This is a genomic window from Flavobacterium sp. GCM10022190, assembly GCF_042656445.1.
GTDB lineage: Bacteria > Bacteroidota > Bacteroidia > Flavobacteriales > Flavobacteriaceae > Flavobacterium > Flavobacterium nitratireducens.
Map to the genome: position 1 here is coordinate 619,336 of NZ_JBHSOQ010000003.1, position 57,671 is coordinate 677,006.

The 57,671-nt window shown below is 33.4% G+C and carries 30 protein-coding genes (2 of these 30 only partly in view); 11 read left to right on the forward strand and 19 right to left on the reverse strand.

All coding sequences use genetic code 11. The features are described 5' to 3' along the window. The 5 genes in view from ACFPTQ_RS12745 to ACFPTQ_RS12765 are tightly spaced (at most 42 nt apart) and all read right to left on the reverse strand, a layout consistent with a single transcriptional unit that may run on beyond the window. On the reverse strand, window positions 1-1,030 hold the 5' portion of the coding sequence (locus ACFPTQ_RS12745) for a glycoside hydrolase family 76 protein (protein ID WP_379777912.1). The gene continues 161 nt to the left of window position 1, outside the view; the window shows 1,030 of its 1,191 coding nt (coding positions 1-1,030); the start codon lies at window positions 1,028-1,030; its stop codon lies beyond the left edge, outside the window. A 42-nt stretch (window positions 1,031-1,072) separates the two neighbouring features. After that, window positions 1,073-2,257 (reverse strand): SusE domain-containing protein, encoded by a 1,185-nt coding sequence (locus ACFPTQ_RS12750; protein ID WP_379777913.1) that lies wholly within the window; start codon window positions 2,255-2,257, stop codon window positions 1,073-1,075. A gap of 15 nt (window positions 2,258-2,272) precedes the next feature. Beyond that, window positions 2,273-3,856 carry a RagB/SusD family nutrient uptake outer membrane protein gene (locus tag ACFPTQ_RS12755; RefSeq protein ID WP_379777914.1) on the reverse strand — a complete coding sequence of 528 codons (1,584 nt, stop codon included), beginning with the start codon at window positions 3,854-3,856 and terminating at the stop codon, window positions 2,273-2,275. Window positions 3,857-3,867: 11 nt separating this feature from the next. Further along, a complete protein-coding gene (locus tag ACFPTQ_RS12760) occupies window positions 3,868-6,933 on the reverse strand; it encodes a SusC/RagA family TonB-linked outer membrane protein (protein WP_379777915.1) in 3,066 nt (1,021 codons plus the stop codon). Window positions 6,934-6,972: 39 nt separating this feature from the next. After that, window positions 6,973-9,657, reverse strand: coding sequence for an ROK family protein (locus ACFPTQ_RS12765; RefSeq protein WP_379777916.1), 2,685 nt, complete (start codon window positions 9,655-9,657; stop codon window positions 6,973-6,975). A gap of 222 nt (window positions 9,658-9,879) precedes the next feature. Here ACFPTQ_RS12765 and ACFPTQ_RS12770 point away from each other — a divergent pair, with 222 nt between their 5' ends. After that, a complete protein-coding gene (locus tag ACFPTQ_RS12770) occupies window positions 9,880-10,608 on the forward strand; it encodes a GntR family transcriptional regulator (protein WP_379777917.1) in 729 nt (242 codons plus the stop codon). A gap of 38 nt (window positions 10,609-10,646) precedes the next feature. On the opposite strand, the gene ACFPTQ_RS12775 is transcribed toward ACFPTQ_RS12770, so the two are convergent. The 10 genes from ACFPTQ_RS12775 to ACFPTQ_RS12820 form a co-directional block, all read right to left on the reverse strand. Further along, the gene (locus tag ACFPTQ_RS12775) at window positions 10,647-12,809 is read right to left on the reverse strand and encodes a TIM-barrel domain-containing protein (protein WP_379777918.1); all 2,163 of its coding nucleotides are present in this window, start codon (window positions 12,807-12,809) and stop codon (window positions 10,647-10,649) included. Between the two features lie 65 nt (window positions 12,810-12,874). Further along, window positions 12,875-14,836 (reverse strand): glycoside hydrolase family 97 protein, encoded by a 1,962-nt coding sequence (locus ACFPTQ_RS12780; protein WP_379777919.1) that lies wholly within the window; start codon window positions 14,834-14,836, stop codon window positions 12,875-12,877. Window positions 14,837-15,180: 344 nt separating this feature from the next. Continuing rightward, window positions 15,181-17,361 carry a GH92 family glycosyl hydrolase gene (locus ACFPTQ_RS12785; protein WP_379777920.1) on the reverse strand — a complete coding sequence of 727 codons (2,181 nt, stop codon included), beginning with the start codon at window positions 17,359-17,361 and terminating at the stop codon, window positions 15,181-15,183. 27 nt (window positions 17,362-17,388) lie between these two features. Then, a complete protein-coding gene (locus tag ACFPTQ_RS12790) occupies window positions 17,389-18,819 on the reverse strand; it encodes a glycoside hydrolase family 125 protein (RefSeq protein WP_379777921.1) in 1,431 nt (476 codons plus the stop codon). Window positions 18,820-19,069: 250 nt separating this feature from the next. Beyond that, window positions 19,070-20,878, reverse strand: coding sequence for a glycoside hydrolase family 2 protein (locus ACFPTQ_RS12795; protein WP_379777922.1), 1,809 nt, complete (start codon window positions 20,876-20,878; stop codon window positions 19,070-19,072). Between the two features lie 15 nt (window positions 20,879-20,893). Further along, the gene (locus ACFPTQ_RS12800) at window positions 20,894-21,583 is read right to left on the reverse strand and encodes an SGNH/GDSL hydrolase family protein (RefSeq protein WP_379777923.1); all 690 of its coding nucleotides are present in this window, start codon (window positions 21,581-21,583) and stop codon (window positions 20,894-20,896) included. A gap of 89 nt (window positions 21,584-21,672) precedes the next feature. Next, entirely contained in the window at window positions 21,673-22,857 is a 1,185-nt protein-coding gene (locus tag ACFPTQ_RS12805) for a glycoside hydrolase family 76 protein (RefSeq protein ID WP_379777924.1), read from the reverse strand. 67 nt (window positions 22,858-22,924) lie between these two features. Beyond that, entirely contained in the window at window positions 22,925-24,037 is a 1,113-nt protein-coding gene (locus ACFPTQ_RS12810; protein ID WP_379777925.1) for a SusE domain-containing protein, read from the reverse strand. A 26-nt stretch (window positions 24,038-24,063) separates the two neighbouring features. Further along, complete coding sequence (locus ACFPTQ_RS12815; protein WP_379777926.1) at window positions 24,064-25,686, reverse strand: RagB/SusD family nutrient uptake outer membrane protein; 1,623 nt, start codon at window positions 25,684-25,686, stop codon at window positions 24,064-24,066. Between the two features lie 10 nt (window positions 25,687-25,696). Next, window positions 25,697-28,669: a SusC/RagA family TonB-linked outer membrane protein gene (locus ACFPTQ_RS12820; RefSeq protein ID WP_379777927.1), complete on the reverse strand. Its 2,973-nt coding sequence runs from the start codon at window positions 28,667-28,669 to the stop codon at window positions 25,697-25,699. Between the two features lie 696 nt (window positions 28,670-29,365). Between ACFPTQ_RS12820 and ACFPTQ_RS12825 the strand changes: the two genes are divergently transcribed. Then, window positions 29,366-30,172, forward strand: a complete 807-nt coding sequence (locus ACFPTQ_RS12825) for an alpha/beta hydrolase (protein WP_379777928.1) — start codon at window positions 29,366-29,368, stop codon at window positions 30,170-30,172. An 87-nt stretch (window positions 30,173-30,259) separates the two neighbouring features. Here the strand turns inward: ACFPTQ_RS12825 and ACFPTQ_RS12830 are convergent, their stop codons facing one another. The 3 genes from ACFPTQ_RS12830 to ACFPTQ_RS12840 all read right to left on the reverse strand — a co-directional run bounded on the left by ACFPTQ_RS12830 (window position 30,260) and on the right by ACFPTQ_RS12840 (window position 33,183). Next, on the reverse strand, window positions 30,260-30,775 hold the full coding sequence (locus ACFPTQ_RS12830; RefSeq protein WP_379777929.1) for a phosphoheptose isomerase: 516 nt from the start codon (window positions 30,773-30,775) through the stop codon (window positions 30,260-30,262). A 22-nt stretch (window positions 30,776-30,797) separates the two neighbouring features. Further along, window positions 30,798-31,745: an ROK family protein gene (locus tag ACFPTQ_RS12835; protein WP_379777930.1), complete on the reverse strand. Its 948-nt coding sequence runs from the start codon at window positions 31,743-31,745 to the stop codon at window positions 30,798-30,800. Window positions 31,746-32,157: 412 nt separating this feature from the next. After that, a complete protein-coding gene (locus ACFPTQ_RS12840) occupies window positions 32,158-33,183 on the reverse strand; it encodes a LacI family DNA-binding transcriptional regulator (protein ID WP_379777931.1) in 1,026 nt (341 codons plus the stop codon). 593 nt (window positions 33,184-33,776) lie between these two features. Between ACFPTQ_RS12840 and ACFPTQ_RS12845 the strand changes: the two genes are divergently transcribed. The 6 genes from ACFPTQ_RS12845 (at window position 33,777) to ACFPTQ_RS12870 (ending at window position 54,857) form a co-directional block, all read left to right on the forward strand. Next, a complete protein-coding gene (locus ACFPTQ_RS12845; protein ID WP_379777932.1) occupies window positions 33,777-38,699 on the forward strand; it encodes a LamG-like jellyroll fold domain-containing protein in 4,923 nt (1,640 codons plus the stop codon). A gap of 250 nt (window positions 38,700-38,949) precedes the next feature. Further along, window positions 38,950-40,467 carry an ankyrin repeat domain-containing protein gene (locus tag ACFPTQ_RS12850; protein ID WP_379777933.1) on the forward strand — a complete coding sequence of 506 codons (1,518 nt, stop codon included), beginning with the start codon at window positions 38,950-38,952 and terminating at the stop codon, window positions 40,465-40,467. Between the two features lie 4 nt (window positions 40,468-40,471). Beyond that, the gene (locus ACFPTQ_RS12855; protein ID WP_379777934.1) at window positions 40,472-40,954 is read left to right on the forward strand and encodes a DUF2271 domain-containing protein; all 483 of its coding nucleotides are present in this window, start codon (window positions 40,472-40,474) and stop codon (window positions 40,952-40,954) included. Window positions 40,955-40,966: 12 nt separating this feature from the next. Next, window positions 40,967-43,141, forward strand: coding sequence for a PepSY domain-containing protein (locus tag ACFPTQ_RS12860; protein ID WP_379777935.1), 2,175 nt, complete (start codon window positions 40,967-40,969; stop codon window positions 43,139-43,141). Window positions 43,142-43,161: 20 nt separating this feature from the next. Further along, on the forward strand, window positions 43,162-44,169 hold the full coding sequence (locus tag ACFPTQ_RS12865) for an FAD:protein FMN transferase (RefSeq protein WP_379777936.1): 1,008 nt from the start codon (window positions 43,162-43,164) through the stop codon (window positions 44,167-44,169). Between the two features lie 416 nt (window positions 44,170-44,585). Beyond that, window positions 44,586-54,857: an HYR domain-containing protein gene (locus ACFPTQ_RS12870; protein ID WP_379777937.1), complete on the forward strand. Its 10,272-nt coding sequence runs from the start codon at window positions 44,586-44,588 to the stop codon at window positions 54,855-54,857. A 55-nt stretch (window positions 54,858-54,912) separates the two neighbouring features. Here ACFPTQ_RS12870 and ACFPTQ_RS12875 read toward each other — a convergent pair whose 3' ends face one another. Then, a complete protein-coding gene (locus tag ACFPTQ_RS12875; protein ID WP_379777938.1) occupies window positions 54,913-55,365 on the reverse strand; it encodes a DUF4442 domain-containing protein in 453 nt (150 codons plus the stop codon). Between the two features lie 150 nt (window positions 55,366-55,515). Here ACFPTQ_RS12875 and ACFPTQ_RS12880 point away from each other — a divergent pair, with 150 nt between their 5' ends. The 3 genes in view from ACFPTQ_RS12880 to ACFPTQ_RS12890 are tightly spaced (at most 13 nt apart) and all read left to right on the forward strand, a layout consistent with a single transcriptional unit that may run on beyond the window. Then, window positions 55,516-55,971 carry a DUF4870 domain-containing protein gene (locus ACFPTQ_RS12880; RefSeq protein WP_278036072.1) on the forward strand — a complete coding sequence of 152 codons (456 nt, stop codon included), beginning with the start codon at window positions 55,516-55,518 and terminating at the stop codon, window positions 55,969-55,971. Window positions 55,972-55,984: 13 nt separating this feature from the next. Beyond that, window positions 55,985-56,323 carry a PadR family transcriptional regulator gene (locus ACFPTQ_RS12885; protein WP_278036073.1) on the forward strand — a complete coding sequence of 113 codons (339 nt, stop codon included), beginning with the start codon at window positions 55,985-55,987 and terminating at the stop codon, window positions 56,321-56,323. Next, window positions 56,320-57,671: the 5' portion of a PspC domain-containing protein gene (locus tag ACFPTQ_RS12890; protein WP_379777939.1), read on the forward strand. Its footprint extends 340 nt past the window's final position; only the first 1,352 of its 1,692 coding nucleotides appear in the window; the start codon lies at window positions 56,320-56,322; its stop codon lies off the right edge, out of view. Before ACFPTQ_RS12885 ends, ACFPTQ_RS12890 begins: the two co-directional genes overlap by 4 nt.

Consider the following 57,671-nt stretch of genomic DNA (forward strand, 5'->3'; position numbering starts at 1 on the left):
GAATAAATGTATTTACATAATTTTGAGCCGTTGTATCATGTCTTAAAAGATCAAGATAACCTCTAAACAAACATACATTAAACCATGAATCATGTTCTGGAAAAAAACGTTTATTATCAAATAGTCTTGTAAAATTAGTGAAAGTTGCAGCTGCAATGGCACGAGCTTCTGTTAGATATTGCTCTTGACCTGTGATTTCATAGAACAAAACATTATTAGAAATCATAGCTCCACTGTTATAAGTCCACTTTCTTGTATTTACAAAATTATCCCTTACTCTAATGTCATTCCAAAATAAATTACTTGCAGGATCTTTTATATATAAATTTAACCAATTGTAAAGACGAGTTGCAAAAGACAAGTATTGAGAATCTTTAGTATGTTGGTATAGTTTTAATAAATAAGTAACTGTAAAAGCTGTAGAACTTACTGCTTTCATACAAAGGTCACTATTCAAATTTGTTCTATTTTGTTCACTCCAATACAATCCTCCACCGGTCTTATTATCCTCACCTGTTAAACTAAAAACTGCTATCGCTTTTACACGATCTAAATATGCCTTATTTTGAGTAATTTCATAATTCTCGATTAAATCAAGAGCTACAATGGCGTTATCATCATAAAAACGATCATCCTGAGAGTATTGTACTGGAAATGCTGCATATGCGCTAGGCGAACGTCTAGTATCATAATATTTCTCCAAAGCGATAAAGGAATGATCTAAAGCTACATCATCAAATCCAAGTGCTTTTAATTGATTTACACCTGATAATAATCCATCTAATGACCACAAATAACTGCTTTCTCTATCTCCAGGTTGTTTTGGAAAATTCTCAAGATAAAGTCCCGTACTATTTATTTTATAATTTTGTTGAATTAAGTCAAAAACTTGTTTTGCTTTTGCTCTATAACTTATTTGAGGAACATTGTCATCAGGATTACTTGTTGTAAGTTCTGTATCTTGATTTTCCTGACAGCTTGCAAATAATGCCATAAAAAGCACTACTCCTATTTTATAAATATTTTTCATAATTATTTTAATTTCGGCTGCATTTGCATGCAGCCGGTTATTTTATTTTACTGAAACAGTATGCTTGTAGCTTCCTGAAGGAGACATGTTGATTGTTACATCCGCTATTTTATCTACAGAACCTAAAGGTAGTTTATACATCCCTGTCCAATCTGCGTTTTGTCCTGGACTTGGTATATCTGCTAAGTTATAAACATTGTAATATTCACTTGGTTGTCTACCATCTGGTTGAACATTAAAAGCAGTTAATCCCGGAATATTTGACGCATTCATAGCGTCATTATGGTAGCTTCCCCATATTTCAGTTCCTGCATTTGTTGTTACTCTAAAACGATATCTTTCCTCTGGATATCCCCAATCATAAAAATAAGGTAACGAAATATTTTTTACTTCAAACTTGTGATTACCAACATAAACCAAATCCCCAAGGTTGTATTGCCAAGTACGAATCATTTTTATAGATTGGATTTCAGTGTAAACTATTTTAAGCAAATTAAAATCTACAACTATACGATACGCTTTTCCAGTTCCTGAAACAGGAATAGCTAATGCTGTTTCTGACTCGGTAAGTTTATTTTGACTATCTAGACCATAAAACATTTTTCCGTCATTGATTGAATTACTAAGATTTATAGAACCACTAGTAAGAGCAGCATATATTTCAAATACTCCATCCTCAATTTTTTTAAACTTCATCGCGGTTGCTAATGTCTTGGTTTCAAAACCATCACCGTAAACGTATAAATCATTTGGTATATCACTTATTCCTGAAGGACGTTTAATACGCAAAATATTTTCTTGGGTAGTTACTTTTCTTTCACCTCCTTGAGAAGCATAAACCTTCCATTTAATTTGGCCTTCAGAGTCAATACCAATACCTGCAGTTTTAGCTAAATTAACAAGTTGTTTAGGTGTTAATGAAAGATAATTATTTCCCCCACCTCCAGAAGACATCATTGTAGCAATAGGATTTGAAAAATCACCATTAACCTTATCAAAAACCACTTCATATAATACAACTCCTCCATATTGAGAGCTAGATTTTGCCCATTGGAACAAAGTATTTGTATTGCTTTCTAAATTAACTACAATAAACTCATTATTTATTGGTGTTATAAGTTCTTTTGGGGCTTCAAAACCCACTTTTAAAGCATATTCATCATTACCACAGCCCATTAAAAGCAAAATGGCAACAAAATTAAACAGTATATAATAGTACTTTTTCATGATTTCTTTTTTTAATTACCAATTAGGATTTTGTGAAAGATTTTTGTTCAAATCTCTCTCGGCTTGAGGAATTGGCCACAAATAGTTTTTTCCAGCGTCAAAAATTCTATTTTCGATACGAACATAACCATTATCAATAGCATCTTCATTTGTTTTCATACCGTGTATCCAACCATTAAGCTTGTTTTCTGCAATTTTCCAACGTCTTAAATCCATTAATCTAAGTCCTTCCATTGCTAACTCAGAACGACGTTCATTTCTAATTAATTCCTCCATTGCTGTTCCTGTTAGATTAGGAAAGTTTAATGCTGCTGGATCAGTAAAACCAGCTCTTGTTCTTAATTTTTTGATCGTTGCATTCCATTCATTAGCCCCAAACTGATTCAATTTGAACTTTGCTTCTGCGTACATTAATAATACTTCTGCATAGCGAATAAGGATTAAATTCGAACCTGAATTTGACAAGTTACGAGCTGTTCTATCATAAAACTTAGCTACGTAATAACCTGTAGGTGTTGAATTTGAAGCATTATTAATTGCATCAGTACCTGTTCCTAAAGCTGTTCTTATTGTACTAAAAGAACCATTTGGGTTTTGAAGTTGAGATCCGTCTCTGATTACAGTCGCATCTAAACGTGGATCCCTGTTAGCATATGGATTATTTTCATTATAAGATGGATCAGCAATTGTTTTACCATTTAATAAAATATAACTATCTACTAATTCCTGTGTTGGTGAAATAGCTGCATAACCACCAATTGATGGAGGTATTAAGAAATATTGAATTCCATGTTCTCTATTGATAGGCATAAACTCTACATTAAGTAATACTTCGATGTTATTTTTGTTTTCTGGTTTAAAAAGACCTGAATAATTACTAAATAAATCCAGATTTCCTGCTACTCCTCCATTAATAATATCATTACAAATTTGAGCAACTTCACTCCATCTGTTTTCACAAAGAAGTACTCTCGCTTTTAAAGCCATTACTGCTCCTTTAGTAAAACGTCCTTTATCTGGACCAGTATAGGATGTAGGCAAAATCATAGCTGCGTCCAATTCGTCTAAAATAAATTGTAAAACTTCTGCTTTAGGAGCTCTTGCTATTGTACGTGATTCTTCAATGCTAATTTCTGATTTCACTAATGGAACATCTCCAAAATGATTCATCAAAATAGAATAATGATAAGCACGAATTGCTCTAGCTTCAGCAATGTATCGTTGCTTTAAGCTTTCATCGATATTGCTTACTTTATCGATATTACCTAATAAAATGTTACAACGTTTAATACCAGCATAACGAGCATTCCATACTTCTCTAACTAAATCAGCTGAAGTACCATAACTTCCATTTGCAACATCACGTACTAAAGATCCATTATTGCTCTTGGTGTATGAATTATCAGATAAAGACTCTGAAAATATAAACTGATTTGCACCAAATAAATCTGGATAACAACTATTTAATGCATTTAACGCGTCATCTGGTTTATCCCAAAATGAAATATCTGATTCTCTATCTAAAAGTGGTGTATCTAAACTTTCACATCCAAAAAGAAGGCATAGAAAAAATGCCAATACTATATAATTTGTTTTCATTTGGATTCTTTTTAAAAATTAATATTAAGACCTAACGCAAGTACTTTAGTCACTGGGTAAACGCGACCGCTAGTAGCATCTCCTGAATTAATTTCAGGATCATAACCTGCTTTTAATTTAGTAAGTGTTAAAAGATTTTGCCCTGTAATATAAGCTCTAAACTTACTAATACCAATCTTTTGAGTATATTGTTCAGGAATAGTATAACCTAATTGAACATTTTTTAATCTAGCGTAGGCTGCATTTTGAATCCAAAAATCAGATCTAGCTGCATTATTAGCCGATTCAGTACCTATAGTTAACCTTGGATAAGATGCATTAGGATTCGCCGTAGTCCAACGATCAATATGATAATCCATAACTGGTCCTTCATTGCTATTATGAAAAGCTTCTACTCCTTCTCCTCTAATCCAAGTGTTACGTTTTCCAACTCCTTGAATAAAAACAGTTAAATCAAGACCTTTCCAATTTGCAGTATAGTTAAATCCGAATGTGTAGCGTGGAAATGGATTTCCTAAGATAAAACGATCGTCTTCCTCCTTAATAACACCATCTCCATTTCTATCTACATATCTCAAATCACCTGGTTTAGCTCCAGCTGCGTTAAAGTTTTGTATTGGTCCTTTAGCCACTTCATCTGCATTTTGAAAAATACCGTTACTTTTTAAAGCATAATAGGAATTGATAGGATAACCATTTTTAAGAATCGATACTACATCAAATCCACTAATTAAAGTTCTACCACCATCATTAGTAACTTCATTTACGTTATCAGAAAGATTAGCAGTAACCGAATGTTTAACCCCAGCTGTATTAAATAAATAATTAATAGACAACTCGTAACCTTTATTATTGATAGATCCAATATTTTGCACTGGAGAACCACTACCATAAGTTCCTGGAACTGGTAAATTGCTTACTAAAACATTTTTAGAGTCTTTATTGTATACTTCAAATACAAAATTCAATTTGTTTTTGAAAAAACCAGCTTCTAAACCTACGTCAATCATTTCACTCTTCTCCCAAGCAATATCTTGATTTGCTTGACTAAAATAAGCTCCGTGAGCTAAATTGTCATTAAATGAATATGCTTGTGTACTAATAGATACAGTTCTTAAGTATTGGTACAACCCAATATCTTGATTACCTACTTGTCCCCAAGAAGCTCTAACTTTTAAATTGCTTAACGTATTAGAAATTGATTCCATAAAATTCTCCTTAGAGATGCGCCATGCTCCAGAAAAAGATGGGAATACTCCCCAACGATTATCGGCAGCAAAACGAGAAGAACCGTCAGTTCTTAAATTACCCTCTACGATATATTTATCTTTATATGAATAATTTAAACGACCAAAATAAGAATGAATACCCCATTGTTCAGCGTTACCAAAAGTACTTCCCTCATCCGTAAGCGCTCCATTTCCTAACATCCCAAATTCGTTACCTGGAATTCCAATTTTACGTGCTTGAAACCATCTTCTTTTGCTACTTTCTTCACTCACTCCAAATAAGGCTGATATATCGTGATTTTCTCCAATTCTTTTATTGTAGTTTAATGTCACAGTCGAGTTTATTAAAGTAGTTTTATCAAATCGATCCATTACAGAACTTTCATTGTCACCACCTCCAGCGTACGGAGCATAATCAATTGATTTTCTAAACTCATGTGCATTGTTATTAGATACATTGGCTCCAAAAAAACCTTTTAATTTAAGATCTTTAATAATTGCCCATTCTAAACTAAGGTTACCAATAAAATTATCATTCTCGAATCTTCTCATCCCCCCTTTAGTCAGTCTGGCCAATGCATTAGAATTACTACCGCTAGGTAATGTAAAATTCCCTTGTTCATCCTGAATACCATAAATTACAGGCATTCTTGTTGCTTGTTCTATAAGCCAGTTTGTCCAGTATGCATGTTCTTTAATAGTAGAACCATTATAAGCTCCTGAAGCTGTAACTGTAATTTTATCTGATAATTTAGAATTAATGTTCATACGAGCATTGTTTCTTTTCATTCCAAATTCATCATTACCTTCAAACATACTACGTTGGTTTAAATGACCTACAGACAAATGATAGGTTGTTTTATCATCTCCACCTTGAACTGCTAGGTTGTAAGAAGATTGTGGTGCACTTTCTTTGTACAATTTTTTTAACCAAACTGTTCCGTCACCTAAGCTTCTAAAATCACGAATTTGATCAGGTGTATATTTTGCTGGTAATCCAGAATTAATCAAAGCTTCATTTCTTAATTCAGCATATTCCCAAGCTTTAGCATATTTAGGCATGTTTGTAGGTTGCTGTAATCCATAGATTTGATCGTATGAAATTCTCATTTTACCACCCTTACCCATTTTTGTTGTAATAAGAATTACACCATTAGCAGCTCTAGAACCATAAACCGCTGTTGCCGAAGCATCTTTTAATACCGAAACACTTTCAATATCATTAGGATTGATATTATCAATACTTCCAATTACTCCGTCAATAAGAACTAATGGATATGTACCTGATTGAAAAGTTCCAATACCTCTAATATTTATACTCGTACCTTGCCCAGGTTCATTAGATCCTTGTTGTATAGTTAAACCAGGAACTGTACCTTGTAAGGCTTGAGCTGCAGAAGTTACAGGACGATTTTCAAAAACCTCAGACCCTACTTTACTTATCGAAGAAGTAATATTAGAACGTTTTTGAGTACCGTAACCTACAACAATTACTTCTTTTAAAACATCGGTTTGTTCAATCAATGAAAAATTAAGGACAGGACTTTTATTGACTGCTTTTTCAGCATTTTGATAGCCAATAAAAGATACAACAATAACAGCATTTTCAGGAACATCTAAACTATATGCTCCATTTGCATCAGTAATGGTAGCTTTTAAAGTTCCCTTTACTGCAACTGTAGCACCAATTATTGTTTCGGATGTTTTACTATCTAAAACAGTACCCGAAACTTTAATTTGAGCTTCAACTTGACTGATGCTAAATAAAAAAATAATAAAAATGAATAACTTTAATTTGGCTGACATCAAAAAAGTTGGAGTCATACCAATCACATGGTCTTGTTTCATAAATTCATAATGGTTTGGTTGGTTAATAAAAAGTGTTATCTACTTAACAAATGATTTCACTAAAAGTGCATCACCGGTTTTACTAATGTTTGTTATGGTATAGCTTTTTGCTGATGCAGGAATTACAAAAGTTTCTGCATAGTTAAAAATTTGCTTATAACCATTTTCGGTAACTAATTCTATAGCCTGCCCTTCTACAAGCATCCATACGTGACATTTATTATTTGTCTTAATATGTACTTTATCAAAAAGGCGGTATCTATGAACATCGTAAAAATGATCGGCATGTGTTGGCATATGCTCTAAAACAAAATCATCATTTTGTGTAATTACATACGGATGCGAAATTAATTCGGTAGCTACTGAAGCACCATTTCTATTAAAATTCACATTGTTCATTCCGTGCTCGATATTTATTGGTCTTGGTTTTCCATCAAGATCTAATCGCAACCAATCATACATTTTAAATGTAAAAATATAGGGTGCACTACTTACTTCTAACACTAAATTGTTACTTCCTGAGGCGTGTATAGTTCCATGAGGAATAAGGTATAAGTTGTGCTTTTGGGCTTCAAATTTCTGGATGTACCTTTCAACTTCAAGTTCTTTAACTTGTTGTTGACTATCTATAAGAGCGTTGCGAAATTCTTCTTCTTCAACACCTTCTTGGAATCCTAAATAAACCACAGGATCTTCTTTACAATCCATTATATAATAGGTTTCATCTTGGGTAAAAGGCATACCAAAATGCTCTTTAATATAATCTGGACTAGGATGACATTGTATCGACAGATTACCTCCATCGAAAGTATCTAAAAAGTCAAATCGAATTGGGAAATCATATTTGAACCTTTCAGCACAATCACCTAATACATCTTTATAATTGTTAAACATTATAAAATCAAAGGAAACTTCAAGAAGAAAACCATCACTTTCAAAAAGTAATCCATTTTCAAGCACCATTAACTCGAAAGACCATGCTAGATTATCAACATCAGTATTTAAACCCTCCATATGTTCTTTCATCCAACTACCTCCCCAAGCTCCAGGCTCAAACCAAGGACGAGGTCTGAAAACATTAGATGCCATCGCAGTTAATCCATCTCTTAAGTCCTGACCTTCCATAAATAAATATTCATCAGGTCTTTGTTCATCTACAATAACATCAATAAAAGGCAATAACTTACTTTTATGTTTATTAAGAACTACCCAATCAATAAAAAAGAAACGCTTGTAAGTTCGTCTATTATCAATGACTTTTTTCACACCTAAATTAGTCGCCTTACCTGCTCTAGCTCTAAATTGAATTTCATTTTTAGGAAGATCAAAATATATAACCGGGGCTTCCCAGCCTACAAGTGCAGCTCCAGATCCCATAACTATATTAATATCAGAAGCAGGATCAGGTTTTATAGCTTTTAATTTATCCGCGTCAAACCAATCAATAAGATCTTTCTCAGTAATTTTACCAAACAAAGGATCATCACCACCCAAACTATCAACCAACATTTGATCTAATTCCTCCTCCGTTTTCATAGCAACATCCGAATGGAACCAACTAACTTTGTGGCCTAATTGAGATAACTCAGCATCTAAACTCTCTACAACTTTATCCCAAAACACTCCATCATAACCATCAATAACAACCGTTTTGTGTTTTGAAATCCATTGAGCAAGTGCTTTAGCACCATACTTTATCTTACCACTTCCTACCGGAAACGATGGATAAACCTCATAAGTACTTTTAATAACATCTTTCTTTGCAGGAGCTAAAAATTGCTCGGTTTTGCGCCAATTAAAATTCTGATCTAACATATTATTTTTGTGTGAATTATTTTTTGCATGCATTGCAGCACCAACTATAGCAGCTTTATCCCATAAGTGACAAATACTGATTTTTGTATTGTTTATTTTTGAAAAAAAAGATTGGACTTTTGATATAAAAAATTGATTCCCTCTTGCAATTCCTCCTCCCAGCACTAAATCATGTGGTTGATACAAGGACAACCAAGGCGTTATAAATTCAATGAAATTATCTGCAAACTCATCAAATATGCGAATAGCATCTTCATCGTTTTTTGATGCTAAAACAGCAATTTCTTTAACACTATTAATTTTTTCTCTACCTAATTTATCCCAAGAATTAATAAACCAACGGGTTGAGAAATAATCATCTGCAATTCCTTCTTTGAATGAAATATTATATAGATATCCATTTTCAGGAACAGCTTCAGATTTATCAACCTGTACTATTCCTTTATCCAAAAATGTACTACCAAAACCAGAACCTAAGGTCAAAAGAATTGTTTTATCACTTAGCACTGCTGCTCCAGCATTATATTCACCAAGCGCAAAACTTTCAGCATCATTTAAAAAATAGACAGGACAATCACTTATTAACTTTCTAATTGCGACCGCCAAATTTAACCCAAACAAAGAATCCCATTTTTGAACTCCATATATACTAGACACTCCTTTATCATAATCAAAAGGACCAGGAACAGCTATTCCAACTCCGCTAATATCTTGTATAGACAATCCTGAAACTCCTACTATCTTCTTGATTAAATCATCCAAATGAACCAAAAACTCACTTGCCCCAACACTTGATTGAACTGCAATACTGCAATAGGAACCCTCAACAATACTGGCACTAGCGGTGTTGAAAACCGCCCCAGAAAAATGAGAACCTCCTATATCAATTCCTAAATAAAACGAAGACATAAAAAATAGAGTATTAAAATTCAAAAAGACTTCCGTATGTATACATGTATATATGTATATACATACTAACAGAACAAAGAAAATAAATTAAATTAACTTCACAAAATATTTTTATGAATTATTAGAAAAAAAATTAGCTTTGCAACAGTAACAATACAAAGAATCCATTGGTTGTAAATAAATTACTGTCAACTAATTAATACTTTAACGAATTATCAATTAATGAAAATTACTCTAGACCATAAAAGTCACATTCCGCTACATTTTCAAATAGAAGAACAGCTTAGAGAAGCAATAACTAATGATAATTTACAAAATGGTGAGAAACTCCCAAACGAAATGGATCTTTCTAAGCAATTAGGAATATCCCGAAATACTTTAAGACAATCAATAAATAAGCTCGTTTACGAAGGTTTATTAGTTCGAAAAAAAGGAACAGGAACTTTTGTACAAAAAACAGGAATCACATCAAGAGCATCAAATTGGCTTAGTTTTTCACAAGAAATGAAAGCAATGGGATTAACCGCTAAAGATTATGAACTACATATAAGTTGGGTTCATCCTGATGAAAAGCTGTGTCGTTATTTTGATATTGATGAAGAAACAAAAATAATTAAACTGGAACGCTTAAGAGGTAGTGAAAAATATCCATTCGTTTTATTCATTTCTTATTTTAATCCTAGAATTGGACTAACAGGTGAAGAGGATTTTTCACGTCCATTGTATGAAATATTAGAAAAAGATTATAACACTGTAGCCAAACTTTCAAAAGAAGAAATTAGCGCCATTAGTGCACCCCAAGATTTAGCCGACAAACTAAAAATCAAAAGCGGTGATCCTTTGTTAAAAAGAAAACGATCAGTATATGATCCCGGAAATAGACCACTAGAATGGAATGTAGGATATTATAAAGCAGATAGCTTTACTTATTCTCTCGAATTTGAAAGATAATAAGTAAAGCTATCTGCTTGAAAATGTATGACAATTTCTTATTTTAAAGACACTACAACACCCTCTTTAAAAGAACCAAAGCCTGTGTATTTTTTCCCTTCTAAAAATAAATTGACATTTATTTTATCTAAATCTCCACTCACCTTTCTTTTGCCCTCAACATTGGAAATCTTTACTATCACTTTATTTCCTTTTTTCTGTGCGGTAAAATTCACTAAGGCATAATCTCCTTTTTCAAAACCAAAACCATCACCAGCATCTAAATACAACTCGCCTTTAGATTTTCCGTTTTTGTCTAAACAAACTAATAGGGTTAATGGATCAAATGAATTTTCTCCTGCATTTTGAATAATCTTTCCTGCTGGAACTATACTTCCTCCTTTAATACTAATCTTAGCCTGATATTTATCTTGCAAATCACCATCAACTAGACTAATTTCCTCCCAAATGCCAGTAGGAAGATTTGGATCTTGAGCAAATGCAGGAACAACTAAAAGGTTTTCACCTAATAAAAATGCTTGTTCTTCTCCTCTTAACTGAAGGTTTTTTGTATCTGCAAAAAAAACAGGAGCCATTACAGGCATTCCATTTTTAGTAGAATTGTAAAAAAGAGTATATAGATAAGGCAACATACGATATCTCCTTTCTAAAGCAATACGAGACGATTTTTCAATTTCTATACCGTAAGCCCAAGGTTCTTTATCATTTGTTCCGGCACAAGCATGACCACGAGCAAAAGGCATAAAAGCACCAAATCCAAGCCAGTTTGCCCATAAATCACCACTAGTATTACCTAAAAAACCACCAATATCTGGTCCATTAAAAGGTTGCCCAGATAATCCTAACGTAAGTGACATAGGCACAGACAATTTTAGATGTTCCATACTAGCGTAATTATCACCAGTCCATGTTGCCGCAAATCTTTGACCTCCTAGTAAATTGGATCTCGTAAGTAAAAATGGGCGTTTATCAGGATTCGTTTTTAAAATACCAGAATAAGACGCCTCGACCATCAATCTACCAAAAGCATTGTGATACAATAAATGAGGACCTGGGGACAAATTACCACCACCTTTATGAGGTGTATCATAAGGCATTGTTCCTAATCTATCTTTTTCAGGTAATTCATTATCATTGATTGCTGGCTCATTCATATCATTCCAAACACCATCGATTCCTGTACTTAAAAAATCTTTGTAGAGATTAGACCACCAATTTCTAACATTGGGCACCGTAAAATCAGGAAATACACAATCTCCTGGCCAAACTTTGCCATGATACTCTTCACCGTTATTCTTTCTTACCCAAACATCATTTTTAGTGCCAGATTGATAAATACTATAGTCCTTATCTACTTTCACACCAGGATCTATCATATAAACAGCTTTGAAACCTTTACTATGCAAATTATCATTCAATCGTTTTGGATTTGAAAATCGAATACTATCAAAAGTAAAAACTCGGTAACCTTGCATATAATCGATATCCATCCAAATGACATCACAAGGAATGTTTTTTTCTCTAAATGTATTGGCAATTTCCATCACGCGATTTTCACTATCATATGAAAAACGACATTGATGATAACCTAAAGTCCAACGAGCAGGTAACTTAATAGTTCCTGTTAATTCCGAAAGCCCTTTCAAAACTTCTTGCGGAGAACTTCTGTCAATAATATAAACTTTAAATAAAGCTCCTTCTGAATTAAATCTGATTTGATTTGAATTTGTAATCAATTCTGATTTCCATGTACTATCAAATATAATTCCGAAAGCAGTACCGTCTTTTCTAACACCCATAACCCATGGATGAGTTTGATACAAACGTTTACCGCCTTCAACACTATAAGCACCTGTATCAGTATTCCATAATTTTATGGTCTGACCATTTCGTAATAAAGGTCCTGTCACTTCTCCTCCTCCGTAAAGGCTAACTTCTCCATTTAGATTTAAAACAGCACTAGCTTTGTTATCATCAAAAATGAATTCAGGGAACAAAGACCAATTTGAAGGAACATCCCCTTTTGGAAAAAGTTCAGCCCTTAAAATTAGTGAGGGTGTCTTAGTGACATCAAAACCTTTTGGTACAAATTCAACAATTCTATCACCTACAAGTGATTTCTTTAGTAGCTGTACTTGTTGTGCTTCAATAAAATTTGCTACTGAAAGAACAACAATTGAAGCTATTAGTTTAAGATTCATCTTTCTTATATTTTTAAAACCCGAATATTAAATCGAGTATACCTTTCATTTAAAATTATATTTCACTATAATTCTTCTAAAACAGCAGTCCAACCACCATTTCTAGACATTTTAACATCAATAACAGTATTGTTATTAATAGTAAACGTCTTTTTTCTGTAATCCATAGCTTGATAACCTGCATTAATTCCATCTTCAAAAGAGGTAACTTTATAGGTTTTCCCTGCCTTTAAAAAATTTATATCTAGTTTGAAAGTTCTTTCTCTTTCGGCATTATTAGTAATACCTCCTATAAACCATTTATTAGCTTTTCTCTTAGCTACAATAGCATACTGTCCTAATTTGGCTTTTAACACTTTTGTTTCATCCCAAGTAGTTGGTACAGCTGTAATAAACTCGGTACATTCTTTTTCTCTGTAATACAGTGACGGATTATCAGCAAGCATTTGAATACCACTTTCAAAAACAACAAATAAAGCCATTTGATAAGCTCTCGTACCTATACTTGCAGAGTTAGGGCGCTCTGACCTATACACTTCAGGCTGCATACTAATCATTGCTCCTGGAGTATAATCCATGGCACCTACTGCATTTCGCATAAATGGAAAATACAAACTATTATCTGGTTTACAACCATCCATATATTCCATACCTCTAACTCCCTCATAAGAAATTAAATTAGGATATTTATATTCTAAACCTGCAGGTTTAAATGCTCCATGAAAATCAACTAGAATCTGATATTTTGCCGCTTCTTTTATAACTTTTTCGTAAAATTGAACCATAACTTGGTCATTTCTATCCATAAAGTCAATTTTCACACCAGATATGCCCCATTCTTTAAAAGTTTTAAAAAGCTCCATGTTTCTATCTACTGTTAACCATGTAAGCCACAACACAATACCAACTTTCTTTTCTTTACCATATCTAATTAATTCTTTTACATCAACATTAGAGTTGGGTATGTAAGGATTTGTAGTTGAATTAGCCCAACCCTCATCCATGATGATGTATTTAATACCATATTTAGATGCAAAATCAATATAATATTTATAAGTATCTAAATTATATCCAGATACAAAATTAACATCTGGACCATAAGGTGTGGCACCATTCCACCATTCCCAACTAGCCTGACCTGGTTGTATCCATGAACTATCTTTTATTTCACTTTTAGGAGCTAACTTTAAAGTCATGGTGTTTTCTACTAGTTTTTTATCCTCTTTTGCTATTACAAAATAACGCCAAGGAAAATTTCTACTTCCAGTAGTTTTTGCAATGTAATTTGCCTCTTCTAAAATTTTTAGACTACGATCGCCATCTGGACCAAATTCGGTTGGAACTTTTGGGAATACCGCTTTAATATTTTTACCGTTTCCTTTCAAAAACATACATGGATAATCGGAAAGATCTGATTCGCTAATTAATATTTTGTATTTATTTTTAGAATCCACTAAAAATGGAAGCGTTGCCATCTTAGCAGATGCTGTCCAATCTTTTACATTAGATTTAGAATAGTATTCTTCTTGATTACTTTTATAACTATCAGCTTGTTGTAAAACCAATAAATCTTCATTAGGTAAGTTTAATGAAAAATCTTCATTAACGACTTCGATATCACCTTTTTTAGCAGTAATAAATCGATAAGCTATTCCTTCATCAAAAGCCCTGAACTCAACCGAAAAACCATCTTTAAAATTTAGAATCAAAAAGTTATAAATATTAGGTACTGATGAAAATTTAAGTGGCACTACTGGCTTCAAAACTTCATTAACTTTACCTGATTTAGCATTGATTAGTTTCGGATTTAAACCCAGAGTTTCATTTTTTAGTATTAATCCTAGATGATTCTTAGAAGTTAATTCTTCATTTCCTGAACGAATGGAATAGTAAATTTTATCACCTAAACTTACTACTGCCTTTAATTCTCCATTAGGAGATGTTACTTCAAAATTTGTTTTTTGTGAGTACACAACAGCCGAAAATAAAAATAGTACTGCAAGTACAATTACATGATTGTTTTTCATATTTTTTGGTTTGGTTATTTTAAAAAAAAGAAAATTTTGAGAATTGTACGAAACAAAAAATCACGATTTACAACTGTATCTCATAAATCAAATCAGATCTGATTTAAAGTTTATAAACCTAATTTAAACTCAAAACATTCTTTTTATTGTTTGCTAAAGTAGTACTTAGTTCCATCAATTGAAGCCCCATTTTGTTTCATAATTGTGTTGAAATGATGCGTCAAACACAGAAAAACAAACAAAAAAGGAAGATTTAGGCTCAAAAAAACCACTCCTTTAAAACGGAAAAAATTTAATGCCATCTAACTACAGAAGGCTATTAAAAAAAATAGCCTTCTATAACATTATTGGGTTAACACCTCAACAGTTGCTCCTTTATTAAACAAAGTATGAGGAATAAAATAACTATCAATTTTTTTCCCATCTACTGTAATGGCTTTTAAATTTCTTTTCTTGTTAGCATTTTTAATTATAAGCTTTTTCCCTTCGGGTGTAGTCCAAGAAACCTCATCAAAAATAGGAACTGTAACAATGTATTCAGGATCAGCAGGAGACAGAGGATAAAGTCCTAAAGCTCCAAAAACATACCACGAAGACATTTCACCTGCATCGTCCATTCCACTCATCGCTAACTTTTCAGGACCAATACCGTACATGGTTTCTAAAATCTCATCGATTCTGGCCTGTGATTTTTCAGGTTTATTTATAAAATAATAAGAAAACGGTGCCTCATGAGCTGGTTGATTACCATGACAATATTGACCTATAAAACCAGAAATGTTCCAAGCTATATAGTTAGGATTCCATGGTTTAGTAAAAAACTCATCTAATTTTGCTTCAAATGGTTTAACTCCCCCGTATAATTCAACTAATCCCTTCATGTCATGTGGAACAAAGAAAGATAAATTCCAGGCATTTGCCTCTCTATACATGTATTCATAATAAGGAAACTCAGGATTGAATGGTGTAATATATGTCCCATCAGCTAATCTTCCTCTCATAAAAGTACTTGATTTATCAAAGACATTCACGTAATTTTTAGCACGTGTAGACAAGTCTTTAAAGTGTTCGGTATCGTTTAATTCTTTAGCTAATAAAGAAAGTGCATAATCATCGTAAGCATACTCCAAAGTTTTTGTAACACCAGCATTTGCTTTGGTTTCGATAGTTGGATTTTTAATATCTTGCTCAGGAACATATCCTTTTTCAATATATTTCAAAATATGAGGTCTTGTTCCTCCTTCTTTGTATGCGTTATTTAGTAGTAATTGATACGCTTTTTTAACATCATAATTACGAATTCCTCTCATATAAGAACCTGCAATAAAAGAAGCCGCATGATCTCCATGGAAAAAAGTAGGCATAAAACCTTTAATTTCTCCCTCATTAATCATTGAGCTAATAATATCTCCAGTTACCTTAGGGGAGAAGATACTTAATAGAACCAACTTATTTCTGTAGTCGTCCCAAAGTGAAGGCAAAGTATAATAGTGGTAAGATTCCTTTCTAACTTTTCCAGCTTCATCTCTAAATTGACCGTTTACATCACTTCGTAAAGCAGGCCATAAAAAAGAACGGTATAACATACTGTAAAACATCACATTTTGTTGTTCATTACCGCCTTTTACCTGAATTTTCGAAAGTAAATTTTCCCATTCATTACTACCTTCTTCAAAAATTTTAATGAAATTTTTGTTTCCAACTTCAGCTTTTAAATTTTCAGCAGCATTTTCAACACTTACAAATGACAAGGCTATTTTAACAGTCACAGCTTTAGTATCCGTGTTTTTAATATGTAATAAAGAATAACCTCCACTTTTACCAATATTATTGATATCTATTTTATCAATAGGACTACTTAAAGTTGCATAAAAATATATTTTCTCTCCACCTGTTCTTTGAAAACCACTAACTATGTTTTCCCCTACTTGTTTAATTTGCCAATCATCAACATTATTATTTGCCTTACCCAAGTCAAACAATACCTTTCTATCCTTATTATTCTTGAAAGTATACTCGTGAATTCCACATCGAAGTGTAGAAGTTAATTTTACTTTAACCTGATAATCATCCAAATAAACTTCGTAATAAGCAGGACTCGCTTTTTCTTTACTATGACTAAAACTTGATTTATATGGAAAAGTGGCACCTTTAGACACGGGTAAAATAGGGATATGACATAAATTCCAGTGTCCTTTATTAGTATGAGTAAATCCTAAAATATTTGAATCTTCATACTCATAACCAGCTCCTGATCTATATTTAGTCATTGGACTCAATTGCACCATAGCATTAGGTACAGATGAACCCGGAAATACTAGACCTGCCCATACCCTCATGTCTGCTGGCGGAGTATAACCAATTATTTTAGTATCCAAAAGTGGAGCCGTTCCGATAAACGGGTTAACTAAAGCTGTATATTTTCCTTTTGCTAATCCTCCTCCTGATTTTTGCGCTACTGAATCATAGCAAAAAAAAGACATAAAAAGAGCTGCAAGAACAATATTCTTGTTAAAAAGCATCATTTAAGAGATATTTAAATTATTAAAATACTAAAGTTCTAATAGCTTCGGATTTGTTTTATAGGTATCCCATAATAATTCACCAAATAGAGTATTAGTCCAAGCAAACCATGATCTTGTAAAATTTTTAGCATCATCTTTATGGAATGATTCATGCATAAAACCAGTATCGCCATGAGAAGCTTTTAACATCTTTATACATTCTTTAATTTCATTTGGATCTTTGGTAGTATAAGCTCTCATAACTAATGACATTGGCCAAATCATATCCATACCTACATGAGGACCTCCAACACCTTCTGCTACTTTTCCTTTGAAGAAAAACGGATTGTCTTCAGACAAAATAAATTTTCTAGTATTTTGATAAATTGGATTATTCATATCTATAGCATCTAAATAAGGAAGACTTAGTAAACTAGGTACATTAGAGTCGTCCATAAGCAAATGTCCACCAAAACCATCTACTTCAAAAGCATAAATATCACCGTATTTGGGATGTTTTACCACTCCATACTCTTTAATAGCGTTATCTACTTCCTCAGCTAAAGCTTTTAATTCTTTAGCAAAAGCATAATCCTTTTTAATTGTTTCAAGCATTTCAGCTGCTTGTTTTAAACTAACTACGATAAAGAAATTAGAAGGAATTAAAAACGAAAATACTGTTGCATCATCACTAGGTCTGAAAGCAGAACAAACTAATCCTACTGGTTTTACAGGATAACCATAACCTTTAAGCGGTCTAGTATCCGTTGCAAACTGAGTAGTTCTTTGAAAAGTATAAGGATTGGATCCGTTTTTTTGTTGTTGATCTTTAAAAACTTTTAGAGTCGATTGAATTGCTTTTACCCAATTTTCATCAAAAGGAGATGTATCACCTGTATTTTTCCAATAATTATATGCTAATCGAATTGGGTAACAAAGTGAATCAATTTCATATTTTCTCTCATGAACTCCAGGTTTCATATCAGTATGATCTGTTGTCCACTCTCCTTTTTTACTTGGATCATTATAAAAAGCATTTGCATAAGGATCCTTAAGAATATATTCGGTTTGTCTATTGATAACACCTGCAATTAAATTTTTCAATTTAATATCTTTATTAGCAAAAGCCATATATGGCCATACCTGAGCAGAACTATCTCTTAACCACATTGCATCAATATCACCAGTAATTACATAAGTATCTGGTCTACCATTTTTTTGAGAATAAGTAACGGTTGTATCTAATGTATTTGGAAAACAATTATTAAATAACCATCCTAACTCTTTATCTTTTACATTCTTTTGAAATTCTATAATTGTTTTTTCAATAAATTCACTTTGAAAATTTCTTTTACTTTTTTCAACTCGAACAATAGGAAAATCAAAATTTGTATTTGTTTTTGCTATAATTTCCATAGGATCAATTAAAGCTAAACTACTGAATAAGGCTGTATTTTGGATAAATTTTCTTCTCTGCATTTTATTTAAATTTATAAATGGATATTTATTCTTTTCATTTGTTAATTTATAGGTACGTCTTCATTTTATATGCCGCTATTCTTTTTTAAAATATTTTGCCCTTTAGTTTTTAAAGGCAACTCTAAAGTGAATGTTATTTATATATGAATTCAATTTCAACATAATCCAAACATACTTTAGATACAATTCACTATCTTAATTTTAAAAAAGTAAGTTTATAAAATTTAACGTGGTAATAAATCTATCTAATTTAATTATTGATAGCGTTTATAACTTCTTTGTTAATACGTTTTACTTCCGAAAAATTCATTTTATCTACTTTTCGATCGTAAGTCATAAAACCATTCACTTCCCCTTCTACATCGGTGGTTTGAGTATAAACAGCTGCCGAGTAACCTGTTTTAGAAAGTTTTTTTAACTGCTCTGCATATTCAATGTATTTGGCAGTTGTTTCTCCTATGTTTTTGAATTGAACATAACCCCAATTCCTATCTGTTTGCCATAAATGTCCCTCTACAGGAAAACCAATTCCTCCATATTCACCTAAAACAGTAATTCTCTGAGCATCATATAATTTCAATTCAGGCCCTGGATAATGATGAATGTCTAAAATATCACCTGTTTGAAAATGGTTACCTCCGCTTGATGAATTTACTAGCCTGCTAGGATCATATTTTTTAGTCCATTCTGTAATCTCAACTGTTTTAAACTGTCCCCAAGCTTCATTAAACGGAACCCAAACTACAATACTCGGGTAAGAATAAAGATAATCCATAATTTCTTTCCATTCTTTTCTATATGTGCTTTCGGACTGAGCGGTTCTTTTTAATTCTGTTCCTTCAAAATAATTATGCATTTGCCATATTGGACTAGCATCACCGCTTGGCATATCTTGCCATACTAATATCCCCATTTTATCACAATGTGTATACCATCTAGCAGGTTCTACTTTAACATGTTTTCTAATCATATTAAAACCTAACTCTTTAGTTTTAACAAGATCATATTTTAAAGCCTCATCGGTTGGTGCTGTGTACAAGCCATCAGGCCACCATCCTTGATCAAGAGGTCCAAATTGAAAACAATCTTTATTATTCAATTGCATTCGTACAATTCCCATCTTATCTCTCTTTGAAGCTATTTTTCGCATAGCAAAATAACTTTTTACCTCATCAATAACTTTAGTTCCATTGAGAAGTTTTACTTTTATATCATATAAAAATGGTGAATCAGGCGACCATAATTTAGGTTCAGATAAAATAATATTGATAGGCTGACTAGCAACAGCACTTTCTTTAGCAACTATTTTATTTCCATCTAAAACTGTAATTTCAACAACATCGCTTGGATTAATTCCCTCAACTTCTGTTGCAATAGAAACCGAATTATGATCAATATCAGGATTGGTACGCAAATTAGCTATGTGTTTCTTGCTTACTGGCTCTAACCAAACCGTTTGCCAAATTCCTGTAACAGGTGTATACCAAATCCCTTCCGGGTTTTTAACTTGTTTCCCTCTTGGTTGCGGACCATCGCTAGTAGGATCCCAAACTTTAACAACTAACTTTTGATTTGTCCCTTTTAAAAAAGGAGTAATATTAAAACAAAAAGGAGTAAAACCTCCAGTATGCGTACCTACTTTGATATCATTTATCCATACTTCTGTTTTCCAATCTACGGCACCGAAATGAAGTAAAATATCTTTACTTTTCCAACTATTATCTACAGTAAAATTAGTTTCGTACCAAATCTCATTTTCAGAACCTACTGTTTTCATTACGCCTGAAAGACTAGATTCAACTGCAAAAGGCACAAGGATTTTTCCTTGGTAAGCTTTAGGAGCAACTTTTCCCACAGCTTGAATAGTATAGTTCCACAAACCATTAAGATTTTTCCATTGGGTTCTTTCCATTATTGGACGAGGATACTCTGGAAGTGTATTTTGAGGATTTACTTCTTCTGCCCATTTGGTTTTTAATTTATTGCCTTGTGGTTGCCATTGAGCAAGAACAGATAAACCAATAAATAGCAATACTAAAGTTGTTAAGTTTTTTTTCATTGTTTGTTTTTATTATTATTTTTTTGGGGAAAGTTTTGCGATAGCTGATGAAATAAGTTGTTCCATTATGGCATATCCCTTAGCATTAGGATGAACTCCATCTTCACCTAATTCATTTTTTAATCCCTGAGATTGATTAACCATTGGGGTATAATAATCTACAAAAGTTATATTGTGTTCTTTTGCGTATTTCTTAAGCATCAAATTAAGTTCAACAACTTTAGGAGCAGGATTTATTTGGGGTCTCCAAGGAAATGCTGCTGCAGGCAATACTGTGCACATAATTACTTTAATACCATGTACTTTTGCCAATTCGGCCATAGTAAAAATATTAGTTGCCGTTTCTTCCAAAGTCATCGGACCAGTATTTTGTGCAATATCATTAATACCGGCAAGTATAACTACAACTGAAGGTTTAAGATTTATCACATCTTGTTTAAATCGTAATACCATTTGTGGTGTAGTTTGACCACTAATACCTCTGTTAATATAAGGTTTGTCTTTAAAAAAATCGGGACTCAACCTAGACCAACCCTCTGTTATCGAATTGCCCATAAAAACTACTCGTTTCTCGTTGGCTTTAGGTTCTTTCAATTGACTATTTTCTTTTTTATAACGTTCAAGATTTGCCCAATCCTGTCCTTGACCATTTTGAATCATTAAAACAAGAAAAAAGAAAAGGTAAATAATTTTTGTATTACTCATTCTATATTTTTTAGGGTTAGAAATATATTGATAAAACCTGCAGACATAAATGCCTGCAGGTAATACCTCTACTAACCAAACTAATTATTTTAATTAAAAAAACCTTCTTTGTTTAATTTTGCTGCAGCTTCAATTAACATTACGCCACTTAACTGAGTAGTAAGATCTGTCTTTGCTCCAACTACAGGTGCAACTTTCCAATTGTTACCACAAAACATTGTTGGTCTTGAAATACCATATCTATATAAGGTTTGCGCATTATATTTCAAGAAATTAGCGAAATTTTTTCTATCAGTACTACTAATGGCAGGATGTGCGATTAGCTCAGTGAAATAACGAACTAAAATACCCTTGAATAAACCTCCATCTCCCTGACCTTCATCTCTTAACAATCCTTGTGAAAGTAATTTAGGACTTACTAAAACAGATCTTCCTGATTTTAGAGCATCATTAAGATAAACAGGATCATTAGTTACATTATACAATCTTAATGCAGCTCCAATCCAAGTACCCATGTTATAGGTAAAAACCCAGTCCTTATTAGTTACTACAACATTATTTTGCTCAGAAATATTATCCCATACAATTCCTGTTACTGGATCTACTAGATTATTTTTTTGCCATTCATAAATTTTCTTGGCCCATACTAAATCCTCTGGATTATTTTCAATCGCATAAAGTCTTAATGCTATAATTGCAGCAGGTGCATTAGATACCGCATTTTTCTGTCTTGGTGTATCTTGTTTCCAAGTAATACCTCCACCAAAAACATTATCACTCCAACTTAATTTAATTATACCCCATAAATATTTAGCAACATCTTTATATTCTTGATCGTTTGTTGCTTCATAAGCTCTTAAACTTGAAAGGGCAAGCCAAATCATATCATCATTAAAAACATTATTGTATGTATTCCCATTTTTAACTTTAATACCTTGCAATAATGCTTTCATTTTAGTAACATAATTTGCATCCTTAGTTCTCAAATAACCATCAACAAGAACATCCAGAGCATGAGCATTTGGCCAATAATGAAAAGTATTACTTCCAGTATTATTTTCCACAAATGTGCCATTAGACCCTAAATAGTTATTATAAGTAGAGAGTTGTAATGAATCAGCTGTTTTTTCCCAAGTGTAATTAATTTGTTTTCCCCCACTTGTATTGGGATCTCTTAAGGGTATTGGATTATCCTCGCAGGACACAAAAAGAGAGGCTAATCCAACTAAACCGCCCAAAAAGAGACTATTTCTTTTTGAAATATATTTATTCATAATATGATTCTTTTTTAGAATAGCGTCTCTCAAGATTTAGCTAAAAGAGACGCCATTTAGATTATGTTTATAAAATAGTAAAACTATGCGTGTAAGCTGGTACAGTAGCGCTGAAATTAATTTGAGCATTTACATTTTTATTATCTACAGCTCCATCAAATTTAAATGTGTTATCCCAGCGATCGTTTGTTACTGGAACCATATACCAATACAATGCTGCTGTATTAGAGTTAGGTCTGTTATTATCTCTGTTTACACTTCCATACCATTCTTCTCCTCCAGCTACAGTAAATTTAAATTTATAACGCTCGTCTCTTCCCCAAGATTCTTGTCTAAATACAATAGATTTATTATCTGCTTTCCAGATTCCACCACCTGAATAGGTATATTCGAAAAGGAAAACCCCATTTGGTGCAAACCATAGCTCAACCTTTTGAATTTCAGTCATTGTAACTGAACCATCAGCAAAATTCACTTTAATACGATATACTTTTGCAGCACCCTCAACAGTAGTAGAACCATCTGGTTTTAACTTTGTTCCGTTAACATAAAAAACTTCAGGTGTACCATTTTTTCTAGTAATAAATTTATAAGTACCAGCTTGTAATTTCGTGTAGATTTCAAAAGTAGAAGTTCCAGTTTTCTTAAAAGGTAGCGCATTTGCAACGACATCTCCAGATTCTGAGGCCGTACCTGTTATAAATAATTGATCAGGTGTAGGGAATCCACTTGGTCTTAATACTTCAATAATTCCAGATGCTTCCGATTTTTTTATATTAACTCCTTTAGAAGAATAAACAGTCCATTTTAATTTACCAATAGCTTCTGTTTGAATACCAGCCAAACCAGCAATTTTATTTAAATCAGCAAAAGAAAGGTTTAATGTTTTTTGAAAACCTTTACCGTCTGATGGCATAATGTAAACAGGATTAGAAAAATCACCGTCTACACGATCAAAAACTACATCATAAAGTACTACTCCATTATCTTCCGCTTTAGCACCTTCCCATTCAAAAACGGCTGAACTTTGCGCATTTAAATCAAAAAACTTATTGTTTGCAGGGGCATATAATGTGTTCACTGCACTAACATTTGTACTACTCATTGTTTCGTCGTTATCACAACTTACAAGAAATATTCCGCAGAATACCATTAAGAATTTTAAAAATATATTTTTCATTGTATTGTATTTTTTTGTTGATTAAATTACCAGTTAGGATTTTGAGATAAATTAGGATTAACCAAGCGTTCATCTCTTGGTATAGGCCATAAATAGTGTTTGTCTGGATCAAAAGTTCTTAAATTGACTCTTAAATAACCATTATCTACAGAAAGCACACCAAATCTTGCACCATGCGCATATCCATTTAAAACATCTTCTGCAATTTTCCATCTTCTGATGTCAAAGATGCGAAGCCCTTCCATACCAAATTCTGTACGCCTTTCATTTCTAATAATTTCACGGTAACCTTGTTGCCCTAATGAAGCATTAAAAGTTAAAGCTGCTGCGTCAGTAAATCCGGCACGTGCTCTTACAGCTCTTACAGTTGCATTCCAAACAGTATTATCCATTTGATTTAATTCATTCTTTGCTTCAGCATACATTAATAAAATATCTGCATAACGAATCAACATTAAATTCAAACCTGATTGTAAAGAAGTTAAATGCTGGATGTCGTAATATTTACGAGTGTAATACCCTGTAGTTGTTTTTGATGAACCTTGAGCATATTCATTTGGAGCCTCTTGATTTGGATCGGTACCAGGTTTAATATAAATTACACTATTCCCATTAGGACCTGTCCAATTGTATCTATCATAAACTACAGTAGCTGTTAGTCTTGGATCCCTATTTATATAAGGATTGTTCTCATCATATCCTGAGCCAGATTCATTAATTTTCTTCCCATTAAGCATTAAATAACTATCCACCAATTCTTGCGTTGGAGCTAGACCATTTAATCTCGCTCCTGCAGAAATAGGAGCCATATCAAAAAATTCCCCCCACATTCTGAATTGAGGTACATATTGTAAACTTAAAATATCCTCACTATTGTATTCATTTTGCTGTTGAAACAAACCTGAATATGATGGAAAAAGAGCATATTGCCCATAATTCATATTCATAAACTCTTGTGTCAAGTTTACTACTTCTTGCCATCTATTTTCATACAAAAGTACTCTGGCTTTTAAAGCAACTGCAGCCCCCATAGTAATTCTACCTCTTTCCGCTTGTGGCAAAGTATTATTTTTAGGAAGAGTTGGTATAATATCATCAAGCTCATCTAAAATAAATTGAACAACTTCTGCATGTGAAGTCCTCGTCATTGTTAATGCTTCTTGAAGTTGAAGATCTTTCTTAACTAAAGGAATATCACCAAACCAAGTTGTTAATTGAAAATGTTGAAATGCTCTTAGAAATCGAGCTTCAGCAATCATACGCTCAATTACAGCAGGATCTGCATTAGGTACACGATTTATATTTTCTAATAACAAATTACAAGTTTTGATACCTCCATATCTACTATTCCACTCTTCTTTAAATCTTCCTAAAGAAGCATCATAATTTCCGGCCGCAATTGAAGCTACCCCCGCATTATCTCCTCTTCCATTATAAGCATTATCAGACAAAGCTTCGTTATAAAAGAAATATTGACTATTCTGCATTTGCGAATAAGCCGTATTTAGAAGAGTTTGCGCTTTACTAACACTGGACCAATAATTTGAATCGGTAAACTGATTCTCAGGTGCAAGTTCTAGTTTTTCACAACTTACCAATAACAGAAAAGCTACTGGTATAAATTTGATTTGTTTTATTATCTTTTTCATTTTATATTTTTTAGAAGCTAATATCAATACCTAATCCGTAATAAACTTGTGTCGGATAGGCTCTTCCGCTGTTTCCTCCAGAAGGCCCCATACTATTATTAAATTCTGAAAGTTCAGGATCTACAAACTTAACTTTAGACAAAGTCAATAAGTTTTGTCCAGAAACATACATACGGAAAGAACTCATTCCTATACCTTTAACAACGCTATCTGGTAATGAATATCCTAATTGTATATTTTTAAGTCTCGCATAAGCACCGTCATATAAATACATATCTGAACCTCTTCTAAAGTTATTTGTATTAGATTGGGTTCCATTATTAGCTAATCGTGGGTATCTAGCATCTGTATTTTGAGGTGTCCAATAATCCAATTGATGAGTATACATTGTCATACCGTAATTATAATGGAATGGTTCAACCAATTCCCCTCTGATCATCATAGTTCTTTTTCCTACCCCTTGAATAAACATGCTAAAATCAAAATTTTTGTAATTCAAATTATAGGTTAAGCCATAAGTATATCTAGGAAAAGGGTTACCAAATACAAATCGATCATTATCATCAATCTTACCATCTTTATTCAAATCTACGTAACGATTATCGCCTGGTTGAACCAAAATTCCTTCAGGTACTGCTGCACCTTGAATTTCTTCGATGTTTTGAAAATATCCATCACGCTTTAAAGCCACATAAGAATTGAATGGTAATCCTTCACGAAGTAAAACTTGAAGTTCTTCAACTCCAGTTAATCTCTCTTGCCCATTAAAATCAAGAACTTTATTTTTAGAATCACCTATATTAACGCTGACACTATGATTCAATATCTTCCCTTTGTGTCTGTAAGTTGCACTTACTTCCCATCCCCTGTTACCTACTTTACCAGCATTAAAATTAGGAAGTCCTGTTCCAAAAACACCCGGAACCTGTGGAGGTACAAGAATATCTGAAGTGACTTTATTGAAATAATCAAAAGTTACCCCTAATGCTCCTTTAAAGAAATCAGCATCAACACCAACATTGAATGTGGCTGCTTTTTCCCATTGAATATCAGGATTAGCAAAATTAAAACCAGTACCACTAACTACATTATTATCAAAACCATATGCATTTTGAAATGTAAAATAAGTAGTTTGATATTGATAGTTACCTACATTTTGATTTCCAAGCACACCATAAGAAGATCTAATTTTTATATTACCTACTTTATCTCTGTAACTTTCCATAAATTTTTCTTTTGTTAGGCCGTACCCTAAAGTAACAGAAGGAAAGAATCCCCATCTTTTCTCATCTCTAAACTTAGATGAACCATCATATCTAAAGCTAAATTCAGCAAAGTATTTCTCATCAAAATCATAAGTAGCACGTCCAAAAAGTGAATTCAAACTGTTTTTTGAAGAACTACTATTCGAATTATAAGAACCTGGCTGAATTACTGTTTCTGTAATTGGAGTACCGAGGTCTGGATCAGTAAACTTTCTAAAAACACCTATTCCTCTATCAGCATGATTTTCATTGGAATAACCTATTAATGCTCCAACACTATGAACTCCTGCAAACGATTTATTGAATTCTAACATAAATTGCGTATTCAAATCAAGACTTTTTCTTGACTCATCTCGAGTATCTCTGTCTGCTCCATAAACTCCCATAGGTATAAACTTAACCTCTTTTACTCTTGAAAACATACTTCCAGACCATGAACGTCCTCCAAAAACAGATTTAAATTTTAAAAAGTCCGTTATTTTTAATTCCGCATTTAAAGCAATAAAAACATCATCATTATCATAATTTCTAAATCCTCCTTTTTCTAAAATACCTAATGAATTAAATTGTTGCAAAATATCATTAGTCAAATAATTTCCTTGCTCATCTTTTTGGGTATAATATAAAGGAACTCTAAAAGAATCTACCATTAATATAGAGGTATTTGATGAGTGATCTTTAATAAATTGTTTTGAATACCCTAATGTCGTTGCTAATTTAAAACGACCAAATTCATTGGTTAGATTCACTCTCAAATTATAACGTTCCATCCCTTTTTTAGGACCAACAAAATTACTTTGTTGATCTAGATACCCCAGAGAAACGTGATAAGTTGAATTATCACTTCCACCTGATAAAGCTAAATTTTGATTAAATTGAAATGCAGGCTTTACAATCTCTTCTGCAAACCATTCCGGATCACCATTAGCTTTCATAGCTGCTATTTGACTTGCTGTAAAAACCCCCGTTGATTCACCTGAATTAAAAGCAGCCTCATTTCTAAGCATCGCATTTTCATAACCTTTTACTGGTTTTGTAAAGAAATATGGGTCATTATAACCAGCCAAAGTACTAAACTGTATAGACAATGGCTTGTTCTTACCTCCTTTTTTAGTAGTAATCAACACCACTCCATTACTAGCTCTAGAACCATAAATAGCCGCACTACCCGCATCTTTTAATACAGAAACATTTTCAATATCTGCAGGATTCAAAGAATTGATATCTCCTCCTACAATTCCATCAATTACAATTAACGGACTATTATTTCCCAGTGTACTAATACCTCTAATATTAATATTCAATCCTGCTCCAGGTTCTGAATTGGTTTGTTGAATAATTAAGCTGGCAGCCTTACCTTGTAATGCCTGAGCTGCATTAACATTGGCTCTTCCCTCGAAATCTCTGCTCCCTACATTATCCATAGCAGCAATAACTTTACGCTTCTTTTGCGTACCATAACCCACTACTACAACTTCTTCCAAAGAGGCAACATCCGAATCCATAGAAACGTTAATTTCTTTTCTTCCATTAACTTTTACATCAACTGGTTTAAAACCCAACATTGTAAAACGTAATGTTGTATTACTATCATCTACAACTATGGTATATCGCCCGTCAAAATCAGCATTAGCACCATTCTTAGGATTATTAACGTCTATTACAGACACCCCAGGTAAAGACAACTGATCTGATTTAGAAACAACAACTCCAGTCACTTGTATTTTTTGACTTTGAGCGAATGAATAAAAACACCCAAAAAGACTAAGAATACCAGTAAATAAAAAACGCACAAGAATTTTTTTTTCCCTTCTGCAATTTGATTCTTTAATCATAATTTTTTTTAGTTATTAGTTAAAACATAATTTGTATTAAAATCCTAAATAGGTTAATGCTAGCTAAAAAAACACATTTAGGACATCAATAATTAACCCAAACAGCGTGGCAACTGTAATTACTTAAGACCTGAATCAATGCAATACAATTTCACCTAAATAGATTAATGAATTAATATATAGCAAACATACTAAAACGTTTTAGCAAAAAAAAATATTTTTTCATAAAAATGAATTTTTATTTACTTTATAACATTAATTATATTAAAATATCTTACTAAAAAAACACATTTCACAAAAAATACCAACAAACACCCAAAATCAGATAGCAAAAGAAAACTTTATAGTCAAAAAATTAAAAATTCATTATTAACAAAATAATAACCTTAAAAATTTAAAAAAACAACAACCAACGGTTTAAAATAATTAATAAATGAACAACAAATAGATTGAAAAAAACCAAAGTGTTCAACTGCAAAAAAAATAAGCATACTAATCTTTATACATAGAAATAATCCCCCTATTTCTTCTTTAAAAATTAGAGATACCTATATTTGTAAAAATTAAACCAATAATAAAATGAAGAAAATAATAATAACACTTCTAATAAGTTGTACTTTTTACTGTTACTCTCAAGAAAACTACACCAACTTAAAAAACATTCCTTATTACGAAACAAATTCTACAGACATATATAAAAACGAAAAATGCCTTTTAGATATTTACTATCCAAAAAATATTAAAAATTTTGCAACAATAGTATGGTTTCATGGTGGAGGACTTACAGCGGGAAATAAAGAAATACCAGAAGCATTAAAAAACAAAGGATACGCTATTATTGGTGTTAGTTACCGTTTAAACCCAAAAGTAGTGGCACCTAAATATATTGAAGACGCAGCAGCAGCAGTAGCTTGGACTTTTAATAACATAGAAAAATTCGGGGGAAATCCAAACCAAATTTTCGTATCTGGCCATTCAGCTGGAGGATACCTTACAGCTATGATTGGTTTAGACAAAAAATGGCTACAACAGCACAATATTGATGCTAATAAAATTGCAGGCCTAATCCCTTTTAGTTGCCAAGCCATAACCCATTTCACAATTCGTTCTGAAAAAAATATTTCAGATAAACAACCTATTGTCGATGAATACGCACCTCTCTACCATGTTAGAAATGATGCACCACCTCTTCTTTTAATTACTGGAGATCGAGAAATGGAAATGCTTGGTCGTTATGAAGAAAACGCATACCTTGCAAGAATGATGAAAATTGCAGGACATAAATCTACTTCTTTATATGAATTAGACGGATTTGACCATGGAGGAATGGCCGAACCTGCTTTCCCATTATTATTAAAAGAAGTAAATAGAATTTTAAAAAAATAATTAAAAACACATTAAAATAAAAAGGCACAAAAAAACACGTTAATTAATTTAACGTGTTTTTTTGTGTATTCACTTTTAGTTTAAAATCTATCGACCAAAATCATCTTGAAGCCTCACGATGTCTTCCTCATCAGACGGATTATCTTGATCAGTATGTTGCCATATTTCAGCAACTACACCCCAAGAATTCAATCCTATTAAACGGTGACGTTCACCTTTATCCATCTTAATAAAATCATCATCATTAAGCACTGTCAATTCGCCTTCTACATCCGTATCACTAATTTTAACACCCACTGGCCCCAAAACGACTTTCCATATTTCAGATCTTCTAAAATGATATTGCCATGATAGTCTATTTTCAGGAGCTACAACTAGTATTTTAGGACTTAATTTATTTGTAGTTTGTATTTCTTCTAATTTTAAATGTGAAAAAAATGTCGATGCAAAACTCGTAGTTTGATTTTCATCAATTACAAAAAATCCTCCCCAAGGCCTTGATTGATCTTCTTGAACTATTGTAAAGTTATTACTCTCTAACTCTTTTCTTATTTTTTCAAACACAATTGATTTAGAATCTGTATTCGATATTAATACTTTCATCAGTTAATTATTTTATAGTTACTTAAAAAAATGGTAATTCTTCTTTTATCTTTTCCCAAAAAATTTCATCAAAAAGATACCCAGAACCAACAATACTTGTCTCTTCAGTATTCTCAACTATTCTAATAGACAAATCAATACCAAGTTGTTTAAAATTAACATCTAGTTGAGACAAAAACAGCCGATTACTCTTTGCTATATTCCCTCCTATTATTAAGACATTAGCATTAAATTCTTTCAAAAATGGCGCTAAAAACTCAGTTAAATTAGAAACAAAATTATTAAAAACCTTAAATGTAATATCATTCTCTAATTCTGCAATTTCTTTTACCCCACCGGTAATTTTGTGATTTGACAAAGACTCATACTCCTTTATAAACCATCTGGTCGAAAAATAATTATCCGCAATACCTTCTTTGTATTTTTTATCCCATAAACAACCATTTTCTGGAATACCTTCACCTTGGGTAACCGGTACCATATCGTCTAAAAAAGCAGCCCCAAATCCAGTACCCAAAGTTATTGCCACAGTTTTATTCCTAAATTCAGAATTTAAATTTTGCTTTAACACCCCACCTACACCAAAACAACTAGCATCATTTAAAAATCTAAAACTAACATTAGAAGTATTCAAATATTGAGTAAGTTCTTCAGAAATGTTTACATTATACAATGATTCATATTTATCATTTCCTTCAAACATTGCTATCCCTGTTTGATATTGAAATGGACCAGGCATAGAAAATGCAATACCAACTTCCTGAATTGAATCAACAACTAATATTTCCTGTATAGCTATTAAAGTTCGATTTATTGTTTCTGCCCATTTACCCAATATCACTTCTTTTGAAGCTTTACTGTTTACTGGACCACAAAAATACGTCCCGTTAATCAAACTATAATCTTCATTATTAATGGCAGCACTACTTATATGACTACCTCCAATATCTACGCCTATTATTATCGACATCTATCAGTTATTTAAATTATTACTATTTATTAAAATAAAATGAAACTGCTTGGAAGTAAACTAAACAGTTTCGAGAAAAATGAATATGTAGGTTTTCATTTTTCCTAATTAAATTATTTACTACCAATATATAATAGTGGTTATAATTTTTAAAAAAACACAGCTAGCAGTTTGATTTTAAACTAATTACCAAACACTAAAAATAAACAACTTTCTTTACAAATTAATATTTTAACAATATAATTAAGAAAGTACTTATGAGAAGCGAATAATTCATGACAAATATACTAAATCGATTTAGTTGACAAAAAAAAAAGTGTACTATTTTAAAATGAAATAAAATATTTTTTCAAAATGAATTTTGAAAACCAAGCATTTGAAAATCAACACAAGACACTTAAGAAAAATAATTTTACCTTATTTCAGATGATTCTCTTACAGTTAATTCTGCATGTAGAATTATTTTTTTTATATTTTCTTTTACATCTCTATGTTTAAGCAATGGCAACAATAACTTCATCGCTTCGGTCGCAATTTCATCTAAGGGCTGTGAAACCGCTGTTATGGTTGGAGTGTAAAACTTAAAAAATTCATTATCATCAAACGAAACTATACCCATTTCTTGAATCAATTGAGGGGCATTTTCTTTTAATGTATTTAACCCTGCCTGAGCAAGGTAATTGGTTGCAAAAAATATGGCATCAATATTAGATGATTCTTCAACAAATTTTTTGATAAACACTTTTGATTTCTCATAATTAGAGTCAGTAAAAGAAATTTTAAGCACTTGTGAATTTAATCCAGAATTTTCCATAGCTCTTTCATAACCAATTAAACGATCTCTCATTTGTGTCTGTTCCGAATCAGTGGTTATAAAAGCAATATTCTTATAATAATTATTTATCATATGACAAGTAGCCTTATAAGAAGCTTCTTCATTATCAATAACAATACTATTACAATCTAAATCTGGAAAATATCTATCTAACAATACTACTGGTATATTTTCATCAATTAATTCTTTAATTACATTTTTCATTCCAGGTGAAGGAACTATAATAAAGCCATCAACTTGCCTAAATTTAAATAATTCAACAAGCTCTGAAGACTTTTCATCATCATTTTCAGTGCTACAAAAAATTACTTTGTACCCTTTACTAAATGCAATATCTTCAACAATGCGAGCTAATTTTGAAAAGAAACTATTTGAGATATCTTCTACCATAAAAACCAAAATCTTAGATTTCCCAGTACGAAGCGATTGCGCTATTTGATTCGGTCTATAGTTAACCTTTTTAGCATAATCCAAAACTTTTTGTGTCAATTCTTTCGAAATATGTTTCTCTTTTGCCTTACCATTAAGTACAAAAGAAACAGTAGTCACTGAAATACTAAGATTCTCTGCAATAGTTTTTATAGAGATTGTTTTTTTTTTCATCTGTTAAAATAAATATTAGCCTTTTGTTTGCTATCGTCTTAACAAAAAAGCGCACCAAATATAATAAAAAGTAATTTTAAAAATTAACAACAAAATCGAATAAAAACAATATCAGAACATTAAACTTAAAAATAATATGGTGATTTTTTTTAAATAATTCAATTATATCAAATTAAATATGCTATTAAAAATTGTACTTAAAGATGATTAAAATTGGATTCTGTTATATTTTTACTAGTATCTCCTTGGAAAATCAAATAAAAAAATAATTATAATTCATACAAAACACCTCTAAAGAATAAAACATTTTATAAGACTATTTCACTAATTACAATCAAATAATTGATATTGAAAGTAATAAACCTTAAAACCATAACTACTGATAATCTGAACAATAGACCTTTAGCAAAATATTTTATTTCAGAATATTTTTCTTACTTTTCAAGTTAAAAAAATGTATTTCATCGATTTTTTTAAACACTTAATCGATAATCATAAGTTGTTTTATTAATTTTGGGGAACAAACTAACTGTTTGAACAAAATTCATTTTTAAAAATGGTCGTTTTAACTGCAATCATTTAAAAAATAGCTTATGAAAAAACATTACTCTAGAACAAAAAATAACATTAACACCTACCTTGCCTTACTATTAATAGTGATTGCAAGTTCAGTGTATGGACAAACTGTAACCTCTCCTCAAGTAAATTTTAGCCAAAGAACTTCAACTGCTACCCCTTCTAAGGTAATCTACAATATCAAGGGAGATTTTACCATGTTAGGAAATACGAATCTTACGTTAAACAATTATGCTAATGGCACAAACAACGAAGGTAATGCCATGAAATATGTTGACATTGATGGTGATTCTAACACTTGGAATTCATCTAAAGCTTCGCTGGAATTAACCAATGGCGGTGAAAACAGCGCCAACCCAGATTGTTCAAACATCATTTATGCGGGGTTATACTGGACAGGTAAATCGCAAGATGCTGATACATTTACTGTATCTAAACAAACTCAAAACGGTACAACGTCAGTAAACACAAACTCAACAGTCACTCATAATCAAACAATAACAAATACAAATTACAATTTATCAATAGTTAAACAAGGAACTGGTAATTCGAGATATCCGTCATTTACTTTTTCCAATGGTACAACTAACTATGTTTTTAATTACACTAATAGTACTGGATCGGATAGAGTTACACTAACTGTAAATGGTAATACTAGCAATATAAACGTATCTGCTAGCACTTCTGGAACTACATCAACCGCAACATTTACTACACCTTATGTTATAACTGACGGAACAGTATCCATAACTATATACAGCCTAAAAAGATTAATTTCAACTGATAGTAATACAGACTATACAAGTACCAACAACTCAGCATCAGTTAACGTTTCAGGAACAGTTCCAACTTATACAACTATCAACAAAAACTACGACAAAAAAGTTATTTCATTAAAAGGACCGGGAGCAACATCATATACAACTGTAACAGCAAGTAATAATGTACTATTTCCAGGCTCTGCTCATAGTGGAATTTTTATTGGTTATCAAGAAGTAACCGATTACGTTAAAGCGCATGGAGCAGGTGCCTACACTGTTGCTGATATAGCCTTAGTAGAAGGAACCAATGCTAGTCCCGGTTATTCAGGAGGTTGGGTTATGGTAGTTATATACGAAAACCCATTAATGAAAAGCCGTGCCGTAACCTTATTTGACGGTTATGCTTATGTAAACGGTCAATTAGCAGGTGGCGGAGAATATGGAAACATTCCTATTTCAGGATTCACTACTGTAGCTTCTGGTCAGGTAAATATGAAATTAGGGGTTATGGCGGCTGAGGGTGACGTGGCTACCAATTCTGGAAGTGATTATTTGGCTGTACAAAAACTAAATGCTGACCCAAATATCTATAATGGTACAAATTACTTAACTTTAAACCACGCAGGAAACGCAACAAATAACTTCTTTAACTCCTCTATCTACCCTGTACCAACTGCAGGTGCTAGCGACCCCATTTTACAAAATAATACAGGGGTTGATTTTAGTATGTTTACCATCCCTAATGCTGGAAATACGGTAATTGGCAACAATCAAACTTCGACTACTTTTCGATTTGGATCTACCTATGAGGTATATACCATCTTTGGATTTGCAATGTCGGTAGACTCCTACGTGCCAGATCCACAAGGATTAATAAGTGTCAATTCTATCAATAACGTAACAAATCCTCCCGTATTAAATGCACTACCAGGGCAAGCGATAAACTTTTCTTTAAATATTACAAACGAAGGAACTGAAGCTACCAATAATACTTTAGTTTCTATACCAATACCTGCAACAGCTTTATTTAATACAGGAAGTACTATTACCTACCATACTTACAATGGTTTTACAACCAGTAATGTACCGTATTATGATGCTGGAACAAACCGAATATTATGGAATTTAGGAACCCTACCTATTACTGCCAATCATCCAGAATATGTATATGCCGATTTAAGTTTTGATTTGAATGTTACAACAGATTGCGCCATTTTATTAAGTGCTGGATGTAATCCTGAAGTTTCCTTAGAAACGGGAGTTATTACTGGTACTGGAGCTACATCAGGAACATCTTTTGCTAATTATTTCTTCCAAGGATACGACAATAGCGTATGTCAACAACCTATTGATGGATCAATAACAGTAGCTATCGATAACAGTTCATGTCTATCCAGTTTAGCAGGTCCTGATCAAGTAACCTATTGCGGTGGCGAAACTGTAACACTAAATGCCTCGTCAGGAGCCTCTGGTACATGGTCTATAGTAAGTGGACCTTCTGGTGGTGGTGAAATTTTCTCCAATAACACGAGTCCAACTTCAACTTTTTACAGTCCAAATATTGGAACCTATACACTTAGATGGACAACAAGCTGCGGTACAACGGACGAGGTAATTGTTACATTAGAACTATGTAATGTAGTTAATTTTGATGGTGTAGATGATAATATTAATTTTAAAAACAAATTCAATCTTGATAGTGGTAATTTCAGTATTGAAGCATGGATAAAATCCAATCAAACTAACAACAATACTCAAACTATCTTATCGAAACATCTTAGTCCAACAGCTACAAATGGATACGATTTAAAATTAGTAAACAATATCATTTCCTTTAATTGGAACAACAATTCAATCACTACTACTCATAGTATTGATACAGACAGATGGTATCATGTTGCCGTTACTTTTGATGGATCAAATTATAATTTATACGTTGACGGTATTTTAGAAAAAACTACCTCTGGAGTTAATCCTACTACAAATAGTGTTGATTTTATTATTGGTGCTATGAGTCAAAATACCGATGTTCCATACAACTATTTTAATGGTTGGATTGATGAACTTCGCATTTGGAATATTGCATTAACAAATGACCAAATTCGAAGAATGATGAATCAAGAAATCGAAAATGACGGTAGTAATAACGTTAAAGGTGCCGTTATTCCTAAAAATATTAGCGGATTGAATTGGTCAAATCTTTCTGGATATTTTCAAATGAACAATGCCGACGATGTAAGTAATGGATACCTTGTAGACAAATCAGGTAATGCCAATAATGGAAAACTAAAAGGAATCTATCTTCCTGAACCAGATACAGCTCCTATTCCATATACTTCTGGAGCAAATGGTGAATGGGAAACCGATGAAACTTGGACCAATTACACTGTTTGGGATCCGCCATACAGCTTAGGTATTGACAATTCGACTCCAATTGAGTGGAATATTGTGGAGACCTCACATAACATAACTTCGGCTGGAAATAAAACTGTTTTAGGTTTATTAGTGAATAGTAATGCTATTAGTGCCAATAATAATTCGAAAATTGAAATTTCAAGTTATTTAAAATTAAATGGAAAAATTGATTTGGTAGGAAAATCACAATTAATCCAAACAATGGATAGCGATTTAGATGTTAGTAGTTCAGGATATATCGAAAGAGACCAACAAGGACAATCAAATCTATACAACTACAACTATTGGAGCTCTCCGGTAGGAACGATAAATACAACCACCAATAATGTAAGTTATACTGTAAAAGGAGTAATGAAAGATGGAACAACTACTACTCCACAAACTATCAACTGGATTGGAGGATATAACGGTTCGCCTACAGTGCCGATAAGCATTGCTCGCTATTGGCTATATAAATTTGACAACTATTCTAATGCTTATGCAAACTGGGTTCGATTTAATGAAAACGCAGATATTAGAGTTGGTCAAGGTTACACCATGAAAGGAAGTGGAGCACCAGCTGCTACACAAAACTATACATTTGTTGGAAAACCAAATAACGGCTTAATAACTTCGAATTCCGTAAGTGCAGATCAATTATTATTAGCTGGAAATCCTTATCCTAGTGCTTTAGATAGCGAAGCTTTTATAAACGACAATAGCAATTCTATAAGTGGAACAATTTATTTTTGGGAACATTACAGTACAAACAACACTCATGTCCTTAAAGACTATCAAGGAGGTTATGCTACAAGAAATTTAACAGGAGGTGTTGCTCCATCTTCTGCTAATGTAGACTTTATAAGTAAACTAGGAACTCCTTCAAAAGGAATTCCAAATCGTTATATACCTGTTGGGCAAGCCTTTTTTGTAATTGGAAAAACTGGTGCTGGAGGAACAATAACCTATAACAACAATCAAAGAGCTTTCCACAAAGAAGATGATGCGGTTAACTCAAATACCATGTTCAAAATAACAGCTCAAACCAAACAACTATGGCAAAACAATGGTAATGATCCTGTTCAAGCTAACAACTATAAAAAAATACGTTTGGGCTTCAACTCTCGAAACGATTACCACAGACAAATATTATTAGGTTTTATGGATGGCAAAGCAACTGACGAAATCGATTATGGTTATGATGCCTATCTTTTTGACAATCTTCCAAATGATTTATTTTTCTCAATTGGAACTGGAAAATTTGTAATTCAAGGTGTAGGCGCTTTTGACAAAAATGCCTCTTACCCTCTAGGTGTAAAAACAGACGCTGAAGGTATTGTCAAATTTAAAATTGATGATTTAGAAAACTTTGATGCAAACCAGCCTATTTACATTTACGATAGTGAAACAAATACGTACAACAATATTAGATTAAATACTTATGAAGTAAATCTGGTAGCTGGAACTAATACAACAAGATTTTCATTGCGCTTTTTTAATCCAGCGGACGCTCCACCTGTAGTTGAAGAACCTGTTTATAAAATATCAATTACTCATATTCAAAAAACAGACATCATAAAGATCAATAATGAAATCGAAAATTGTAGAGTAAGCAAAGTTCGACTTTTCAATGACTCTGGAAATGAAATAGAAAGTTGGAAGATTCAAGAAAACAGAGATCAATCAAATATCCAAGTTCATTTCAAAAAAGGAAAAATTGGTGTTTATATTGTAAAAGTGGAAACTACTAATGGAGAATTCACTAAAAAAATTCTAGTTGAATAATATCATTTTCATAAATTAGTTTGTTGTTTTTTTTTAAAATCTCTAATTGAATTGAGGAATTCAATTAGAGATTTTTTTTTAAATTTATGAGCTCCCTAAAAATAATAATTTTTCCTAAAAAAGAATACTCTCATACTAGTATATCTATTTTAAATTTTTACATTTGCCTTATTTTTATTTATTCTAAATAACTAAATTAAATTAAACCAAAAGAATCAAACTATATCTAAACGACAAATACAAAATCCTAATGAAGAAAATTCTATTTGTTTCAATAGCTCTTGCTACACTTTCATTGGCTAATGCCCAACAAAAAAATTCACTTTTAGAACAATCTTTTTGGAAATCTGCTCCAGATGTTACAGCTATTAAAGCTGAAATTGCTAAAGGAAACAATCCTTCAGAAAGCACTAGCAATGCTTTTGATGCGGTAGTTATTGCCATCAATAACGATGCTCCTGCTGAAACAATCAAGTTCCTTATTGAACAACCAGGAAATGGTGTAAAAAAAATGACACATGATAACCGTATTTACCTGCATTGGGCTGCCAACAAAGGCAATGTTGAAATCATCAATTATTTGATTGCAAAAGGTTCTGATCTCAATCTTGAAGACAGCAAAGGAAATACTCCCCTGACTTTTGCAGTAAGCAGCGGACAAAAAAACACAACTGTTTATGATGCCTTTTTCAAAGCAGGAATGGATCCTAAGAAAAAAGACAAAGAGGGAGTTAACCTTTTATTGATGGCAATTCCATACGACAAAGACCTAACACTTACTAATTATTTCATTTCCAAAGGACTTTCATTAAAAGACACAGATAACAAAGGACTTACTGCATTTGATTATGCAGCAAGAACCGGAAATATAGAAGTTTTGAAAACCTTGCTTCAAAAAGGAGTAAAACCAACAAATAATGCTTTATTAATTGCAGCTCAAGGTTCGAGACGTGAAGCAAATACTTTAGAACTGTATAAATATCTTGCTGAAGATTTAAAATTAAACCCAAGCGTAATTTCTACAGACGGAGAAACAGTTTTACACAATATCGTTCGTAAAGTCAATCAAAATGAAATTATCGATTATTTCCTTAGCAAAGGAGTTGATATAAACAAAACAGATAATGACGGAAATACGGCTTTGATGAATGCCGCTTCTTCAAGGGAATCTGATGCCTTGGAATTATTGGTTTCTAAAGTAAAAGATATCAATATCAAAAATGCAAAAGGAGAATCGGCTTTATCGTTAGCTGTTCAAAACGGAAGTCCTAAAGCTGTTGAACTTTTGTTAAGTCAAAAAGCTGACATACATGTTTTAGATAAAGACGGAAACAATTTAGGATATTATTTAATCCAATCATACCGCCCTCAAATGATGGGTGGCGGTAGAGGTCCTGAAGCTTCAAATGCTCCTAAAGAAGACCCATTTGCAACTAAATTAAAATTATTACAAGATAACGGATTACATCTTGCAGAAGCTCAAAAAGACGGAAGCAGCCTTTATCATTTTGCTGTGCTAAAAAATGATATAACTTTGCTAAAAAAAATAGCCGACTTGAATATTGACATCAATGCAAAAAACAAAAATGGGTTAACTGCTTTACATAAAGCGGCCATGATTGCAAAAAACGATGCAATTTTGAAATATCTATTATCAATTGGTGCCAAAAAAGACATCAAAACCGACTTTGACGAAACGGCTTACGACCTAGCCAAAGAAAATGAAACCCTAACTAAAAACAACATTGCTGTTGAAATTTTAAAATAATACAATGAAATCAATTTTTAAAACTGCTTTATTAAGCGCATTTATCTGCCTAATTTCTTTTCAAACTTCAGCACAAAGCAGCAAATACAAATGCATGCTTCAAATGTCAAACTATGTGGGTGAAGGGGCTTACATCGTTGTTTCTTTAGTGAATGCAAAAGGCGCTTACGAAAAGACACTTTACGTAATGGGTGACGATAAAAAATGGTACAAAACGCTTAAAGAATGGCATAAATTCTATTCTAAAAAACCAAATAATATTAGTGCTATCACTGGAGCTTCGGTTACTGGTGGGGATAGAAGTATTACCACAATTGAAATTGACGATGCCAAAATTAATAGTGGTTACAAATTGCGTTTTGAATCGGCAGTTGAAGACCAAAAATACCATACCATAGATGCCGAAATTCCTCTAACTACTGAAGGAATTGCTTCAAAAACAGAAGGAAAAGGGTACATTCGTTACGTACGATTAAGCAAAATATAATAACATAGCTAGATGACTCTTTCCGTTTGGCGATACGCTCACCTCTCACTAGCGGTATTTTCTGCTGCATTCTTATTTTTAGCATCTGTAACAGGTACAATCCTTGCTGTAGATGCTATTCAGGAGAAAATTCCGTCTCAAAGAGTGGAAAATTTCGAATCGATTTCTTTGGATAAAACCTTGCCTACGCTTCGCAAAATGTATCCAGAAATTACCGAAATCAGTATCGACCACAATCAGTTTGTTACTTTACAGGCTATCGACAAAGATGGAAATGATGTCAATGCTATTATTGATCCTACCAATGGAAAAATCATTGGTACACCTCAAAAGAAAAGTGATTTCATCAAATGGATTACAGGCTTGCATCGCTCTTTATTTCTGCATGAAACAGGACGACTTATTATTGGAATTAATGCCTTTCTTTTATTTTTAATAGCCATTTCTGGTTTTGTATTGGTACTAAAAAGACAAAAAGGAATTCGTAACTTTTTTTCAAAAATCATCAAAGAATATTTTGCCCAATATTACCATGTTTTATTGGGTCGTTTGGCCTTGATTCCTATTTTAATTTTGGCTCTTTCGGGAACTTATTTATCTATGGAACGTTTTCATCTTTTTGAAAAAGAAGAAAAAACAGTAACCGAAAACAGCAAACCCCAACAAAAAACTTTCGATTTCAAACAAGCTACTTTAGCCGAAGTTTCAAAAATTGAATTCCCCTTTTCAGATGATGAAGAAGACTATTATACTTTTGAATTAAAAGACCGAAAAATTGAAGTAAACCAATATTCGAATGCAATTGTATCCGAAGAATTATACCCTACCCCAAAATTACTGGCCGAATTAAGTCTGGATTTACATACCGGTAGAGCAAGTGCAATCTGGGCTTTCGTACTTGGTTTAGCGTCACTGAATATCGTATTTTTTATCTATTCAGGATTTGCTATGACTTTTAAAAGAAGAGCCAGCCGTATTAAAAACAAGTATAAAGCCGAAGAAAGCAAATACATTTTATTAGTTGGTTCCGAAAACGGTAGTTCGTTACGTTTTGCTAATGTAATTTTTAAAGAATTAATCGCTCAGGGCGAAAAAGCATTTATTGGGCAACTGAACAATTATTCGGCCTTTCCCAAAGCGGAACATTTATTAATTTTCACATCTACTTACGGATTAGGTGATGCACCTTCGAATGCTACCAAATTTGAATCTCTTTTGCAAAAGACCAATCAACAACAAAACATCAATTATTCTGTGATAGGTTTTGGTTCTCAATCTTACCCTGATTTTTGTGGTTATGCTAAGAAAATGAATGCGTTGTTAGAAAAACAATCTTGGGCCAATCGCTTTTTAGAATTACAAACTGTAAACGATAAATCGGCTGAGGAATTTGTTAATTGGGTGAAATTATGGAGTGCTAAAACGAATATTTCCCTTAGCTCTACTCCATCCGTTTACAACCATATTCCAAAGGGATTACAACAACTTATGGTTTTAGACAAAACAATTGTTTCTGAGAACGAACAAACATTTTTACTGACGTTAAGAGCCGGAATGCGAAGCAAATTCACTTCCGGTGACCTTTTAGCTATTTACCCAGCTAATGACAATAGAGAACGTTTGTATTCTATTGGAACTCATAATGGCAATATTCAATTAGCGGTAAAATTGCATCCGAATGGTTTGGGATCTGGATTTTTATATAATCTGAAAGCAGGTGATACGATAAAAACGCAAATCATCAATAATAAGGCTTTTCATTTCCCAAAAAAAGCAACAAAGGTAGCCTTGATTTCAAATGGAACAGGTATTGCTCCGTTTTTAGGAATGATTGAACAAAACAAGAATAAAACCGAAATTCATTTGTATTCTGGCTTTCGCAAAAAAACAGAAATTACCAAGCATTATGAAAATTTTGCTTCTGAAATGAAACAAAAACAACAATTGAAAAATTTCAATCTGGCATATTCCCGAGAAGCAGATAAACATTATGTAATGGATTTGATTCAGATGGATGCCGATTTCTTTGCTGATTTATTACAAAACAATGGAATTGTGATGATTTGCGGAGCATTGGCCATGCAATTTGATGTAGAAAAGGTTTTAGACTCTATTTGCTTAGCTAAAAACAATACTCCCCTCTCAACGTACAAAGCCAAAGGGCAAATTTTGACCGATTGTTATTAAACACTTTTTCTTTTTATAAAATGACAGCTAAATATTTCAATAGTACCCTTTTAATTAGCTTTTTATTATTGAGCTTTACTTGTCATTCACAAGTTTTAAGAAAAAGAACAACGATGCTTATGGGTGGTCGATTCGAGATTAGCATTGTGGCACAAGACTCCCTTTCGGCTGAGAAAAACATTGATACCATCATTACCGAAATCACTCGCATTGAAAATCTAATCTCCGATTGGAAACCTAGCTCTCAAGTTTCACAAGTGAATCAAAATGCGGGAATCCAACCTGTAAAAGTTGACAAAGAAGTTTTTGAATTGACTAAAAGAGCCTTGCATTTTTCAGAAATAACTAATGGTGCCTTTGATGTCAGTTTTGCAGCCATGGATAAAATCTGGAAATTTGATGGTTCCATGACCGAAATGCCTTCGGAAGAAGCTATTAAAAAATCAGTAGAAAAAGTAGGGTATAAAAACATTATTTTAGATAGTGTGAATTCAACCATTTTCCTAAAACTAAAAGGAATGAAAATTGGTTTTGGAGCGCTTGGCGAAGGTTATGCTACGAATAAATGCCAAGAAATGATGCTGGCTAAAGGCATCCATTCTGGTATTATAAACGCAACTGGTGATATGAGTGTATGGGGAACACAACTAAATGGAAAACCCTGGAATATTGGTATTACCAATCCTTTTCATCCTGATCGTGTTTTAGCCTCTATCCCACTTAAAAAAGGCGCTGTTACGACATCTGGCTCTTATGAAAAATTCGTTGTTTTCAATGGAAAACGTTATTCACACATCATTAATCCTGCAACAGGTTATCCATCTACAGGATTATGTAGTGTAACCGTTTTTGGTCCTAATGCCGAAATAGCAAATGGTTTTAGTACGTCTTCAATGGTTCTAGGCAAAAAAAAAGCGATTCAATTATTGAAACAATATCCAGATTATAGCTATATCATGATTACTGATTCTGGAAAGATAATTTACTCGAAAAACTTCCCTAAGCAAGAGTTAAAAAAATACAGATAATCTAAAAAACTTTTCCTATAAAAACAGATTATTCAATTCTTGAGCGAATAGTATTTTAGAAATACAACAAAGTGTTAAAAATCTTATAATTTTGTTAGCCGAAACAAAAAAACACCCTGAATATAAACCACTTACAATTATCTGTATTTAATCGAGTTATCCTACACGTTATCGATTAAACTATTGTCACAGTACTTAAATAAGTAATTTTACAGTATCACTTTAGAAAGTGATTTCCAAACAAATTGATCCTCACTGTTTCTTGAATTAAATTTCAAAAAACATTAGCCCTATTTCCTAAGAACAGAGAAAAAACTAATCTCTTTCAAAAACATCTCACAGCAAAAAAACATAACTCAATTTTATGTAAATGCTTATACCACAAAGTTGTTTTCTGAATTTAAATAGTGTAAATCATGAAACAAAACTACTTATTCTTATTTCTTTTATTGTTTAGCTTAGTAAATTCTTTTGGCCAAGTTGATGGTGATTTTCGATCAAAAACTTCTGGCAATTGGGAATCAATTTCATCTTGGGAAATATATTCAGGCAGTTCATGGATTGATGCTACAACATTTCCGGGTCAAATCTCAGGGAGTTATAATATTACAATTACAACTGGAAATACAATTTCAATAACATCGAATATGTCGACCCTTTCAATGGGTAATGTAAATATTATTGGAACTTTAAATTTAAATCCTTCATCTTCTCCTAACACCATAAACCTATTAACGAATACTTTAAATATTAATGGAGGAGTATTGAATTTTAATACTAATAAAATTAGATTAAACTTACCTTCATCAGCGATAATAACTTTAGAAAACGGTGGTAACTTTAGTGGAAGTTGTACTAATAATGATGAAATATTTATTGGAACCAAAAAATATGCTGCATGCGTTGGTGGAGGTTCGAATGTGTATACTTTTGGAGAAGTAGCAGCATCAGGTGGAAATGTAAATACCGAAATAACTAACCCACTTACAAGTCCAATATCTGCTACAGATTGCACACCAATTAATTTAACAGGTGGATATTCTGGAACAGAAATCAATGTTAGCTACAAATGGATAGTAAGAGATCCAAATGGAAACCTTACTATTTTAGCTACTGGAACTTTAAACGATAGTTCAGAAACAACCTTAACCAGTTTCACACCATCAGTAATTGGTCAATATCTTGTTTCACTCGAAATTACTTCTTCAGCATCAGCCACAAATGTTGAAACACGAGAATTTAATGTTTCTGATCCTATTAATCCAACTATAACAGCTGGAGGAAATCAAACCGCAAATACTGATGCAGGAGTTTGTACAGCTTCGGTTGTGGTAGCTGATGCAGTCTTTGCTGATAATTGTCCGGGATCAACTATTGCTTATACCCTTAGCGGTGCTACAATTAAGGCTTCTACTGCTGGTCAGGTGGGAACTTTTACTTTTAACAAAGGGATAACTACTATCAACTATACGATAACTGATGCTGTTGGAAATACTATCACTGGCTCAAAAACAGTAACGGTAACGGATAATATCAATCCAACAATAACTCCAGGAGCTAATATTGCTGTGAATACTGATGCAGGAGTTTGTACAGCTTCGGTTGTAGTTGCTGATGCAGTCTTCGCAGATAACTGCCCAGGGGCAACTATTGCTTATACTCTTAGCGGTGCTACAATTAAAGCTTCTACTGCTGGTCAGGTGGGAACTTTTACTTTTAACAAAGGGATAACTACCATCAACTATACAGTAACCGATGCTGTTGGAAATACTATCACTGGTACAAAAACAGTAACAGTAACGGATAATATCAATCCAACCATAACAGCTGGAGCAAACCAAACCGCAAATACTGATGTTGGTCTTTGTACAGCTTCGGTTGTTGTTGCTGATGCAGTCTTTGCTGATAACTGCTCGGGGGCAACTATTGCTTATACCCTTAGCGGTGCTACAATTAAAGCTTCTACTGCCGGACAAGTGGGAACCTATACTTTTAACAAAGGGGTAACTACTATCAACTATACGGTAACTGATGCTGTTGGAAATACTATCACTGGCTCAAAAACAGTAACCGTAACGGATAATATCAATCCAACAATAACTCCGGGAGCTAATCAAACCGCAAATACTGATGCAGGAGTTTGTACCGCTTCGGTTGTAGTAGCTGATGCAGTCTTCGCTGATAACTGCTCGGGTGCAACTATTGCTTATACCCTTAGCGGTGCAACAATTAAAGCTTCTACTGCAGGACAAGTGGGAACCTATACTTTTAACAAAGGTGTAACTAACATTAACTATACGGTAACCGATGCTGTTGGAAATACTATCACTGGCTCAAAAACAGTAACAGTTACCGATAATATCAATCCAACGATAACTCAGGGAGCTAATATTGCTGTGAATACTGATGCAGGAGTTTGTACAGCTTCGGTTGTAGTTGCTGATGCAGTCTTCGCAGATAACTGCCCAGGATTAACTATTGCTTATACCCTTAGCGGTGCTACAATTAAAGCTTCTACTGCTGGACAAGTGGGAACCTATACTTTTAACAAAGGGGTAACTAACATTAACTATACGGTAACCGACGCTGTTGGGAATACTATTACAGACTCAAAAACAGTAACCGTAACCGATAATATCAATCCAACTGTAACAGCTGGAAGTAATCAAACCGCAAATACTGATGCTGGAGTTTGTACGGCTTCGGTTGTAGTTGCTGAAGCTATCTTTGCTGATAACTGCTCGGGTGCAACTATTGCTTATACCCTTAGCGGTGCTACAATTAAAGCTTCTACTGCAGGACAAGTGGGAACCTATACTTTTAACAAAGGGGTAACTACCATCAACTATACGGTAACCGATGCTGTTGGAAATACTATCACGGGCTCAAAAACAGTAACGGTAACGGATAATATCAATCCAACAATAACTCCAGGAGCTAATATTGCTTTGAATACTAATGCTGGTCTTTGTACTGCTTCGGTTGTCGTAGCTGATGCAGTCTTTGCTGATAATTGTACTGGAGCTACTATTGCTTATACCCTTAGCGGTGCTACAATTAAAGCTTCTACTGCCGGACAAGTGGGAACCTATACTTTTAACAAAGGTGTAACTACCATCAACTATACGGTAACCGATGCTGTTGGAAACACTGTCACAGGCTCAAAAACAGTAACGGTAACGGATAATATCAATCCAACGATAACTCCGGGAGCTAATCAAACCGCAAATACTGATGCAGGAGTTTGTACCGCTTCGGTTGTTGTTGCTGATGCAGTCTTCGCAGATAACTGCTCGGGGGCAACTATTGCTTATACCCTTAGCGGTGCTACAATTAAAGCTTCTACTGCTGGTCAGGTGGGAACTTTTACTTTTAACAAAGGGATAACTACCATCAACTATACGGTAACCGATGCTGTTGGAAATACTATCACTGGCTCAAAAACAGTAACGGTAACGGATAATATCAATCCAACAATAACTCCAGGAGCTAATATTGCTGTGAATACTGATGCAGGAGTTTGTACAGCTTCGGTTGTAGTTGCTGATGCAGTCTTCGCAGATAATTGTACTGGAGCTACTATTGCTTATACTCTTAGCGGTGCGACAATTAAAGCTTCTACTGCAGGACAAGTAGGAACCTATACTTTTAACAAAGGTGTAACTACCATCAACTATACAGTAACCGATGCTGTTGGAAATACTATCACAGGCTCAAAAACAGTAACCGTAACAGATAATATCAATCCAACCATAACTCTGGGAGCTAATCAAACCGCAAATACTGATGCAGGAATTTGTACCGCTTCGGTTTTTGTTGCTGATGCAGTCTTCGCAGATAACTGCCCAGGGGCAACTATTGCTTATACCCTTAGCGGTGCGACAATTAAAGCTTCTACTGCTGGTCAGGTGGGAACTTTTACTTTTAACAAAGGGATAACTACCATCAACTATACGGTAACCGATGCTGTTGGAAATACTATCACTGGCTCAAAAACAGTAACCGTAACGGATAATATCAATCCAACAATAACTCCAGGAGCTAATCAAACCGCAAATACTGATGCAGGAGTTTGTACCGCTTCGGTTGTAGTTGCTGATGCAGTCTTCGCTGATAATTGTACTGGAGCTACTATTGCTTATACTCTTAGCGGTGCGACAATTAAAGCTTCTACTACCGGACAAGTGGGAACCTATACTTTTAACAAAGGTGTAACTACCATCAACTATACGGTAACCGATGCTGTAGGAAACACAAGAGCTGCTTCTAAAACTATTACAGTTACCGATAATATCAATCCAACAATAACTCCAGGAGCTAATCAAACCGCAAATACTGATGCTGGTCTTTGTACCGCTTCGGTTGTGGTAGCTGATGCAGTCTTCGCTGATAATTGTCCAGGATCAACTATTGCTTATACCCTTAGCGGTGCAACAATTAAGGCTTCTACTGCTGGTCAGGTGGGAACTTTTACTTTTAACAAAGGTGTAACTACCATCAACTATACAGTAACCGATGCTGTTGGAAATACTATCACTGGCTCAAAAACAGTAACCGTAACCGATAATATCAACCCAACGATAACTCCGGGAATTAATCAAACCGCAAATACTGATGCTGGAGTTTGTACGGCTTCGGTTTTTGTTGCTGATGCAGTCTTCGCTGATAATTGTTCTGGAGCTACTATTACTTATACCCTTAGCGGTGCTACAATTAAAGCTTCTACTGCAGGACAAGTGGGAACCTATACTTTTAACAAAGGTGTAACTAACATTAACTATACGGTAACCGATGCTGTTGGAAATACTATCACAGGCTCAAAAACAATAACCGTAACCGATAATATCAATCCAACAATTACAGCTGGAGCAAACCAAACAGCAAATACTACTGCTGGACTTTGTACGGCTTCGGTTGTAGTTGCTGATGCAGTCTTCGCTGATAATTGTACTGGAGCTACTATTGCTTACTCTTTAAGCGGAGCTACAACAAAAACATCCACAGCTGGTCAAGTGGGAACGTATACTTTTAACAAAGGTGTAACCAATATTAACTATACAATAACCGATGCTACCGGAAATACAACAATAGGTTCAAAAACAATCACTGTAACCGACAACATCAAACCTACAATAACAGCCCCACCAACAGTTAATGTTACAACTAATTCTGGTTGTACTGCAACTGCTGTAAATATAGGCAGTCCTATAACTGCTGATAATTGTTCGGTTGCATCGGTAACAAACAATCATCCATCTACTACTTATCCATTAGGCAATACAACTGTTATCTGGACAGTAACTGATACATCTGGGAACACTATGACTGCAAATCAAACCGTTACCGTTACGGATAACATTCCTCCAACGATTGTTTGTCCGGCAAATATAACTGCCAACACTAGTTCAAATGGAACTGGTGATTGCTATACAACAATAAGCATAACAAATCCAATTACAAGTGATAATTGTACTGTTTCTTCAGTAGTGGCAAAAGTAACAGGAGTAATTATTAACACGACAACCTACCAATTTCCAATTGGTAATACTACTATTAACTGGACTGTAACTGACAATTCAGGATTAACCGCTTCTTGTAATCAAACAATCACAGTAGTTGATAATGAAAATCCTTCTATTAGTTGTCCTGGAGACCAAAATGTTAACTTTAACGCCAATTGTCAATTTGTTTTACAAGATTATAGATCCTTGGCTACAACTTCGGACAACTGTGACAGTAATGTAACCATCACGCAAACTCCAGCACCGGGAACTTTAATTTCGGCAGCTACAACCACTATCACATTAACCGCAAAAGATGCAGCCAACAGAACAAGTTCTTGTACTTTTAAAGTTACAGCAATAGACAACACTCCTCCTACAGCCGTTTGTAAAAACTATACTGCTTATTTAAGTTCAAATGGTACAGTAACCATCTCTGCTTTAAATTTAGATAATGGTTCTTCAGATAATTGCGGTATTGCTAGTATGACCGTTTCTCCAAATTCTTTTAATTGTAGCAATATAGGTGCTAACAATGTAAGCTTTACAGTATTAGACAATGGTGGAAATAGTAGCAGTTGTAACGCAATAGTTACCGTTGTTGACAACACTCCACCAACAATGATTTGCAAAAATTATGTTGTTGTAGTGGATCCAATTACTAGGGTTGCAACTATCAAAGCATCAGATGTTGACAATGGTTCTAACGATGCCTGTGGAATAGCTAGCCTAAGTGTATTCCCTAGTGTGTTTGCCGATTCTCAAACTATTTACACTACAACTACAACATTAACAGCCGTTGATGTTAACGGAAATACAAACACTTGTACAGCGACAGTAACTGTTGAACCACCAAAAAATTTATTTACCTATTTAACAGGTGTAATTGTAAATCCAATTCCTGACAATCCAGAACCACCTAGCTCTTTAATAGAAGTTACAGCTTGTCCTGGCGGAATAACTGTCCCGAAAGATATTCAATTTACATTACAAGCAATTGGAACCTATAATTTACAAGCCTCACAGATTTTAAATTGGGAATATTCTAATGACAATGGTGAAACATGGATCACAATACCAAATACTACTGGATTACTAACTTACACATTAATCGGATTAGCAAGTGATACCTTTGTTAGATTACGAATCACTGATGCAGATAATCCTTCAATTATAAAAACTTCAGCAGAAGCTTATGCCCGATTTTTACCTCCAGACCAACCTCCTATTATCGTTAGCCATTCCGCTTTAGATATTTGTTTAGGTAGTTCTGTAACTGTAAACGCTGAGAGTTTTTATGATCAACCCGAAGGACAATTTGGGAAAGGGGGGAAATTTAACTATGCCCAACCTGATGGATGGCGTGTTGATGGAAGAGATGGTTTTTTCCCAGCCAGTGGTAATAATAATTCAGAACCTACTTGGAAAGAAACGAACTCCAATACAAATCCAAATGTAACCTTTAGCGGAATTAACTACGACACATCAGACAATACAAAATTTGCCATTGCGCATGCTGCCGAAGCTAACAGAACTACGACATTAGAAACACCTGTATTCAGTACCATCGGAATGACTTCCAGCGAAGCCATAATGACATTTTATACTGCTTACTATTTCTGTAATGGGGGTTCAGGTAAAATAGAATTATCATTTGATGCAGGAAACACCTATCCGGTAACATTGAATACCATGCAAAATGACATTTTTACTGCTGGCAAAACCACTGGTGTAAAAGCATATAAAGGATCCAGCTGTACTAAACAATATTTGATAGCCGATGCATTTAGATATACCTCAATCAATTTAGGACCATATGCAGGGCTGGCTGGTTTACGCATCAAATTCACTTTCAATTCAGGTCCAAGTGGAGGAACTTGTAATAATGTAACTTTTCCAAAACATTCCTCTAATAATTGTACTAATAATCAAACCTTTAACATAGGAAGCGCATGGGCAATTGACGATGTAGGATTTAAATTTGCAACAGTAGATGATGAATTAGAATGGACCGATGAAAATGGTGATGTTATTGCTAGAGGAACAACTGCTACTGTAACGCCTCAAACTCCTGGTATTCGAGAGTATGGAGTTACAACCTTAGTAAATGGATGTAGAACAGACAATACTACCGGTACAAGTTTTGTAAATATTAATACTAGCTTAGCTTATGCTGGAGAAGATTATGCTCCCCTTACCAGCAATTGCGGAGAAAACAGTATAAAATTAAATGCTTATGACAATACAAAATCGGCTGTAACCAATTATACTAAAGGAGCTTGGAAAACTAATCTTTATGTTGTACCAGACACTGCTTCCGGAGATACTGATTACCCAGGAACTGGAATTACTGGAACTTGGACTATTGTTAGCGCCACATCTTCTTCATGTGGAAGCTCTGCAACTTTCTCTAGCGCAACTGATCCTGACGCGCTTTTTACTGCCGACCCAGGAACTTACAAATTAAGATGGACACTCTCAAATGGATGTTTTGACGAATTAAACATTACACTTATTGATTGTAAATCGGTTGATTTTGATGGAAATAATGATTATGTCACTTTCAAAGACAATTACAACCTAAACAATACATTTAGCATTGAAAGCTGGGTGAAGCCTAATGCTGTCAATGGAACCCGCACTGTTTTTTCCCGAAAAGATAAAGGTAACAACACTAGCGGTTATGATTTAAGTATCAGTGATGGACAAGTCCGATTTAATTGGTACAACGCCTCTGGAGGTAATTCTATTTCCACCAGTACTAATGTTATTGGAACAGACAGATGGTATCATTTAGCCACCACTTTTGATGGAACAACCTATAAACTTTATGTTGACGGTATAGAAATAGCTTCGAAAAATGGTACTGCTCCTGCTACGACTACAACTACTGTAGAAGCTCTTTTAGGTGCTATGTATCAATCTTCAAATGTACCCGCCCAATATTTTAACGGTTGGATTGACGAAGTTAAAATTTGGAATAAAGCTTTAGGCGTTGAACAGATTAGACAAATGATGAATCAGGAAATTGATGCTTCTGGTACCGATGTGGGTGGAGTTGTTATTCCTTTAAGAATTTCAGGTTCTGACAATGATAATAACGGTCTTGAAGACAGTCCTTTATTATGGAGCGATCTTTTAGGCTATTATCGAATGACAAATAATTGTGGAAATTTAGTTGCCTTTAAAGGTGTAAGCGGAAGATTGCACAATATTAATTCTAGTCAACAACAAACCGCACCGATTCCCTATACGTCTAGAGTTTCTAATCAAACATGGAATACAGATACTACTTGGACCAATTACGATGTTTGGGATGTTCCTAATAGCCTTGGAATAAATAATCAACCTATAAATTGGAATATTGTAAAAATTAATCACAAAGTAACTTCTAATACTCAGGATTTAACTTTACTTGGGCTAGTAGTAATGTCAAACGAATTGATTATTACCAATTCAGGAATACAAAACGAGACAAATCCAGGACATGGACTTTGGATCACTCACTATCTAAAATTAGATGGAAAAATTGATTTGGTAGGTGAATCACAATTGGTTCAAAAAAGATATGCTCCAACTCAATTTAGCGAAAGTATTTTTGAAGAAAACAGTACTGGATTTATTGAAGTAGACCAAGAAGGAAAACAAAACAGTTTCAATTACAACTATTGGTCCTCGCCAGTTAGTAATAGAGGTGCAGCCAATAATTCATCCTATTCAATGACTGGTATTTTAAGAGATGGAACAGACAGTGCTAACCCAAAAAATATCACCTTTGGTGATGGTGCTTATTTTGCAGATGGGCCTTTGACAAGTCCTATTAAAATCAGCAACAGATGGATATGGACTTATAGTTCACTCACCCCTGCTTCTAATTCAAATTGGGATAATTACTACCAATGGCAATATAAATCAAGCACAGGACTTATAGCTGTTGCCGATGGTTTCTCTATGAAAGGAAGCGGAGGTACTGCCCCTATCAATGATACACAAAATTATGTTTTTACTGGTAAACCTAATTCAGGAACGATCAATAAATATATCGCTTTATTACAAACCTATCTAATAGGTAATCCCTACCCAAGTGCATTGGATGCCGATGATTTTATAAAAGACAATCTAAAAGATTGTAACGGTTGTCGAGGAATCGCTAATACATTTGGAGGTGCCTTGTATTTTTGGGATCATTTTGGCTTATCAAACAACCATATTTTAGCTCAGTATGAAGGAGGCTATGCAACCTATACCCTAACGGGTGGTGTTGCTGCGATAGCTAATGACCCACTAAACGTAAATAACGGCGCAACAGGTTCAAAAATACCTCAACGCTATATTCCTGTAGGACAAGCCTTTTTTATAAATGCTACTGGTAGCACTACTACTGGTGGTTCATTTAGCTTTAAAAATAGTCAACGTGCCTTTGTAAGGGAGAGTTCTGGAAATTCTATTTTTATGAAAAACACTAATGATAAAAATTCATTTGCTGCCAAAGAAACTATAGATAAACGAATGAAAATTAGATTAGGTTTTGACTCTCCAATTGGATATCATAGACAAATTTTACTAGGAACTGATCCAAATACAACTACTAAATTTGATTTTGGATACGATGCCCTAATGATTGAAGTGAAAGACAATGATATGTATTGGGAATTAGAAAACAATCCGTTTATTATTCAGGGTATTCCAAACTTTGATATTGAGCAAATAATTCCTTTTGGCTTAAAAATTACCGATGAAGGAAAAGCTACAATTAAAATTGATGCCCTAGAAAACATTCCAGCAGACCTTGCTATTTATGTTTACGACAATATTTCAAGAATATATCATGATTTAAGAAAAGCCAATTTTGAAATCGCATTGGCACCAGGAGAATACAAAAACAGATTCTCAATACAGTTTGTAAACAAATCATATAGTATCAACGAAACCAAAATTGACAATGGAATAATTTGCTATTATACAAATGAAACTAAACTCTTAAATATTAGAAATTATTTCTTTGATGTAAACATCAAATCGGTTTCACTATTCAATATTCTTAAACAAAAAATAGGCAATTGGAAAATAGAGGATCAAACCCAAAATTTAATTCAAATTCCAATTGACAATGTTAGTTCTGCCGTATATCTCGTTTTAATCCAAACGGATAAAGGAGAAATGAGCCAAAAAATAATTATAAAATAAGCTAACCAAGCCGAAACCAAAGAACACTTTCATAAAAATGTTATGAAAGTGTTCTTTATTTTAATTTAATAGTCCATTCAAAATTCATTTCGGAAACCTGTTCCCCTTTTTCATTTTTCCCTACAGATTTTAACCAAAAAGTTTGACTTTGCCCTGTTTCTATAGTGTTTTTAATGGCTGATTGGATTTCGTTTCCATTCTCGCATACAAAAGTAATTCGTCCAGTTGCTTTCTTAGTAAATACACTAGTATTACTTACTACTAACATTCCAATATTTTTAGCACTTTCCTGAATGTGCAACATTACTAGGGCTCCTGTAGTTAATTCGGCTGCCATGGCCTGTACTGCAAAATACATCGAGTTAAACGGATTTTGATTAATCCATCGGTGTTTAACACTTACTACACATCGATTAAATGTAATTTCTTTTACCCTCACACCACAAATAAAGGCCGATGGTAATTTAAACAATAAAAATCGGTTAAAATTAGCTGTTGTAAGTTTCATTGACTTGGATTTTAAACCAATATACAAAAAAATTAAACACCAGTAAAAACGATTAATTTGTTAATTTTATGTTAATTTATAGTACTTTGCAATACACAATACCTGTTTTAAACCATATATTTGTATAAGAAATTACTAGAACCTATAAATATGGAAACCAAAAACGACAGAACCATAGCAGCCTTAACGCATTTAAGCGCGCTATCACAGTACATTATTCCTTTTGGAAATTTTATTTTCCCAATTATCATTTGGAGTACCAAAAAAGATAAATCGGAATTAATCGATCAAAGTGGAAAGCAAATTTTAAATTTCCAATTGAGTTTATTCATCTATTCGTTAGTGTTAATTCTTATTGCTATTCCTGTCTTTTCAACGGTCATTTTTAGTAGTATGGATTTTACAGCATTACTAAACGACCATGAATTCTTTTGGGATGGCATTAATTATGGCGAAAATATTGGATTAATCACCATTGGAATCTTAAGTATAATTGTATTTGTTCTGATTAAAATAGTCGAATTTTTTCTGATTATCATTGCATCAATTAATGCTTCAAACGGAGAAAAATACAATTATCCTTTAACGATCAACTTCATTAAGTAAAACATAAAAAATCATGAACATTGAAAACACAAAAGCCCAGATGCGTAAAGGTGTTCTCGAGTTTTGCATCTTATCTGTCTTAAAAAAACAAGATGCCTATACCTCCGAAATATTAGAAACATTAAAAAACGCAAAATTATTAGTGGTCGAAGGAACAATTTATCCTTTACTAACACGATTGAAAAACGATGGATTACTCAACTATCGATGGGAAGAAAGCACTTCCGGTCCACCCAGAAAATACTATGGCCTCACACAGGATGGACATACTTTTTTAGAAGAACTAAATGGTACTTGGACTGAATTATCCAATGCCGTAAATCTAATCACAAACCAAACAACAGAGTCATGAATAAAACTGTAAACATAAATTTAGGCGGTATGTTTTTTCATATTGATGAAGATGCATATCAAAAACTATCACGCTATTTTGACGCAATTAAACGTTCCCTTTCTAATTCATCAGGACAGGATGAAATTATTAAAGATATTGAAATGAGAATTGCCGAATTGTTGAATGAAAAGCAAATTAGCGATAAACATGTAGTAGGTTTAAAAGAAGTTGACGAAATTATCTCGATTATGGGTCAACCTGAAGACTATATCATAGAAGAGGAACCTAATACGACTAAAAACCAACAAACGAATACTACTGCAAATTACAGAACTAAAAAACTATATCGTGATAGCGAAAAAGGAATGATTGGTGGTGTTGCATCAGGATTAGGTCATTATTTTGGCATTGATGTAGTTTGGATAAGAGTTGTATTGGTTTTGTTAATATTTGCAGGATTTGGTACTGGAATTATTGCGTACATCATACTTTGGATAGTAACGCCAGAAGCCCGTACTACATCAGAAAAACTAGAAATGACGGGGGAACCAGTCAATATTTCAAACATTGAAAAAAAAGTAAGAGAGGAATTTGAATCGGTTTCAGAAAAATTCAAAAATGCCGATTATGATAAATATGGGAATCAAATAAAAAATGGAGCTAATAAAGTTGGAAATTCACTAGGAAATTTCATCATGAGCCTATTAGGAATTATTGCCAAAGTACTAGGAGTATCGTTAATAATTTCAGGTTTAGCCGTTCTAACTATTTTATTAATTGGAATATTCACCTTAGGGACAAATACCTTTATAGATTTTCCATGGGAAAGCTTTGTTGAAAAAGGAAATTTTACTGATTTCCCTTTATGGGCATTAGGAGTGTTAATGTTTTTTGCAGCTGGAATTCCGTTCTTTTTCCTTACGCTATTAGGCTTTAAACTATTATCACCTAACACTAATTCAATTGGTCCTATAGGTAAATATACTTTACTTGCGTTATGGATAATTTCTATTGCTCTGGTTATCTCTTTAAGTATTAGGCAGGCTTCTGCTTTTGCAAAAGATGGCCGAATTGTTGAAAAACAAACGATTACTATTTCACCGAAAGATACTTTGGTTATCAAGTTCAAACATAACGACTATTATGCAAAAGACATTTATGACCGTGCCGAATTTAGAATAACTACCGATTCTACCAACAATGATATTATTTATTCAAATGAAGTTCGTTTTGAAATAAAGAAATCAAATGAAAATTACAGCTATATCCAAATTGGAAAAGAAGCCAGTGGAAAATCCTTATCAGAAGCCCGAAATAATGCTGATAAAATTCGCTACGGTTATAGAATAATTGGAAACCAAATTAT

Bases quoted from the DNA above. Each gene is read 5' to 3' on its own strand.
- ACFPTQ_RS12750 (WP_379777913.1), bottom strand. From the start codon at position 2,257: ATGAAAAAGTACTATTATATACTGTTTAATTTTGTTGCCATTTTGCTT.
- ACFPTQ_RS12755 (WP_379777914.1), bottom strand. From the start codon at position 3,856: ATGAAAACAAATTATATAGTATTGGCATTTTTTCTATGCCTTCTTTTT.
- ACFPTQ_RS12760 (WP_379777915.1), bottom strand. From the start codon at position 6,933: ATGAAACAAGACCATGTGATTGGTATGACTCCAACTTTTTTGATGTCA.
- ACFPTQ_RS12765 (WP_379777916.1), bottom strand. From the start codon at position 9,657: ATGTCTTCGTTTTATTTAGGAATTGATATAGGAGGTTCTCATTTTTCT.
- ACFPTQ_RS12770 (WP_379777917.1), top strand. From the start codon at position 9,880: ATGAAAATTACTCTAGACCATAAAAGTCACATTCCGCTACATTTTCAA.
- ACFPTQ_RS12775 (WP_379777918.1), bottom strand. From the start codon at position 12,809: ATGAATCTTAAACTAATAGCTTCAATTGTTGTTCTTTCAGTAGCAAAT.
- ACFPTQ_RS12780 (WP_379777919.1), bottom strand. From the start codon at position 14,836: ATGAAAAACAATCATGTAATTGTACTTGCAGTACTATTTTTATTTTCG.
- ACFPTQ_RS12785 (WP_379777920.1), bottom strand. From the start codon at position 17,361: ATGATGCTTTTTAACAAGAATATTGTTCTTGCAGCTCTTTTTATGTCT.
- ACFPTQ_RS12790 (WP_379777921.1), bottom strand. From the start codon at position 18,819: ATGCAGAGAAGAAAATTTATCCAAAATACAGCCTTATTCAGTAGTTTA.
- ACFPTQ_RS12795 (WP_379777922.1), bottom strand. From the start codon at position 20,878: ATGAAAAAAAACTTAACAACTTTAGTATTGCTATTTATTGGTTTATCT.
- ACFPTQ_RS12800 (WP_379777923.1), bottom strand. From the start codon at position 21,583: ATGAGTAATACAAAAATTATTTACCTTTTCTTTTTTCTTGTTTTAATG.
- ACFPTQ_RS12805 (WP_379777924.1), bottom strand. From the start codon at position 22,857: ATGAATAAATATATTTCAAAAAGAAATAGTCTCTTTTTGGGCGGTTTA.
- ACFPTQ_RS12810 (WP_379777925.1), bottom strand. From the start codon at position 24,037: ATGAAAAATATATTTTTAAAATTCTTAATGGTATTCTGCGGAATATTT.
- ACFPTQ_RS12815 (WP_379777926.1), bottom strand. From the start codon at position 25,686: ATGAAAAAGATAATAAAACAAATCAAATTTATACCAGTAGCTTTTCTG.
- ACFPTQ_RS12825 (WP_379777928.1), top strand. From the start codon at position 29,366: ATGAAGAAAATAATAATAACACTTCTAATAAGTTGTACTTTTTACTGT.
- ACFPTQ_RS12830 (WP_379777929.1), bottom strand. From the start codon at position 30,775: ATGAAAGTATTAATATCGAATACAGATTCTAAATCAATTGTGTTTGAA.
- ACFPTQ_RS12835 (WP_379777930.1), bottom strand. From the start codon at position 31,745: ATGTCGATAATAATAGGCGTAGATATTGGAGGTAGTCATATAAGTAGT.
- ACFPTQ_RS12840 (WP_379777931.1), bottom strand. From the start codon at position 33,183: ATGAAAAAAAAAACAATCTCTATAAAAACTATTGCAGAGAATCTTAGT.
- ACFPTQ_RS12845 (WP_379777932.1), top strand. From the start codon at position 33,777: ATGAAAAAACATTACTCTAGAACAAAAAATAACATTAACACCTACCTT.
- ACFPTQ_RS12850 (WP_379777933.1), top strand. From the start codon at position 38,950: ATGAAGAAAATTCTATTTGTTTCAATAGCTCTTGCTACACTTTCATTG.
- ACFPTQ_RS12855 (WP_379777934.1), top strand. From the start codon at position 40,472: ATGAAATCAATTTTTAAAACTGCTTTATTAAGCGCATTTATCTGCCTA.
- ACFPTQ_RS12860 (WP_379777935.1), top strand. From the start codon at position 40,967: ATGACTCTTTCCGTTTGGCGATACGCTCACCTCTCACTAGCGGTATTT.
- ACFPTQ_RS12865 (WP_379777936.1), top strand. From the start codon at position 43,162: ATGACAGCTAAATATTTCAATAGTACCCTTTTAATTAGCTTTTTATTA.
- ACFPTQ_RS12870 (WP_379777937.1), top strand. From the start codon at position 44,586: ATGAAACAAAACTACTTATTCTTATTTCTTTTATTGTTTAGCTTAGTA.
- ACFPTQ_RS12875 (WP_379777938.1), bottom strand. From the start codon at position 55,365: ATGAAACTTACAACAGCTAATTTTAACCGATTTTTATTGTTTAAATTA.
- ACFPTQ_RS12880 (WP_278036072.1), top strand. From the start codon at position 55,516: ATGGAAACCAAAAACGACAGAACCATAGCAGCCTTAACGCATTTAAGC.
- ACFPTQ_RS12885 (WP_278036073.1), top strand. From the start codon at position 55,985: ATGAACATTGAAAACACAAAAGCCCAGATGCGTAAAGGTGTTCTCGAG.